The following is a 56609-nucleotide window of genomic DNA, read 5'->3' as shown; positions in this document are numbered from 1 at the left end:
TGAGCGATCTGTACGCACCCGTCTCCGGCCGGGTGACGGCCCTGAACCCCGAACTCGAAGGCGAGCCCGAGCTGGTCAACACCGACTCGTACGGCGACGGCTGGATCGCCGAGATCGAGATCGCCGGCACCGGCGCCCTGACCGGCCTGCTCGACGCCGCGCAGTACAAGGAGCACCTCGCGGCGGAGGAGGAGTAGGCCGTACGAGGAACGGGCGGGCCCGGCGTCCCCCTCGGGGAACGCCGGGCCCGCCCGCACGCATCAGAACTCCGTCAGCCGGACGCCTCAGACCTCCGTCAGCCGGACGCCTCGCCTCACCCGTACATCCGCCGCATCGCGAAGTCGACCATCTGCTCCACGGCCTTCGCGTCGAAGACCATGCGGTGGTCGCCCTCCATGTCCAGGACGAAGCCGTAGCCGGTGGGCAGCAGGTCGATCACCTCGGCGCCGGTGATCACGAAGTACTTCGACTCCTTGCCCGCGTACCGCCGCAGCTCCTTCAGCGAGGTGAACATCGGGATGACCGGCTGCTGGGTGTTGTGCAGGGCCAGGAAGCCGGGGTTGTCGCCGCGCGGGCAGTAGACCTTCGAGGTCGCGAAGATCTGCTGGAAGTCCTCGGCGGCCAGGGTGCCGGTAGTGAAGGCGCGCACGGCGTCCGCGAGGGAGGGCGGCGAGGGCTCCGGGTACAGCGGGGGCTGCTGCTGGGCGTACCCACCGGGGACACCGCCCTGCATCCCGGCCTGCATGCCGCCCTGCGGCGGGTACTGCCCCTGCTGGGGAGGCGCGTACTGCTGCTGGGCACCCGGGTTCTGCTCGTAGCCGTACATGGGGCCAAGACTATCGAGCGGCGGGGCGGCGGGCGGGCGCACGGGTGGCTCTCGCGCTCTTCTTCGCACCGCGGGCGAGCCGAGGACCTCCACCTCGCAGTCGGTCACCGACCTGGACGCGGCCGACGAGGGCGTCAGCGACTCCCCCGTCGGCTTCGACTCCTCCGCCGCGCTCGGGGGCGTACGGACCGCGCGTCCCGCGAGAGGGGCCCGGGGCACGCGCCCCGGGCCCTTTTCGTGCGGCTCGCGTCACAGATGGCCGGAGAGGGGTTGCTCTTATTACCGGTGGGTAGCATCATCGTAGAGAAGTGTTGGCTACTCGTCGGTAGTACGGGCGCCGGCACACGCGCGTACCAGGACATCCGCCTCCCCGAGCCTTTACGGAGCCGTCGCCATGGGGCACTACAAGTCGAATCTCCGCGACATCGAGTTCAACCTCTTCGAGGTCCTCGGCCGCGACAAGGTGTACGGCACCGGGCCGTTCGAGGAGATGGACGTCGAGACCGCCAAGAGCATCCTCGACGAGATCCGCCGTCTCGCCGAGAACGAGCTCGCGGAGTCCTTCGCCGACGCCGACCGCAACCCGCCGGTCTTCGACCCGGAGACCAACACCGCTCCGGTCCCGGCCACCTTCAAGAAGTCGTACAACGCCTTCATGGAGTCCGAGTACTGGCGCCTGGGCATCCCGGAGGAGATCGGCGGCACCGTCTCCCCCCGCTCCCTGATCTGGGCCTACGCGGAGCTGCTCCTCGGCTCGAACCCGGCCATCTGGATGTACTCCTCCGGCCCGGCCTTCGCCGGCATCCTCTACAACGAGGGCAACGAGGCGCAGAAGAAGATCGCGCAGATCGCCGTCGAGAAGCGCTGGGGCTCCACCATGGTCCTCACCGAGCCCGACGCGGGCTCGGACGTCGGCGCCGGCCGCACCAAGGCCATCCAGCAGGAGGACGGCTCCTGGCACATCGAGGGCGTCAAGCGCTTCATCACCTCCGGTGAGCACGACATGGAGGAGAACATCCTCCACTACGTCCTCGCCCGCCCCGAGGGCGCCGGCCCCGGCACCAAGGGCCTGAGCCTCTTCCTCGTCCCGAAGTACGAGTTCGACTGGGAGACCGGCGAGCTGGGCGCCCGCAACGGCGTGTACGCGACGAACGTCGAGCACAAGATGGGCCTCAAGGCCTCCAACACCTGCGAGATGACCTTCGGCGACCAGCACCCCGCCAAGGGCTGGCTGATCGGCGACAAGCACGACGGCATCCGCCAGATGTTCCTCATCATCGAGTTCGCCCGCATGATGGTCGGCACGAAGGCGATCTCCACCCTCTCCACGGGCTACCTCAACGCCCTGGAGTACGCCAAGGAGCGCGTCCAGGGCACCGACCTGGCCAACTTCATGGACAAGGCCGCGCCCAAGGTCACCATCACGCACCACCCCGACGTCCGCCGCTCGCTGATGACGCAGAAGGCGTACGCCGAGGGCATGCGCTCCCTCGTCCTCTACACGGCCTCCGTGCAGGACGAGATCGCGATCAAGGAGGCGGCCGGCGAGGACGCCAAGGCGCTCCACGGCCTGAACGACCTGCTCCTGCCGATCGTGAAGGGCTACGGCTCCGAGAAGGGCTACGAGCAGCTCGCGCAGTCGCTCCAGACCTTCGGTGGCTCCGGCTTCCTCCAGGAGTACCCGATCGAGCAGTACATCCGGGACGCCAAGATCGACACCCTCTACGAGGGCACCACGGCCATCCAGGGCCAGGACTTCTTCTTCCGCAAGATCGTCCGCGACCAGGGCGCCTCCCTGAACGCGCTGTCCGAGGAGATCAAGAAGTTCCTCGCGGTCGGCACGGGCGGCGAGGAGCTGGCCGGCGCCCGCGACGCGCTCGCCAAGGCCGCCGTGGACCTGGAGGCGATCGTCGGCAAGATGATCACCGACCTCACCGCCACCGGCGAGGACGTCAAGAACATCTACAAGGTCGGCCTCAACACCACCCGCCTGCTGCTCGCCTCCGGCGACGTCGTCGTCGGCTACCTGCTGCTGCGCGGTGCGGCCGTCGCCGCCGAGAAGCTGGCCGCCGGCGCCACGGGCAAGGACGTCGCCTTCTACCAGGGCAAGATCGCGGCCGCGAAGTTCTTCGCCGCCAACGTCCTGCCCGGCGTCTCCACCGAGCGCGCGCTGGCCGAGGCCGTCGACGGCTCGCTGATGGACCTGGACGAGGCCGCGTTCTGAGACGCGCCACGTCCTGACGGAACGGCCCGTCCCCGGGGAGGGGGGCGGGCCGTTCTTGCTGCCCGCAAGCCCGTGATCACCAATTTCCGGGGTCCCGTATTCGAATTCCGGTCCCTGCGTATGGTGAACCCATGAGCAGCGCAGCTTCCCGTCCCACCGCCGGTCCGTTCGACCGCGGCCACACCGACGACCTGATGGCCTTCCTGACGGCCTCCCCCTCGCCGTACCACGCGGTGGCGAGCGCCGCCGAGCGGCTCGAGAAGGCCGGCTTCCGCCGCGTCGAGGAGACCGCGGCCTGGGACGGGACGAGCGGCGGGAAGTACGTGATCCGCGGCGGCGCGATCATCGCCTGGTACGTGCCGGAGGGCGCCGCCGCCCACACCCCGTACCGGATCGTCGGCGCCCACACCGACTCCCCCAACCTGCGCGTCAAGCCGCAGCCCGACATGGGCGCCCAGGGCTGGCGCCAGATCGCCGTCGAGATCTACGGCGGGACCCTGCTCAACACCTGGCTCGACCGCGACCTCGGCCTCGCCGGCCGCCTCACCCTCCGCGACGGCAGCCACCGCCTCGTCAACGTCGACCGGCCGCTGCTGCGCGTCCCGCAGCTCGCCATCCACCTCGACCGCCAGGTCAACGACGGCCTCAAGCTCGACCGCCAGCGCCACATGCAGCCCGTCTGGGGCATCGGCCAGGTCCACGAGGGCGACCTGATCGAGTTCGTCGCCGCCGAGGCGGGCGTCGACGCCGAGGACGTCAGCGGCTGGGACCTCATGGTCCACGCCGTCGAGGCCCCCGCCTACCTCGGCCGCGACCAGGAGCTCCTCGCCGGCCCGCGCATGGACAACCTCGTCTCCGTCCACGCGGGCGTCGCCGCGCTCGCCTCCCTCGCGGGCCGCGACGACCTCCCGTACATCCCGGTCCTCGCCGCCTTCGACCACGAGGAGAACGGCTCCGAGGCCGACACCGGCGCCCAGGGCCCCCTCCTCGGCAACGTCCTGGAGCGCTCGGTCTACGCCCGCGGCGGCTCCTACGAGGACCGGGCCCGCGCCTTCGCCGGCACGGTCTGCCTCTCCTCCGACACCGGCCACGCCGTCCACCCCAACTACGCGGAGCGCCACGACCCGACGCACCACCCGCGCGTCAACGGCGGCCCGATCCTCAAGGTGAACGTCAACCAGCGGTACGCCACCGACGGCAGCGGCCGCGCGGTCTTCGCCGCCGCCTGCGAGAAGGCGGGGGTGCCCTGGCAGTCCTTCGTCTCCAGCAACGACATGCCCTGCGGCACCACGATCGGCCCGATCACGGCCGCCCGGCACGGCATCTCGACCGTCGACATCGGCGTCGCGATCCTCTCCATGCACAGCGCCCGCGAACTCTGCGGCGCGGACGACCCGTACCTCCTCGCGAACGCCCTGGTGGCGTTCCTGGAGGGCTGAGCCCCCGCTCGCGCACCGCGCGAAACATCCGCGAAAGCTCCCGCCTGGCAGCGTCGTCCCCATGCATCGTCATGAGGGCCCCTCGCGGGGGAAGTTCGCCGTCGGTGTCACCGTCGCCGTCGTGCTCGTCACGGCGGCGGCGGGCGCCCTGATCGGCGAGTACGACGAACGGCCGCCGTGGGGCACGGACATCGCCTACGAGGGCGGCTACCTCCAGGCCGTGCGCATCGTGAAGTGGCGCGCCCTGCGCGAGGGCGAGTGCGCGCTCATGGAGCGGCAGGGCATGGGCGGCGACCGGGCCGTGCACGATCCGGCGGCCTGGGTGGAGGGGTGCCTGGACGGGGCCGCGGGGCGCCCGTCCAGGAACCAGGGGATCGTCCGCTGACCGCCTGATCAGCCGTCCATGCCGGCGAGGATCAGCGGCAGCCGGGCCACGCCGTCGGCCGTGACCTTCACCGGGACGCCCCAGTCCTGCTGATGGACGTGGCAGGCCGGGTACTCGTTGGCCGGGTCGTCGTCGCAGGAGGCCGCCATCGCGGAGACGTGCAGCACGCCTTCCGTGACCTCGGGGTTCAGGTCGAGCTCGCGGAAGAGGTCCGTCCCCGTGCCCTCGCCGCCGAGCAGCAGCTCCGGCGGGGTCGAGGAGACCAGGAGGCGGGTCGAGGGGCCGTACCGCTCGTCCAGCTTCTGCCCGGTCGGCGCCTGGAAGACGACGTCGAGCCGGAGCCGGCCCGGGGCGACCTCGGTGGCCTCGCGCTGCGTGCGGTAGGCGGCGGACTCGACCTGGACGGCCTCCTCCGGCAGCCGCAGCCGGGTCAGCCGGTGCCGGGCGGACTCGACGACCACGATGTCGCCGCCGACCAGGACCGCGTCGCTGGGCTCGCGCAGATCGGTGGCGAGGGTGGTGACCTCGCCGGTGGCCGGGTCGAAGCGGCGCAGGGCGTGGTTGTACGTGTCGGAGACGGCGACCGAGCCGTCGGGCAGCGCGGTCACGCCCAGCGGGTGCTGGAAGAGGGCCTGCCCGGCGGCGCCGTCACGGTGGCCGAAGTCGAAGAGGCCGGTGCCGACGGCCGTGTGGACGTGGCCCTCCGGGTCGATCCAGCGCACGGCGCTGGTCTCGGAGTCGGCGATCCACAGCCGGTCCTCGGTGGCCGCGAGCCCGGAGGGCTGCGCGAACCAGGCCTCGGCGGCGGGCCCGTCGACGAGCCCCTCGTTGGTGGTGCCGGCCGCGACCCCGACGGTCCCGCTCTCGGGGTCGTACGTCCACAGCTGGTGCACACCGGCCATGGCGATCCACACCTTGCCCTGCCACCAGGCGACGTCCCACGGCGAGGAGAGGTCGACCTCGAGGGCGGGCCCGGAGGTCGGGGACCCCTGCCACCACTGCTTCCCGGTGCCGGCGACGAGCTCGATCGCCCCGCTCTCCGGGTCGTACGTGCGCAGGGCGTGGTTCACGGTGTCCGCGACGACGATCCTGCCGTCCGGCAGCAGGGCGAGTCCCTGCGGCTCCCGGAAGACGCCCTCGCCGATCCGCCGCACCACGGTCTCGCCGTCCTCGGCCAGCTCGACGAGCTGGTGCCGGGTGGTGTCGGAGACCAGGAAGTGGCCGTTCGCGAGGACGACGGCCTTCCCGGGGAAGCGGAGGTCGGTCGCGACGGGCTCGGGCGCCACGTACGGCCCGTCGCCGCGCCGCAGCGTCCCCTTGGCCTCGTGCTCGGCCTCCAGCTCCTCGACGAGCGTCCGGATCGCGTTGGCGTGCCCCTCACCGGCGTGCTGGGCGACGACGTACCCCTCGGGGTCGATCACGACGAGCGTCGGCCACGCCCGCACGGCGTACTGCTTCCAGGTCGCGAGCTCCGGGTCGTCGAGCACCGGGTGGTGCACCTCGTACCGCTCGACGGCGTCGACGACGGCCTGGTGCTCGGCCTCGTGCACGAACTTCGGCGAGTGCACGCCGACGATCACGAGCGTGTCGCGGTGCTTCTCCTCCAGGTCCCGCAGCTCATCGAGGACGTGCAGGCAGTTGACGCAGCAGAAGGTCCAGAAGTCGAGCAGAACGATCTTTCCTCGCAGATCGGCGAGGGTCAGTTCTTCTCCGCCCGTGTTGAGCCAGCCGCCCTTGCCGATCAGCTCGGGGGCGCGGACACGGGCACGTCGGGGCGCGTGGGTGGGCGCGGAGTCGTTCATGGTTCAAGGGTGCCGTACGGGTGGAAAACCGGGGCCGGGTGGGGGGCCGGGGCGTGTCCCGGGGCCGGGTGTGCCGGGGGCGGGCGGTGGCATGGAGCGCATGACGCGTGCGGGCAGATCATCGGACTATTACGGCTGTCGGGTGAGCGGTGGGCTGCTGATGGCGGTACTGCTCGTGCTGCCCGGGGCCGCCGCGTGGGCCGGCGGGTCCGGGGACGGGGCCCTGCGGATGACCGTCACCGTGAACGGACGCTCCGACAGCGCGGTGCGGCCGCCGGCGGTACGGGTCGGGGCGCAGGTCGTGAAGCGGTACCGGCTGGAGAACCTGGGCGAGGCGCGTGTGCACGGGGTACGGGTCGTCGACCCCGGCGTGCCCGACGGGACCGTACGGTGCCCCCGGCAGTCGCTCGCCGGGCTCGGGGAGATGGAGTGCGTCGCCCGTTTCCGCGCCCTGCCCGGGCCCCACCTCGCCATCGCACGGGCCCGGGGCGACGTCCCCTCCCTCGGCGTGCTGAGCAGCGCGACCGCCCGCTCCGGGTACACCGGCGTCGCCGGGGGCCTCGCCCTCACCGAGCGGGTCTCGGTCGGGGGCGGCCGGGCCGCCGTCACGTACACCGTGGCCAACCGGGGCAACCGGCCCCTCCACGCCGTACGCGTCGAGGACACCGCCCTGCCGCTCGGCCCCGGCTCCGTCGACTGCGGCGGGCGCGCCGGGACCGTGGCCCTGCTCCCCCCGGGCGCCTCGGCCCGCTGCACGGCCACCGTCCGGCGCCCGCCGGGCACCCACCGCAGCACCGGCCTCGCCACCGGCAGCGACCGGGTCCCGACCCTCGACGCCGGGGGCGCCCTCGTCCCCGCACCGACGCTCACCGCACGCTCCTCCGCCGCTTTCACCGTCCCTTCGCCGCCGCGGGGGGCGGGGGGTGGTGGGGATGGCGGGGACGGGGGAAGTGGGGTTGCCGGGGCCTCGGCGGTGGGCGGGGGCTCCGTGGCGGGCGGGGGTGCCGGGGTCGCCGGGGTGGCTGGGGCTGTCGGCGGGGCCGGGCAGGTCGCTGGAGCTGCTGGGGCTGCTGGAGCTGTTGGTGCCGCTGGGGCCGCCGCCGCTGGAACCGGCGGGGCCGGAGGGGCCACCGGTGCCGCCGGAGCCACCGGTACTGCCGGAGCCGCCGGTGCCGCCGGTGTCGGGGGCGCGCCAGGGGCCCCGGCGGCCCCCGGCCTCGCTCCCGGAGCCGTCGGAGCCGTACCCCCGGCCGTGCCCCCCGACGGGCCTCGGGCCGCTCCGCCCGCCGTTCCCCTCCCCGTGGGACCGCCGCGGGGCGAGCCGGAGACGGCGTCCGGGACCGGTGACCGACAGCAGCAGCCACAGCAGCAACAACCGTCACGGCAACAGCAGCCCCGGCAGCGGGCCGAGGCCGTGCCGGACGACGAGGGGTTTCTGGGGCGGCTGCGGCGCCGGACGCGGGAGGCGCACGAGTTCGGGGTCGTGACGATGCTGCTGCTCCTGTTGATCCCGGCGGCCGTCGCGGCCGCTCTGCTCGGCAGCCGGGTGAAGTGACGTGGACCTGTTCGAGACGCTCGTCGTCGTCCTCGGCGTCGCGCTCGTCGCCGCCCTCGCCGTCTTCGCCAAGACCCGGCTCTTCCCGGTCGGCGAGGACGAGGAGCCGCGCGAGGACGTCGCCGAGTACATCGCGATGATGGTGTCGGTCCTCTACGCCGTCGTGCTCGGCCTCTGCCTGGTGTCCGTCTGGGACACCCGCTCCGACGCCGCCGACAACGTCCAGGCCGAGGCGAGCGCGCTGCACCAGACGTACCTCCTCGCGGACGCGCTCCCCGCGGCCCAGCGGCAGCCGCTGCGGGACGCCGCCCGTACGTACGCCGATCACGTCGTCGACGTCGAGTGGCCGGCGATGGCGGAGCGCGAGCCGCTCGGTCCGTCCGGCTGGCAGCTGCTCGAAAGGCTCCGGAAGGCGGGCGAGGTGGAGGACTCGGCCAAGGTGCCGGAGCAGATCGCGGCCCAGGAGGTGCTGGCCCAGCTCGGCTACATCGACGACGCGCGGCGGGGCCGGGAGGCCGCGGCGCAGGAGCGGCTCTCCCCCGTGCTGTGGACGGGCCTGCTGATCGGCGGCGTGCTCACGCTCGCGTTCATGTTCCTCTTCGGGATCAGGAGGAGCGCGACGCACGTGGTGATGGTGATGGGGCTCTCCGGGTTCATCGCCTTCACCGTGCTGCTGATCCATCAGCTCGACGCGCCGTTCGGGAGGATGCTGGGCGCGTCACCGGACGCGTTCACCCGGTACTTCGGGTGAGAACCTCCGCGAACCGGGCACACATGGGCGCGTGAAATATCTCGTACGGGACAAGATCTTCGCGATCGGCGACGACTACTGGATCGAGGACGAGCAGGGCCGCCACGCCTTCCTCGTCGACGGCAAGGCCCTGCGGCTGCGCGACACCCTGGAGCTGAAGGGCCCCGACGGGCAGGTCCTCGTCACGCTGCGGCAGAAGATGTTCAGCCTGCGGGACGCGATGACGATCGAGCGGGACGACCGGCCCCTCGCGACCGTCCGCCGCAAGCGGCTCTCCCTGCTCCGCAACCACTACCGGGTGACGCTCGTCGACGGGACCGGACTGGACGTCAGCGGCCGGATCCTGGACCGGGAGTTCACCGTCGAGTACGAGGGTGAACTCCTGGCCCACATCTCCCGGCAGTGGTTCCACGTCCGCGAGACGTACGCGGTGAACGTGGTCCGCGAGGACGCGGACGCGGCGCTGCAGATCGCGGTCGCCGTGTGCGTCATCCGGATGGCGGAGCGGGAACGGGAGGACTGACCCGCCGCTCGGAGGGGTCAGCCCGCCTTCGTCAGCGCCTGCTCCAGGTCCGCCCACAGGTCCTCGACGTGTTCGATGCCGACGGAGAGCCGGACCGTGCCGGCGCCGATGCCGGCCGCGGCGAGCGCCGCCGCGTCGAGCTGGTGGTGGGAGGTGGACGCCGGGTGCATGACCAGCGTCTTCACATCGCCGAGGGAGACGCTGAGGGAGGCGAGCCGTACCGCCTCGACGAAGGCGCGGCCCGCCTCCCGGCCGCCCGCGAGGTCGATCGAGACCACCCCGCCGCCGCCGGCGGGCAGCAGGCGCGCGGCGATCGCCCGGTCCGGGTGGCTCGCGAGGGCCGGGTGGCGGACGGCCTCGACGGCGGGGTGCGTTTCGAGCCGGGCGGCGAGTTCGGCGGCGCTCGCGCACTGGCGCTCCATGCGCAGGGACAGGGTCTGGATGCCGCGCAGGGTGAGCCAGGCGGCGAACGGGTCGGTGGAGGCGCCCTGTTCGACGGCGTGGTGGCGGACCCCGTCGTACAGCTCGGCGTCCTTGAAGACGGCGATGCCGCCGAGGACGTCGGCGTGCCCGGCCAGGTACTTGGTGGCGGAGTGGACGACGATGTCGGCGCCGTGGTCGAGGGGACGGCAGAGCAGCGGGGAGGCGAAGGTGTTGTCGACGACGACGGGGACCCCGGCCTCGGCGGCGACGGCGGCGAGCGCGGGGACGTCGGCGACGCGGGTGGTGGGATTGGCGATGGTCTCCAGGTAGAGGAGCCGGGTCTCGGGACGCAGGGCCGCCCGCACCTCCTCCGGGTCGGTGCCGGAGACGTACGTGACGTGGACGCCCCAGCGGGCGGCGAGGTCGGTGAGGACCGCGTACGTGCCGCCGTACAGGCAGGTCTGGGCGATGACGTGGTCGCCGCTGGAGAGCAGGCCGAGGAGGACGGCGTTGATGGCGCCCATGCCGGAGGCGAAGGACCGGGCGGCGGTCCCGCCTTCCAGGCGGGCGACGGCGTCCTCCAGGGTGCGGACGGTGGGGTTGCCGAGGCGGGAGTAGAGGAAGGCGTCCGGGGAGGTGAACCCCTCGGCGAGGGCGTCGGCCGAGTCGAAGGCGAAGACGTGGCCCTGGTGCAGGGGCACGCCGAGGGGCCTGCTGCCCGTGATCTCGACGTGCGGCGGGTGGACGGCGAGGGTCTCGGGGCGGACGGCGAGGATCTCGGGGCGGGGGGACGCGGGAGAGGAGGGCGCGGGTTCGGCGTGGGTCATGAACTCAGTCTGGGGAACGGCCTTTTGTCTTCCCAGGTCCAATTCCGGCAGAGTGGATCGGCGGCCGGCCCGGCGGCAGACCGTGCCCTCAGTCCGTTCCCGGGCCGTACGGCGTGAAGTCGATGACGTCCAGCGGGTCCTCGTGGGGGCGTACGAGGCGGGGGAGGCCTTCCGTGCGGAGTTCACCGCGCAGCCAGGCGAGCAGGATCCCGGTGAGGGTGCCGGTGAGCGGCGGGCCCTGGTCGGCGTGGCGCGGGATGACGATCAGGGGCCAGTCGTCGGGGGTGTCGCCCTCGGTGAGCCAGCACAGCTGGTCGCCGTCGATGGAGTCGGCGAAGGGCAGGAAGCCGCCGGGCTCGGGCCGGACGGGCAGCGGGTGGTACTGGGGGAAGTCGGCGCGCAGGCTCCGGTAGGCCTCGCCGTACCACTCCTCCGTGCCCGCCACGTCGTACCGTTCGGTGCCCAGCGGGCGGTTGAAGCGGAGCCACTGGCACCACTCTCCGCCGCCGTACGTCTCCATCAGGCGGACGTACTCGGTGGGGAGGCGGGTGCCGAGGCGTTCGTACAGCCACTCCCAGCTCTGCTCGCCGAGGTACGGCTCGGCGGGCGGCGGTACGAGGGCGGTGAGGGTGTCGAGGCCGGTGCCGCCGCCGGTGAGCGCGGCCCGCTGTTCGGGGGTGGGGTCGGGGCGGCGGGCCGGCGGGGTCCAGGCGGACGGTTCGCCTCCGGCGTAGCCGCTGCGGGCGATGTGCGGGCGCAGGCCGTCGGAGACGAAGCCGGTGAGGGTGGGCAGGAGGGTGGTGCCGGGGCGGAGCCAGGGGTCCTTGCCGGCGTTCGCGAGGTTCTGCACGTGGACGACGACGGGCCACTCGTCCGGGTCGTCGGAGGCGGTGGTGTCCCAGTAGAGGGTGTCGGCCATGCGGGTCTCGCCGAAGGGGAGGACGCCGGGCGCGGCCCGGCGTCCCCGCTCGACGAAGCCGCCGTAGTCGAAGAGGCGCGCGTCGTCGGCGAACGGGGTGTGCAGCCAGAGCCGTTCGCCGATGTCGAGGGGGCCGTAGGCGGTGGCCACGGCCTTGTAGTCGGCGGGCAGGCGCAGGCCGAGCCATTCCTCGACCGCGTCCCAGTCGACGGGTGCCGCCGGCCCTTCCGGCGGCGGTCCGAAGAGCTCGGCGAAGGCGGCGAGCGCCGCCTTCTCCTGGTCGTTCACGAGGTGCCTTTCGAAGGTTCGGGGCCGGCGGGGAGCGGCGTCCCGGAGGCCCGGAACCGGAGGGTGCGCGGCGGTCCGGAGGCCCAGGACCGGCGGGGGCGTGGCGGCCCGGAGGCCCGGAGCCGGCGGATGCGTGGCGTCGCGAAGGTTCAGGGCCGGCGGATGCGCGGCGTCGCGACCCCGAGCACCCGGTCCTTGAGCGCCGGGAACTCCTCCCGGGTCGTCCGGACCTTCGCCGGATCGAGGACGACCCGCAGGATCTCCTCGTCCGGTCCGGCCTCCGCGAGGGTCTCGCCCCAGGGGTCGACGACGATCGAGTGCCCGGCCTGCTCCACGCCCGCGTGGGTGCCGGCGGTGCCGCAGGCGAGGACGTACGCCTGGTTCTCGACGGCCCGGGCCCGGGCCAGGAGGGACCAGTGGGCGCGGCGGCGGGCGGGCCAGCCGGCCGGGACGACGAAGGCCTGGGCGCCCGCGTCGACGAGGCCGCGGAAGAGCTCGGGGAAGCGCAGGTCGTAGCAGGTGCCGACGCCGACGGTGAGGTGCGGCAGGTCGACGGTGACGAGGTCCTCCCCGGCCGCCATCAGCACGGCCTCGCCCTTGTCGAAGCCGAAGCGGTGGATCTTCCGGTAGGAGGCGACGAGTTCGCCGTCGGGGGAGAGGACGAGCGAGGTGTTGTAGAGGGAGCCGCCCTCCGCCTCGACGAAGGAGCCGGCGTGCAGCCAGACCCCGGCGTCGCGGGCGGCCTCCGCCATCGCCCGGTGGGTGGGGCCGTTCAACGGCTCGGACTCGGCGGCGAACAGGTCGGACGCGAAGGCGCCGACGGTCCACAGTTCCGGCAGGACCACGAGGTCCGCGTGGCCGGATTCCTCCCGTACGAGACGTGCCGCGCGGGCGCGACGGGCGTCGACCGGTTCGTCCGGGTCTACCGCGATCTGGATCAGCGAGGCGCGCACACTACCACCGTCCTGGCATTCGAGCCGTCAACACCGGCCTACGATCGTCACACGAAAGCACTGCCGGGGTGCCTTCGGGCAGCGTAACTTAGCGTCCGAGCCTCCCACCCAGTCGTGTTTTCAGCCCGCGCACCGAAGAACCGCCGAGGGGTCCCGTGACCGTCCATCCCAGCCTCCAGAACTACGCCGACGCCTGGACCCATTCCATCGAGGCGATAGCCGAACTGGTGCAGCCCCTCGTGGAGGGCGAGTGGAACCGGCCGACCCCGTGCATCGGCTGGTCGGTGCGGGACATCGTCTCCCATGTGATCGGCATGGAGACGGAGATGCTCGGCGATCCGCGGCCGATCCACTCCCTGCCCCGCGACCTGTACCACGTGCGCAGTGACTTCGCCCGCTACATGGAGGTTCAGGTCGATGTGCGGCGGCACCACACCGCCCCGGAGATGACCTCGGAGCTGGAGTACATCCTGATCCGGCGGGCCCGGCAGCTCCGCAACGAGAACCGCTCCCCCGAGCATCTGATCCGCGCCCCCCTCGGCGCCGAGCAGACCCTCGAACAGGGCTACCGCACGCGTGCCTTCGACGTGTGGGTGCACGAGCAGGACCTGCGGACGGCGCTGGGCGTGCCGGGGAACCTGGACTCGGCCGGGGCGCTCGTGGCCCGGGACGTGCTCCTGGAGGCGCTGCCGGACGTGGTCGCCAAGGACGCCGGGGCGCCCCCGTCCTCGGCGGTGGTGCTCGACGTGACCGGTCCGGTGGAGTTCCTGCGGACGGTACGGGTGGACGCGGAGGGCCGCGGTTCGATCGACGGCGCGCCGTCGCTGGGTCCCGCGGTGACGCTGGCGACGGACTGGGAGACGTTCGTCCGCCTCGCCTGCGGCCGGGTCCGGCCGGCCGAGGTGGCCGACCGGGTCAAGGTCGAGGGCGACGCGGACCTCGCGAAGGCGATCCTGGACAACTTCGCGGTGACGCCCCGGTAGGTACCGGCACTCTCCACATGGGCTCTGTACGAGACAAGGGCTCTCTCCGGGACAAGGGCCCTATACGGGACAAGGGCCCTATACGGGTACGTGCACGGCCTCGACGCGGCTGGCGACGAGCCGTTCCCGTTCCCTGCGGTGGGTGCGGGCCTTGAGGCGGAGGATCTGCACGACGCCGAGCGCCTCCAGGACGAAGACCGAGGAGAACGCGATCCGGTAGTCGTCGCCGGTCGCGTCGAGCAGCACGCCGACGGCGAGCAGCGTCGTCATCGAGGCGACGAAACCGCCCATGTTGACGATGCCCGAGGCGGTGCCCTGACGCTCCGGCGGGTTGGCCGGGCGGGCGAAGTCGAAGCCGATCATCGAGGCCGGTCCGCAGGCGCCCAGGACCAGGCAGAGGGTGACCAGCAGCCACATCGGCGCGTGGTCGCCGGGGTACGCGAGGGTCGTGCCCCACAGCAGGGCGGTGGCCGCGACCGTGCCGAGGGCGAGCGGGGCGCGGGCCGCGTGGTGGCGGGCGATGATCTGCCCGTACGCGAGGCCGACGGCCATGTTCGACAGCACGACCAGGGTGAGCAGCGTCCCGGCGGTGGACCGGGAGAGGCCCTGCGCCTCGACGAGGAACGGCAGGCCCCAGAGCAGCAGGAACACCATGGCGGGGAACTGGGTGGTGAAGTGCACCCACATGCCGAGCCGGGTGCCGGGCTCCCGCCAGGACTCGGCGATCTGGCGGCGGACGAAGGCGGCGCCCGCGTGGCGGGCGGGCTCCGGCTCGTACCCCTCGGGGTGGTCCTTGAGGAGGAGCAGCAGCAGGACGAGGACGAGGACGCCGGCGAGGGAGCTGCCGACGAAGGTGGTCGTCCAGCCGAGGCCGTGCAGGGCGCGGGCGATGAAGACGGTGGAGACGAGGTTGCCGGCCATGCCGATGAGCCCGGCGAGCTGGGCGATGAGCGGGCCCCGGCGGGCGGGGAACCAGCGGCTGCCGAGCCGCAGGACGCTGATGAAGGTCATGGCGTCGCCGCAGCCGAGGAGGGCGCGGGAGGCGAGGGCCGTGCCGTACGAGGGGGAGAGCGCGAAACCCAGCTGGCCGATGGTGAAGAGGACGACGCCGAGGGTCAGGACCTTCTTGGTGCCGAGGCGGTCGACCAGGAGGCCGACGGGTATCTGCATGCCGGCGTAGACGAGCAGCTGGAGGATGGAGAAGGTGGAGAGCGCCGAGGCGTTGACGTCGAAGCGGTCGGCGGCGTCGAGGCCGGCGACGCCCAGGGACGTGCGGAAGATGACGGCGACGAAGTAGACGGCGACGCCGACGCCCCAGACGAGGGCGGCACGACGGCCGCCGGGCGGGTCGCCGGGCAGGCTGACCGAGCTCATCGGGCCTCACCCCGGACCAGGACCTTGACCCAGCTGAGGTGCTGGCGGACGCAGTGCGCGGCGCCCTCGGCGTCGCCGGCCTTGATGCGGTCGAGGATCTCGGCGTGCTCGGTGATGTTCTTGGCGATGCGGTCGGGCTGGGACTGCATCACGGCGACGCCCATGCGCAGCTGGCGGTCGCGGAGCTGGTCGTAGAGGCGGACGAGGATCTGGTTGCCGGCGTGCTTGACGATCTCGGCGTGGAAGCAGCGGTCGGTGACGGCCACCTCGGCGAGGTCACCGGCCTCGGCGCGCCGCTTCTGCTCCTCCAGGAGCTCTTCGAGGCGGGCGATCAGGGGGGCGGGCGCGGGCACGGCCCGGCGGACGGCGAACTCCTCGACGAGCAGCCGGGTCTCGACGACGTCGGCGATCTCCTGCGCGGAGACGGCGAGGACGAGGGCGCCCTTCTTCGGGTAGAGCTTCAGCAGCCCTTCCATCTCCAGCTTGAGCAGCGCCTCGCGGACGGGGGTCCGGGACACCCCGACGGCCTGGGCGAGTTCGCCCTCGGTGAGGAGGGTCCCTCCCTCGTAGCGCCGGTCGAGTACGGCCTGCTTGACGTGCATGTAGACGCGGTCGGCCGCGGGCGGCTGCTTGGTGGGCAGGGGGGCGGGACCGGCTGGCGCTGATGGCATGCGCACAGCATAGATACAACAGGGGTGCAACAGACAGCCGCGTCCGCATCCTGGACCCCTTACCGGGAGCCGGAAGTCACAGTGGCCCCGGGCCCTTACCGGGAGCCGGAAGTCGTAGTGGTTCTCGTCGCCGACGAGTACGGAGGTGAAGCACACCGGGAGGCCGTCGGGCCGGCGCGCGACCTCCTGGGAGGTGCGGCGGGTGAAGCCGAGGGAGAGTCCGGGGACGAACGGGTCCTCGCCGTCGACGCCGTGCGCCGCGAGGCCCTTCAGCAGCTCGTCGGCGTCGTGCGCCGCGAGGCCCTTCAGGAGTTCGTCGGCGGGGGTACGGCCGCCACCACCTCGTCGGGGGTCATGCCGAGGCGTACGGGCCCGGCACCACGGGGCGGTTCGAGGGGGAGGCCCATGCCCTCGAACCAAACATCCGGTGGCGGCTGACGCCACCACCGGATGTTTCACGTGAAACGGGCGAACCCGGCCGCTACGCCCAGGTGATGAGCCTCTTCGGGTTCTCCAGGATCGCGGCGACGTCCGCCAGGAACTTGGAGCCGAGCTCGCCGTCGACCAGGCGGTGGTCGAAGGAGAGTGCCAGCGTGGTGACCTGACGCGGCTTCACCTTGCCCTTGTGGACCCACGGCTGGAGCTTGATCGCACCGACCGCGAGGATCGCGGACTCGCCGGGGTTCAGGATCGGCGTACCGGTGTCGACGCCGAAGACGCCGACGTTGGTGATGGTGAAGGTGCCGCCCTGCATCGCCGTCGGGGTCGTCTTCCCCTCGCGGGCGGTGGCGACGAGTTCGCTCAGGGACTGCGAGAGCTCGGGCAGGGTCTGGGCGTGCGCGTCCTTGATGTTCGGCACGATCAGACCGCGCGGGGTGGCCGCGGCGATGCCCAGGTTCACGTAGTGCTTGAGGACGATCTCCTGTGCCGCCTCGTCCCAGGCCGCGTTGATCTCCGGGTTGCGCTTGACCGCGACCAGGACGGCCTTGGCGATGAGGAGGAGCGGGTTGACCCGCAGGCCCGCCATGTCCTTGTCGGACTTGAGCTCCTCGACCAGCTTCATCGTGCGCGTGATGTCGAAGGTCACGAACTCGGTGACGTGCGGCGCGGTGAAGGCCGAACCGACCATCGCCGCCGCCGTGGCCTTCCGCACGCCCTTGATGGGCACGCGGGTCTCCCGGGCGTCGGTGGACGCCACGGACGGCGCCGCGGCGGGCGCCGCAGCCGGTGCCGCCACGGGCGCGGGGGCCTCGACGGCCGGGGCGGGCGCCGGGGCGGCCGCCGCGTGGACGTCCTCGCGGGTGATAATCCCGCCCGGGCCGGTCGGGGTGACCGTCGCCAGGTCGACACCGAGGTCCTTGGCGAGCTTGCGCACCGGCGGCTTGGCCAGCGGACGGCCGGCCACGGGACCGTGGCCGTGGCCGTTCAGCTGCTCGGGGACCACCGGGGCGGGCGCGGCGACCTCGGCCGCCGGGGCCGGAGCGCCCGGCACCTTGCGGGCGCGCCGCTTGGTGGAGCTCGCGGCCACGCCGTAGCCGACGAGGACCGGCTGACGGCCCTCCGGCTCGGCGGGCTCCGGCTCGGTCACCGTCTCCTGGACGGGGGCGGCCGCGACGGCCGGGGCCGCCGGGGCCTCGGGCTCGGCGCCGCCGCCCACGTCCACCGAGATGATGACCTGGCCGACGTCGACCGTGGTGCCCTCGGGGAAGAGGAGCTCGTGGACCGTCCCGTCGAAGGGGATCGGCAGCTCGACGGCGGCCTTGGCGGTCTCGACCTCGATCACGACCTGGCCGTCGGTGACGGTGTCACCGGGCTGGACGTACCACTTGAGGATCTCGGCCTCGGTCAGGCCCTCGCCCACGTCGGGCATCTTGAATTCGCGGATCGTCATGGTCGTGCTCTCCTCAGTACGCCAGCGAGCGGTCGACGGCGTCGAGCACGCGGTCCAGGCCCGGCAGGTACTCCTCCTCCAGGCGCGCCGGCGGGTACGGCGCGTGGTAGCCGCCGACCCGCAGGACGGGGGCCTCCAGGTGGTAGAAGCAGCGCTCGGTGATCCGGGCGGCGATCTCCGCGCCGGAGCCGAAGAACACCGGCGCCTCGTGGACGACGACCAGGCGGCGGGTCTTCTCGACCGAGGCCTGGACGGTGTCGAAGTCGAGGGGGGAGATCGAGCGCAGGTCCACGACCTCGATCGACTTGCCCTCCTCGGCGGCGGCCGCGGCCGCCTCCAGGCAGGTCTTCACCATCGGGCCGTAGGCGAGGAGGGTGAGGTCCGTGCCCTCGCGGGCGACCCGGGCCTTGTGCAGCTCGCCGGGGATGGCCTCGGTGTCGAGCTCGCCCTTGTCCCAGTAGCGGCGCTTGGGCTCGAAGAAGATGACCGGGTCGTCGCTCTGGATCGCCTGCTGGAGCATCCAGTAGGCGTCGGAGGAGTTCGCCGGGGTGACGACCTTGAGGCCCGCGACGTGCGCGAAGAGCGACTCGGGGGACTCGGAGTGGTGCTCGACGGCACCGATGCCGCCGCCGTACGGGATGCGGATGACGATCGGCATCTTCACCGTGCCGAGCGAACGGGCCCGCATCTTCGCCAGCTGGGACACGATCTGGTCGTACGCCGGGAAGACGAAGCCGTCGAACTGGATCTCCACGACCGGCCGGTAGCCGCGCAGCGCGAGACCGATCGCGGTGCCGACGATGCCGGACTCGGCGAGCGGGGTGTCGATGACCCGGTCCTCGCCGAAGTCCTTCTGCAGACCGTCGGTGATCCGGAAGACACCGCCGAGCTTGCCGACGTCCAGGCCCATGATCAGGACCTTGGGGTCGGTCTCCAGGGCCTTGCGCAGCGACTCGTTGAGCGCCTTCGCCAGGGGAAGCTTCTGAACAGCCATGATTACTCGGCCTCTCCGCCCTCGAAGGACGCCTGGTAGGCGGCGAACTGCGCACGCTCCTCGTCGACGAGCGCGTGCCCGTCCGCGTACACGTTGTCGAACATCGCCATGTGCTCCGGGACGGGCATGGCGCGGACGACCTCGCGGACGTGCTTGCCGAGCGCCTCGCTCTCCGTCTCCAGCTCCTCGAAGAAGGCCGCGTCGGCGTGGCCCTCGTTCTCCATGTACGTCTTGAGGCGCTGGATCGGGTCCTTGGCCTCCCACTCCTCGCGCTCCGCGTCCCGGCGGTAGCGGGTCGGGTCGTCGGAGGTGGTGTGGGCGGCCATCCGGTAGGTGAACGCCTCGATGAGCGTCGGGCCCTCACCGCGGCGGGCGCGCTCCAGGGCGGACCGGGTCACGGCCAGGCAGGCGAGGACGTCGTTGCCGTCGACGCGGACGCCGGGGAAGCCGAAACCGGCGGCGCGCTGGTAGAGCGGGACGCGGGTCTGCTTCTCGATGGGCTCGGAAATGGCCCACTGGTTGTTCTGGCAGAAGAACACGACCGGAGCGTTGTAGACCGCGGAGAAGACGAACGACTCGTTGACGTCGCCCTGGCTGGAGGCGCCGTCACCGAAGTAGGCGAGCACGGCGGAGTCCGCGCCGTCCTTGGCGATGCCCATGGCATAGCCGGTGGCGTGCAGGGTCTGCGAGCCGAGGACGATCGTGTACAGGTGGAAATTGTTGCTGTTGGGGTCCCAGCCGCCGTTGTTCACACCGCGGAACATTCCCAGCAGGTTCGTCGGGTCGACCCCGCGGCACCAGGCGACGCCGTGCTCGCGGTAGGTCGGGAAGACGTAGTCGTCGTCGCGCAGGGCCCGGCCCGAACCGATCTGGGCGGCCTCCTGGCCGAGCAGCGAGGCCCACAGGCCCAGCTCGCCCTGACGCTGCAGGGCGGTCGCCTCGGCGTCGAAGCGTCGGGTGAGGACCATGTCGCGGTACAGACCGCGCAGTTCCTCGGCGCTCAGATCGATGTCGTAGTCGGGGTGCTGGACGCGCTCCCCCTCGGGCGTCAGCAGCTGAACGAGCTCGGGCTCCGAGGCCGTGGCGGCCGTCGCCTTCTTGGTGGTGCTCGTGCTCGCGCTTGCGGTGCGCTTGGTGCCGCTGCTGCGTCGCGTCGTCTTGCGCGCGGCAGTGCTCTCCACGGTCACGTGCGTGCTCCTCCGTCGGTCCGGCCCCCGGGTTCGCCGGTGAGGCCAGTGCGGCTCCGCCTTGTCCGTACCTTCGCACGGGGTGGGTGCGACGCGGCCGGAGTCGGGCGTGAAAGGTGCCCCGGCGAGCGCCGTCATAGGCACGTTACCCATTACGCGGCATTCCCGCGAAACCCCACTTGACCTGCGATTTTGCTTGGATTTCCAAGTAAATCGAGAAAAGGGGGACTCATCCCTGGTCAGAGCATGGACAACGGCCCGACGCCGTCGTCGGAACACCCGGCACGTTATCCCGCGCACCCCGGGCGCCGGAAGACCCAATATGTGAGACTGACCGCGTGCGCGAAGAAGGAAAAATCCGGGTATTTCTGCTGGACGACCACGAAGTCGTACGGCGCGGGGTCCACGAGTTGCTCTCCGTGGAGGACGACATCGAGGTGGTCGGCGAGGCCGGGACGGCGGCGGACGCGCTGGTCAGGATCCCCGCGACCCGCCCCGACGTCGCGATGCTCGACGTCCGGCTGCCCGACGGCAGCGGGGTGGAGGTGTGCCGGGAGGTCCGCTCGCAGGACGATTCGGTCAAGTGCCTGATGCTGACCTCGTACGCGGACGACGAGGCGCTCTTCGACGCGATCATGGCCGGGGCCTCGGGCTACGTCCTCAAGGCGATCCGCGGCAACGAGCTGCTGAGCGCGGTGCGGGACGTCGCCGCCGGCAGGTCGCTGCTCGACCCGGTGGCCACCGCCCGGGTCCTGGAGCGGCTGCGCGACGGCAACACCCCGAAGGGCGACGAGAGGCTCGCCTCCCTGACGGACCAGGAGCGCAAGATCCTGGACCTGATCGGCGAGGGCCTGACCAACCGGGTCATCGGCGAGCGGCTCCACCTCGCGGAGAAGACCATCAAGAACTACGTCTCCAGCCTGCTGTCGAAGCTGGGCATGGAGCGGCGCTCGCAGGCGGCGGCGTACGTGGCCCGGCTCCAGGCCGAACGTCACTGACGCCCACCGGCCCCGCCCCCGGCGGGGCCGGTGGCCAGCCCCCGGGACCTACGGCCCCCTCGAACCGGGGCAGGGGCCCCTTTTCCGGCACGGCGCCGGTGACGGAGAGTGGAGACCATGTCCACCGACGAGATCCGCGCCATCGAGCTCCTCAGCCGCGTGTCGTACGGCCGGCTGGCGACGAGCATGCGGGCGATGCCGTTCGTCGCCCCCGCCCGCCACGTCGTGGCCGACGGCCGCGTCCTGCTCCGGATGCACCGGGGCCTCGGCTACCACCGCGCCTGCAACGGCAGCGTGGTCGCGTACGGCGCGGACAACTGCGACTCCGGCGCCGAGCACATCTGGTCCGTGCAGTTCACGGGCACGGCCGAGATCGTCGAGCCGACGCCGGAGGAGCGGGCGGCCTTCGGCCCCGAGCCCGTACGGGTGGACGGAGAGCCCTTCACCCCGGTGTTCCTGCGGATCGAGCCCCAGTTCGTGACGCTCCACGAACTCGACTACAGCGGCCGCGCGGGGGCCGGTACACAGGCCGGAGGGCCTGTCGGGGGGCCTACTGGGGGACTCGTGGAGGGTCCGGCGCGGGAGCCGGCCGGAAAGGCCCCCGAGAGGCCCTCCGGGGCCGATTTCGGGGGCGGCGCCGGGGACGGCGCCGAGGGCGGCGCCGAGGACCGTCTCCAAGCCCACCCCGAGGCCCGTCCCGAGGAGCGCCTCCAAGCCCGTGCCGAGGCCCGTCCCGAGGAGCGCCTCCAAACCGCGTCCGGGGCCCGTCCCCAAGCCGGTGCCGAGGAGCGCCCCCAAGCCCACCCCGGGACCCGTCCCGAGGCCCGCCCCCACCCCCGTTCCGTGGAGCGACGCATCCACCACGCAGCGTGATCTAACATCTGCGGAGTGCCGCGCTCATCTGTACCCCACGCTCCGCCCCTCCGCCCCCTCCTGCGCCGCTACACCGACGTGGGTGAGCCCCTCTCCTGCGTCCCCGTGACCGAGGGCCTGCTCAACCGCGGCTACCGGCTCTCCACCACCCGCGGGGCGTACTTCCTCAAGCAGCACCTGGACGCCCCCACCTCGGACCGGGCCACCATCACCCGCCAGCACCGCGCCACCCAGCGCTTACACGCCCTCGGCCTGCCCGTGGCGCCGCCGCTCCCCGACAGCCGGGGCCGCACGGTCGCCCTCGTCGGCGGCCACTGCTACGCCCTGCACCCCTGGATCGACGGCCGCCACCGCGACGGCGCCCAGCTCTCCACCGGCTGCTCCCGCCGCCTCGGCACCCTCCTCGGCCGTGTCCACACCTGCCTGGAGCAGGTCATGGAGTCCCCGCCGCCGGGCGGCGAGCACGAGAGCGCCCGTCCCGAGGACACCTTCCGGGCCATCGAGGAACTGCTCCGCCTGGCCCGCGCGCACCGCCCCCGCGACAGCTTCGACGCGCTCGCCGAGCACCGGCTCAGGGAGCGGCGCAGGCTGCTCGCGCAGCACGCCCACCACCGGCCGCCGCCCGCCTCCGCCGCCGGCTGGGTGCACGGGGACTTCCACCCGCTGAACCTGCTGTACCGGGGCGCGGAGCCCGCCGCGATCGTCGACTGGGACCGGCTCGGGGTCCGTCCCAGGGCCGAGGAGGCGGTCAGGGCCGCCGCGATCTTCTTCGTACGCCCGGAGGGGGAGCTGGCCTTGGAGAAGGTGCGGGCGTACGCGCGCGCGTACCGGCGGGCGACGGGCGCGGACGGCGCCGAGCTGGCCGCCGCAGCGCACCGGGTGTGGTGGGAGCGGCTCAACGACTTCTGGACCCTGCGCTGGCGCTACCAGCTGCACGACCGGCGGGCCGACCCGCAGTTCCCCGCGGTGTCGGCCCTGGCGGTCTGGTGGACGCGCGAGTACGCGGCGGTCCGCGACGCCTTCGCCGGCTGAGCACGACGAAGGCGCGGCGAAGGCGTGACGCAGGCGTGTCACAGGCGCGGCGAAGACGCGGAGCAGGAGCGACGCAGGCGCCGCACAGGCGCCGTGCCGACCGGACCGACCGCGCGGCGGCCTCGTCAGCCGGTCGCGGTGCCCGCGCCCGTCGGCGGGGTGTCCGGGTCGCCGCCGCCGCCGGAGGAGTCGTCGGTCGGCTCGCCGGTCGGCTCCGTCGGGGGCTCGGTCGTCGGCTCGCCCGTCGGGTCCGTCGGCCCGTCCGTCGGCCTGGTCGGGGGCGTGGTCGTCGGCTGCGTCGGCGTGTCGGTCGACGGCGTGCCCGTGGGCCCGGTCGGCTCGTACGTCGTCGGCGGGTTCCACGGCTGCTGCGTCTCGCCGGTCGACGTGCCCGAGTCCTGGGTGGGGTCCTGGGTGGGCTCCTCCGAGGCGGTGGGCTCCTCGGAGACGGTCGACGGGGAGGTGCTGACGGTGTTCGTCGGCGACTTCACGTCGTCACCCGGGCCGCCCGCCTTGTCGAGCGCGTACGCGACACCCGCGACGACCGCGACCAGCGCGAGTACGGCGAACAGCCACATCTTGCCCCGGCCGCCCCTGCCGCCGTTCTGGGTGGCGTACCCGTCCTGGCCGTAGCCGCCGCCGTCGTATCCGCCGTCGTTCGGGTTCAACGGCGGCAGGATCGGGCCCTGGGCGGTCTCGCCGTGCATGGGGTGGCCCATCGCGGTCGTCGCGGCCATGCCGCCGACCGGGGTGTGCCCGCCCTCGTACATCTCGACCGGCCCGGTGTTCCACGCGCCGGTGTAGCCGCCCTGCTGCTGGAGCATCTGGAGGGCGTACTGGATGAGCCCGCGCATCTCCTCGGCGCTCTGGAACCGGTCGTCCGGGTCCTTCGCGAGCGAGCGCATCACCAGGCCGTCGAGCTCCGGCGGCACGGATCCCGTCACCTCGGACGGCGGGACGGGGGCGTCCTGGACGTGCTGGTACACGACGGACAGCGGGGTCTCGCCGGTGAAGGGGGGCCGCAGCGCGAGGAGTTCGTAGAGCAGGCAGCCCGTGGCGTACAGGTCGGAGCGGTGGTCGACCGCCTTGCCGAGGGCCTGTTCGGGGGAGAGGTACTGCGGGGTGCCCATGACCATGCCGGTCTGGGTCATCGTCGACTGCGCGCCGTGCAGGGCGCGCGCGATGCCGAAGTCCATGACCTTCACCGCGCCGGTGTTCGTGATGATCACGTTCGCCGGCTTGATGTCGCGGTGCACGATGCCGTGCTGGTGCGAGTAGGCCAGCGCCTCCAGGACGCCGGAGACGATGATGAGCGCCTGCTCGGGGCCCGGGGCCTCGGCGCTGAGCAGCAGGTCGCGGATGGTGCGGCCCTCGACCAGCTCCATCACGATGTACGGCACGGGCCGGCCGCCGACGAGGTCCTCGCCGGAGTCGTACACGGCGACGATCGCGTGGTGGTTGAGCCCGGCGACGGACTGCGCCTCGCGGGTGAAGCGGGCCTTGGAGACCGGGTCCTCGGCGAGGTCGGCGCGCAGCAGCTTGACGGCCACGGTGCGGCCGAGCCGTACGTCCTCGGCGGCGAAGACCTCCGCCATGCCGCCCCGCCCCAGACGGTGCGTCAGGCGGTAGCGGCCGTCGCCGACGACGCCGCCCTCGCCCCACGATTCCGCCGACGCGTCCGGCACACCGCCACCTGCTCCGGATTCGGGTGCCATCAGTCCTCGCCGTCGTCTGTCGTGCCGTGTCCAGTCGTCACGCTACAGGCTCCGTACGACACCACGGTCCGAGATGGACCGGCCATCCAACCTCCTCGACGTACGCCTGTGCAAATTCGACGTGTTTCCCCCGCCCCCGCGGAAACGCTTCCTGTGCGGAGTGTCACGGAACGGGCACCGAACCGAGGCCCGGCTTGACGTGTCACTGCCCTGCGGCAGACTTGCGCCAGGAAATTCCGGATCAACGCCGCCACGCGCGCGTAGGGGGAAGCACAGATGAGCCAGGACGGCGCACAGGGCCGCTATGCGGGCGGTTCGGTCGCGGGCGGCCGGTACCAGCTGCGTGACCTTCTCGGCGAGGGCGGCATGGCGTCGGTCTACCTGGCCTACGACAGCGCCCTCGACCGGCAGGTCGCCATCAAGACGCTGCACACGGAGCTCGGCCGGGAGCAGTCCTTCCGGGAGCGGTTCCGGCGCGAGGCGCAGGCCGTCGCGAAGCTGTCGCACACGAACATCGTCTCGGTCTTCGACACCGGCGAGGACACCCTCGACGGCGCCGTCATGCCGTACATCGTCATGGAGTACGTGGAGGGGCAGCCGCTCGGCTCGGTCCTCGCCGCGGACGTCCAGCAGTACGGCGCGATGCCGGCCGACAAGGCGCTGAAGGTCACGGCCGACGTGCTGGCCGCGCTCGAGGTCAGCCACGAGATGGGCCTGGTCCACCGTGACATCAAGCCGGGCAACGTGATGACCACCAAGCGCGGTGTGGTCAAGGTCATGGACTTCGGCATCGCGCGGGCCATGCAGTCCGGGGTCACCTCGATGACGCAGACCGGCATGGTCGTCGGCACCCCCCAGTACCTCTCCCCCGAGCAGGCCCTCGGCCGCGCGGTGGACGCCCGCTCCGACCTTTATTCGGTCGGCATCATGCTCTTCCAGCTGCTGACGGGCCGCCTCCCCTTCGACGCCGACTCGCCGCTGGCCATCGCCTACGCGCACGTGCAGGAGGAGCCGGTCGCCCCGTCCTCCGTCAACCGCTCGGTGACGCCGGCGATGGACGCGCTCGTCGCCCGCGCGCTGCGGAAGAACCCGAACGAGCGGTTCCCGAGCGCGGCCGCGATGCGCGACGAGTGCCTGCGGGTCCTGGCGGCAGGCCAGACCGGCGCGCCGATGATCGTCCAGGGCGGCCCGGTCAGCAGCGGCGCGGGCGTCAGCTCGGCGGTCTTCCCGCCCGTCGGCCAGACCCCGCCGCCGACCCCGCACCCCGGCGTGCAGCAGCCCTACCTGCCGCCGACGCCGCAGCCCGGCCCGTACGGCCCCGCGACCCCCGCGCCCGCCCCGGCGTACGGCTACCCGCAGCAGGCGCCGACGCCCGCGCCGTACGCCCCCACCCCGGCCCCCGCGCCGTACGCCCCGACGCCGGCGCCCATGCCCGCTCCCGTCGCGTCCGGCGGCTCGGGCTCCCGCAGGAACACGCCGGTCCTCGTCGGCGCGATCGCCGTCGCGCTGCTCGCGATCGGCGGCCTGCTCGTCGCGCTCAACATGAACAAGGACGAGGACCCGCAGGCGGGCGGCACCGGCGGCACGCAGACGCAGGAGAGCCAGTCGGCGGCGCCCGGCCACAAGGGCCCCGACCTGACCAAGACCATCGACACCAAGAAGTGCACGCAGCCTTCGGAGTCGAGCGACGACCCGTCCAAGTTCGAGGTCCCGAACTTCACCTACAAGAACATCCAGTCGGTGAAGGCGTGCGTGCAGGCGGCGGGCTGGAAGATCATGACCCAGACCCCGGTGGACGAGGCCACGTACGGCGAAGGCACGGTCCTGGAGCAGTACCCGCCGGCCGGTCAGGACATCACCGACGAGGACGCCGAGTTCACCCTGAAGATCTCGACGGGCAACCCGCCGCAGTAGTCCCGGAGCCGCCGTACGCCCCCCGGCCCCGTCCCGGATGCCGGAACGAATCGGGCATGTGACGCTGAGTCGAACGACTCCGCGCCTCGGTACGGGAGGGGGTCACCCGGTGACTCCAGCACTCCGCAGAGCACGCGCGCGGGCTCTGCGCCCCGCGCTCACCTGCGCGTTCACCTGCGCCCTGTACGCCACGCCCCTCGCGTACGCGGCGCAGGACCCCGGCACCCCGATGGGCAGCGCGGCCCGGCCTCCCGGCACGTCCGTGGGCGACGTGGCGCGGCCTCCCGGCGTCTCCGTGGGCGGCATGGCCCCGGGGGCGGTGGCGGCCGCGGCTCCGGTGGGGGCCCCGGCAGCGGCTGCGATGCCGGTGGCGGCCCCGGCCCCGGCCCCGGTGGCAGGCCCGGTGGCGGGCCCGCCCTCCGCCACGCCCTCCTCGACCGCCTCACCGGACTCCCCCTCCCCGTCCGCCTTTCCGTCCGCTTCCCCGTCCACCTCCCCGGCGGCTCCTCCGAGCGGCGACGGGGGAACCCGCGCGCCCGTCTCCCCGGCGCCCGCGCCCACCGGGACGGGGGCGCCGTCCGCGACGCCCACGCCGAGCGCCGAGCCCTCCGACGCCCCCGCCCCCAGCCGTTCCGCCTCCCTCGCGGGGCGGCCCGCGGGCGAGGGGAAGTCCCGCCCGGGGCGCCCCGAGTCCGCCGAGTCCTCCGCCCCGGCGAGCGCCAAGGCACCGTCGCCCCGCCCCTCTCGTACCGAAACCGCTACAAGCTCGCGCGAGCACGACGCCGCGGAGGAGACGGACGGGCTGGTACGCGAGGGGGATCCGCTGCCGCCGGAGGCCGCGCCCGCCAGCCTGCCCGCCGCGGCACCCGGACTGGCCGACGAGACCGCGACCACCCTCGGCGACCAGCGGATTCCCGTGCTCACCCTGGGCGTGGGGCTGGCCCTGATGGGCTTCGGGATCGGCTTCCTCGGGCTCCGGATGCGCCGCCGCTGACCCCGCCGGGACCGCCGGGGTCCCCCTTGAGTCGGACCTCCCGCTTCCCTCTCAGGTCGGTTGTCCGTCGCGACATACCCGGTATACATACTGAGTATGTCGATCCGCCACGGGCTCCTCGCCCTTCTCGAACGCGGCCCTCGCTACGGCTCCCAGCTCCGTACGGAGTTCGAGTCCCGCACCGGCTCCACCTGGCCGCTCAACGTCGGCCAGGTCTACACGACCCTCAACCGGCTCGAACGCGACGGCATGGTCGCCCAGGGCGGCGAGGACGCGGCCGGGCACACGCTCTACGCGATCACCGATAGCGGCCGCGCCGAGCTCAGGACCTGGTTCGAGAAGCCGGTGGACCGCACCAGCCCCGCCCGCGACGAGCTGGCCATCAAGCTCGCCATGGCCGTGGGCGCGCCCGGCGTCGACATCCGCGACGTCATCCAGTCCCAGCGCCGGCACACCGTGAAGGCGATGCAGGACTACACCCGGCTCAAGGCGCGGGCCCTGCTCGCCGTCGAGGGCGGCGGGGCCCGGGAGCGGGACGACGTGGCCTGGCTGCTCGTCCTGGAGCAGCTGATCTTCCAGACCGAGGCGGAGGCCCGCTGGCTGGACCACTGCGAGTCCCGGCTGATCCGCCTGTCGGCGACGGCGGCGGCCGCGGGGAGCCCGGTGACCGCGCCCGTGGGCCCGACGGCCCCGAGCACGCCGACCGCCCCGACCGCCCCGGCGGTCTCGAACACCCCGGCTGCCCCGGCGGCCTCCGGCGCCCCGGCCGGGCCGGGCGCTCCGGCCTCCTAGCGCCCTTCGACCACCGGTACGCCCGGAGCGCGTCGGCCGCACTCCCGCGCCCCGCCCGTACCGCCGACGCGACACCACCTTCCACCGCACGCTCCCGTACCCGGCCCGACCGCCGCGTACGGCCAACGGGGGGACCCCTCCATGTCGACACAGCAGCCCGTGCTGCAACTGCAGAACCTGACCCGCGTCCACGGCGCGGGCGCCACCGAGGTGCACGCCCTGCGCGGCATCGACCTCGCCGTCTATCCCGGCGAACTCGTCGCCGTCATGGGCCCATCGGGCTCGGGCAAGTCCACGCTGCTCACCATCGCCGGCGGCCTGGACACCCCCAGCTCGGGCCGGGTGATCGTCGAGGACACCGACATCACCGCCGCGAGCGTCAAGGAACTCGCGGCCCTGCGCCGCCGCAGCATCGGTTACGTCTTCCAGGACTACAACCTCATCCCGGCCCTGACCGCCGCCGAGAACGTCGCCCTGCCCCGCGAGCTGGACGGGACCTCCGCCCGCAAGGCGCGCGTCGAGGCCGTCGCCGCCCTGGAGGAGATGGGCCTCGGCCACCTCGCCGACCGCTTCCCCGACGAGATGTCCGGCGGCCAGCAGCAGCGCGTCGCCATCGCCCGCGCCCTCGTCGGCGACCGCCGCCTCGTCCTCGCCGACGAACCGACCGGCGCCCTGGACTCCGAGACCGGCGAGTCCGTGCTCGCCCTGCTCCGCTCCCGCTGCGACGCGGGCGCCGCCGGTGTCCTCGTCACCCACGAGCCGCGGTTCGCCGCCTGGGCCGACCGGGTCGTGTTCCTGCGGGACGGCGCCATCGTCGACCAGACCGTGCGCAGCGAGGCCGATTCGCTCCTCTCGGGTCAGGTGGCCGACGCGTGAAGACCTGGTTCCACTCCTGGCGGGCCGCGATCCGCATAGCCCGCCGCGACGCCTGGCGCTCCAAGGGCCGCAGCGCCCTCGTCCTCGCGATGATCGCGCTGCCCATCCTGGGTGTCAGCGCCCTCGATCTGACCTACCGCAGCTCCGAACTGTCGCCCGCCGAACAGCTGGAGCGGACGATCGGCGCGGCCGACGCACGCTTCAGGGACGCCCAGGTCGGCGGCGTCCCGATCTTCCAGGACCCGACCGGCGAGATGTCCACGCCGGCCAAGGACTACGAGGACGGGCCGTGGCCGAGCGGCCCCACCGATGTCGCCAAGACCATCCCCGCCGGGGCCACCGTCCTCACGGACGCCCTCGGTTCGGCGAAGCTGACGACGACCCACGGTCTGCTCGGGGCCGAGGTGCGTGAGCTCAAGGCGTCCGATCCGATCGCCCACGGCATCATGACGCTTCTGGAGGGGCGTTTCCCGGAGAAGAGCGACGAGGTCATGGCGACCTCGCACTTCCTGGAGACGAGCGGTCTGTCGATCGGCTCGACCCTTTCCGCCCGCAATTTCGATCGCCCGTACCGGATCGTCGGCTCCTACGAACTTCCCGACTCGCTCACCACGGATCAGGTGAACGCGCTGCCCGGCGCCTTCCTCGCCCCGTACGCGAAGGCGGTCGAGAAGGCCGGTCTGCCCGCGCCCGACACCTCCGTCACGTACCTGGTGCGCAAGTCCGGTGGTTTCACGTGGAACAGCGTCAAGAAGATCAACGCCAAGGGCGTCTCCGTCGTCTCGCGCGCCGTGGTGCTCGACCCGCCCGCCGCGTCCGAGGTCCCGCTCAACCAGAAGGACGGCTGGGGCGGTGACGGGGCCGGCCCGGGGCCCGGGGCGGCCGAACTCGCCTCCCTCGCCACCGTCGTCGGCCTGGCGATGCTGGAGATCTGCCTCCTCGCCGGGCCCGCCTTCGCGGTCGGCGCCCGACGCTCGCGGCGTCAGCTCGGCCTGGTCGGTGCCAACGGCGGTGCCCGCAGTCACATCCGGGCGATCGTGCTGAGCGGCGGTCTGGTCATCGGCGTCGCGGCCGCCGTCATCGGCATCGTCCTCGCCGTGGTCCTGACGCTGGCGCTGCAGCCGGTCCTGGAGGACACCATGAGCCAGCGCTTCGGGGCCTTCGACGTCCGGCCGCTCGAACTGCTCGGCATCGCCCTGCTCGCGGTCCTGACCGGTCTGCTCGCCGCGATCGTCCCGGCCGTCACCGCCTCCCGGCAGACCGTCCTCGCCTCGCTCACCGGCCGGCGCGGGATCCGCCGCAGCAGCCGCGTGCTGCCCCTGATCGGTCTCACGGCCCTCCTCGTCGGCGGCGCGATCGCCCTCTTCGGCTCGATGTTCTCCGAACAGGTCACCCTCGTGGCGGCCGGCTCCGCCCTCGCCGAGCTCGGTGTCGTCGCCATGACCCCCGCCCTGGTGGGCCTGTTCGGGCGGACCGGTCGCTGGCTTCCGCTCTCCCCGCGCCTCGCGCTGCGGGACGCCGTCCGCAACCGGGGCCGTACGGCGCCCGCCGTCGCCGCCGTCCTCGCCGCCGTCGCCGGCACGGTCGCCGTCACCACGTACATGGCCGGCCGCGAGGCCCAGAACAGGGCCGGCTACGAGGCCACGCTGCCGTACGGCGTCGCCTCCGTCTTCGTCCAGGAGGAGGGCGGCCGGGACGTCCCCGCCGTCCGCGAGGCCGTCCAGCGGAACTTCCCCGTCGACGTCCGCGCCGACGTCGGGCGCATCTCGGTCGGCAAGCCCGGCTGCCCGCCCTGGGGCGGGGAGGGCTGCGGCCGCTACGAGGTCGTCGTCCCCCCGGCGAACGAGTGCCCGCTGTACGCGACCGTCCCGGGCGGCGGCGACGCCTCGGAGAAGTACACGCCCGAGCAGCGGCGGAAGCTGCTCACCGAGGACTGGCGCTGCAAGGACTCCGCCAGCAGCGGCATGTACGTCTCCGACGGCGGTCTGCTCATCGGTGACGCCAAGCTGCTCCAGGTCCTCGGCGTCGACGACCCCGCGACCGTGAAGGCCCTCGCCGACGGCAGGATCGTCGCCTTCAACCGCGCCCTGGTCGGCAAGGACGGCACCGTCGGGATCAAGCAGATCACCGACATCGCCGCCGCCGACAAGGCCTCCGAGGAAGGCCGTCCCGTCCCCGGCGAGGTCAGCTCCCTGCCCGCCTACCTGGTGCCCGGCGACAAGAAGACCTACGGCCTCCAGGCCCTCATGACCCCGGCCACCGCGAAGGCCGCCGGTCTCTCCACGGTTCCGCTGGGCCTGTACGTCAGCACCGACCGGCTCCCGGACTCCGAGCAGCGCCAGAAGCTCGACAGCGACCTCGCCAAGCTCGGCGGCAACGTCGAAGTCCATCTGGAAGAAGGGTTCGTCAACGACTACGGCATCGTCCTGCTCTCGCTGGTCGTCTTCGCGGGCCTGGTCACCATCGGTGCCGCCGGCATCGCCACCGGACTCGCCCAGGCCGACGCCGAGGCCGATCTGAGGACGCTCGCCGCCGTGGGCGCCCCGCCCCGGGTCCGCCGCACGCTCAGCGGCTTCCAGTGCGGAGTCGTCGCCGCGATGGGCGTGATCCTCGGCTCGGCCGCCGGACTGCTGCCCGCCATCGGGCTCCGGCTCACCGAGGAGCGCGAGCAGATCCGCGCCTACGAGCAGAGCTTCGCCGAGGGCTGGAACACCGACCTGACCCCGCCCGACCTGCCGATCGTCATCCCCTGGGAGACGCTGGCCGGCCTGATCGTCGCCGTCCCGCTCGGCGCCGCGCTCCTCGCCGCCCTGGTGACCCGTTCGCGCGGCGCGCTGGCCCGGCGCGCGGTGACCTGACGGGCTTCGTTCCCGACCTGTGCCCCTGTACGAGGGTGGATCACCCCCGTACAGGGGCACACCGTGTGGTGAGGCATGCGTACGAGAGAATGGCGGCATGGAGATGCCGAGGAATGACAGGTCGCAGGAGAGCCCCCAGGTCCTCATCGTGGGACAGGACGGGATGGCGCTCGGCGGCACTCAGGGCGACGACGAACCCCGCGAGGTCCCGGTGACGGAAATGGTCGAGCAGCCTGCGAAGGTCATGCGGATCGGCAGCATGATCAAGCAGCTCCTGGAGGAAGTACGGGCGGCCCCTCTGGACGAGGCGAGCCGGGTCAGGCTCAAGGACATCCACGCCAGCTCCGTGAAGGAGCTGGAGGACGGGCTGGCGCCCGAACTGGTCGAGGAACTGGAGCGGCTCTCCCTGCCGTTCACGGACGAGGCGATCCCCTCCGAGGCGGAGCTGCGCATCGCGCAGGCGCAGCTGGTGGGCTGGCTCGAGGGCCTCTTCCACGGCATCCAGACGGCGCTATTCGCCCAGCAGATGGCGGCCCGCGCGCAGCTGGAGCAGATGCGCCGCGCGCTGCCTCCGGGCGCGTCCCACGACGATGACGACGACCACGGCCACGGGCACGCGGTGCGCTCGGGACCGTACCTGTAGGTCGCGTCCGTACGCGCGGAAGGGCCCGGCACACCCTGTGTGCCGGGCCCTTCCGCATGTGCGCGGATCCCCACCGCGTGCGGCCGGGCCCTTCCTTGCGCGCAGGCCCTTCCACTTGGGTCGGGCCCTTTCGCGCGGGTCAGGCCTGGGGCGTGAGGAGCAACACCTTGCCGACGTGTCGGCCGTCCTCAAGGGCCCGGTGCCCCTCGGCGGCCTCCGTCATCGGCAGCGTCCGGTCGACGACCGGACGGACCGTGCCCGCGCCGATCAGCGGCCAGACGTGCTCCCGTACGGCCGCGACGATCGCCGCCTTCTCCTGCGCCGGACGGGACCGCAGCGTCGTCGCCAGGACGGCCGCACGCTTCGCGAGCAGCGCGCCGAGGTTCAGCTCGCCCTTCACCCCGCCCTGGAGGCCGATGACGACGAGTCGGCCGTTCACGGCCAGCGCCTTCACGTTCCGCTCCAGGTACTTGGCGCCCACGATGTCCAGGATGACGTCCGCGCCCGCGCTGTCCGTCGCCTTCGCCAGCTCCTCGACGAAGTCCTGCTCGCGGTAGTCGATGAGGATGTCCGCGCCCAGCTCGGCGCAGCGCGCCAGCTTCTCGGGGCCTCCGGCGGTGACCGCGACCCGCGCGCCGACCGCCTTCGCCAGCTGGATCGCCATCGTGCCGATCCCGCTCGCACCGCCGTGCACGAGCAGCGTCTCGCCGGGCCGCAGGTGCGCGAGCATGAAGACGTTGGACCAGACCGTGCACGCGACCTCGGGGAGCGCGGCGGCCGTGGTCAGGTCGACGCCCTCCGGGACGGGCAACAGCTGGCCGGCCGGGACCACGACCTTCTCCGCGTAGCCGCCGCCGGCGAGCAGCGCGCACACCTCGTCGCCGACGGCCCAGCCGGACACCCCGGGGCCGAGCGCGGCGACCCGGCCCGCGCACTCCAGGCCGGGGTACGGGGAGCTGCCCGGCGGCGGGTCGTAGAAGCCCTGGCGCTGGAGCAGATCGGCGCGGTTGACCGCGCTGGCCGCCACCTCGACCAGCACCTCGCCCTCGCCGGGTACGGGATCGGGCACCTCGGCCCAGACGAGCGCCTCGGGACCGCCGGGTTCCGGAATCGTGATCGCATACATGGCGGCGAGGCTACTCGTCCGACGGGCCGGTCCTCCGGCGAGTCGGTGCTCCGGCGGGTCAGTCCTCGGGCGGCATGGAGAGCGGGGTCACCGGCGCGGCACGCACGATGGTGATCACCCGGTCGGTGAGCTGGAGCGGGCTGGCCGCGGGGTCGTCGTAGCCGAGGAGCCGGTGGCCGCGGAGCACGCTCACCACCAGGTCGCCGGTCTCCCGCACGCTCTTGCCGACCTCGCTCTTGGTCACCGGCCGTTCCACGAGGTCGAGGCCCGAGCCCTGCTGGATGAGGTCCTCCATGACCGTGCCGGCGCTGGGGCTCAGCACGGACAGTCCGAGCAGGCGCCCGGCGGCGCTGGCGCTGGTGATGACCGCGTCCGCGCCGGACTGGCGGAGCAGCGGCGCGTTCTCCTCCTCGCGGACCGCCGCGACGATCTTCGCGCCGCGGTTGAGCTGGCGTGCCGTGAGGGTGACCAGGACCGCCGTGTCGTCGCGCTGGGTGGCGATGACGATCTGCCGGGCCCGCTGCACCTCGGCGCGGAGCAGCACGTCACTGCGGGTCGCGTCGCCGATGACGCCGACGAAGCCGTCCGCGTTCGCCGTCTCGATCACCTTCGTGGAGGGGTCGACGATGACGATCTGGTCCTTGCGGAGCCCGGTCGCGCAGAGCGTCTGGATCGCGGACCGCCCCTTCGTCCCGAAACCGACGATGACGGTGTGGTCGCGCAAGGTGGACCTCCAGCGGTTCAGCCGGAACTCCTCCCGGGTCCGTTCGGTGAGGACCTCGAGGGTGGTGCCGACCAGGATGATCAGGAAGAGCACGCGCAGGGGCGTGACAAGGAGGATGTTGGCGAGCCGCGCCGAGTCGCTGTACGGCACGATGTCGCCGTAGCCGGTGGTGGAGAGCGTCACGGTCGCGTAGTAGACGCTGTCGAGGAAGTCGAGCCTCTCGTCGGCGTTGTCGTGGTAGCCGTCGCGGTCGACGTAGACGATGAGCACCGTCACGATCAGCACGCCGAGCGCCATGAGCAGCCGTTTGCCGACCTGGCGCAGCGGCCTCTCGACGACCCTGCGGGGCAGCTGGATCCGCGGACCCGAGACCCGTTCGTCCGCGTGGCGAGCCATCACGTCGCGACTGGGAAGTTTCACGTGAAACACGCTCCTTGGGCCGGTACGGCGCCCGACGTCGGCGGCCAGGGAAGGTCGAGGACGTCCAGCTCCTGGCCGGACCGGGCGCCGCCGGGCGGGACGACGGCCATGCCGTCCGCGACGGCGATGCCCCGGAGCATGGCGGGCCCGTTGTAGCGCAGCGGAACGAGCCGCTCGGCCCGGCGGACGACCGGGACGAGCCGGGTGTCGTGGGGGTGCCCGTGCACCTCCTCCAGGAGGGGGGCACGGCCCCCGGTGGGAGAGGCGCCATCCAGGGCGGCGAGGAGCGGCTCGGCGAGCGTGAGGAGCCCGGAGACGGCGGCGAGCGGGTTGCCGGGCAGGCCGACGAGGTGGCGACCGCCGCCCAGGGCCGCGAGGAGCATCGGGTGGCCGGGGCGGACCTTCACCCCGTCGACCAGGAGGGTGGCGCCCGCCTTGTCGAGGACGCGGTGGAGGTGGTCGACGGGTCCGGCGGCGGTGCCCCCGGTGGTGACGACCAGGTCGGCGGCGGAGCCCGTCACGGCCGCGTACAGCTCCTCGGCGTCGTCGCCGATCCGCCGGGTGGCGAGCACCTCCGCGCCGAGCGCCACGAGCCAGGGACCGAGCATCGGGCCGAGGGCGTCGCGGATGAGCCCCTCGTGGGGGAGACCGGCCGTGAGCAGCTCGTCGCCGAGGACGAGGACCTCCACCCGGGGGCGCGGCGGCACGGGGAGCTCGTCGTAACCGGCGGCCGCGGCGAGGCCCAGCACGGCGGGGGTCACGGCCGTGCCGACGGGCAACAGCTCGTCGCCGGACCGGCACTCCTGGCCCCGGGGCCTGATGTCCTGCCCGGAGACCACGTCACGCAGGGCGTGCAGCAGAAGCCCCGGCCCGGTGAGGGCTCCGGTCCGTTCCGTACGGGAGTGCTCGGCACGGATGACGGCGGTGGTCCCGGGCGGAACGGGGGCGCCGGTGGCGATCCGTACGGTCTCGCCCTCGGTCAGGGCGGCGGCGGGCGCGTGACCCGCGAGGACGGGGGTCTCCGCGCGGACGGTCCAGGGGCCCGGGCCCGCGACGGCCCAGCCGTCCATGGCGGAGGTGTCGAAGGAGGGCAGGTCGGTGAGGGCGAGGAGCGGCTCGGCCAGGACCTGGCCGAGGGCCTGCCCGAGCGGGAGACGGCGCGGCTCCCGCTCGGCCCGCGCGGTGCTCCCGGCGCGGGCGGCGACGGCCCTGGCCTCGGGCCAGGCGGTGGCCCGGTGCGGCGTCCCGGCCTGCGCGCCGGTGGCGGGACCGGGGGCCGCGGGGAGGGGCTCCTTCGGAGTCATCCGGCCTCGTCCTGCTCGGCACCCTGTTCGGGCTCTTGCTCGGGCTCTTGTTCGGCGGCCCAGCGCTGCGCGAGCGCCGCGGCCTTGCGGGCCGCCTCGGCGACGGCCTCCGGTCCTCCCCCGGTGCCCGCACGGGCGGCCGCGTAGCCGACCAGGAAGGTGGTCAGGGGAGCGGCGGGGCGGGCCACGCCGTGGGCGGCGTCACGGGCGAGGTCGAGCAGCACGCCGGTGTCGACGTCCAGTTCGATCCCCAGTTCGTTCTTGACTGCGGTGATCCATTCATCCAGCACGGTCCCATGCTCCCTGATGCGGGCCCGGGCCGTGGCGATGTCCTCCCAGGTGTCGCAGTCGAAGGAGGCGAGGGGGCCCGCGGCGACCCGGGTGAGGTGCAGTCCCCCGGTGAGGAGACGCAGGGGACCGCCTTCGAGGGTGCCTCTTCGGTCGGTGATGAGAGCCAGTTCACGCAGGAGCGGGGCGCGGCGGTACGCGGCGACGAGCGGCTGGTCCCGGCCGTCGGCGTCGGCGAGGAGCGCAGCCTCGGCCCCGGGGGTCGCGTCGAGCGCGTCGAGGAGGCGGCGGACAGCGGTCCCGTCCAGGAAGGGCAGGTCGGCGGAGAGGACGAGGAGGACGTCGGCGCGGGTCTCCCGGACGCCGGCGCCGAGCGCGGCCAGCGGGCCGCCGCCGGGCGGGTCCTCCCTGGTCCAGCGGACGGGGCGGGCGGTCGGGCGGGGAGACGCGACGACCACGGTCCGGCCGGCGTCGGGACAGGCCGCGAGCACCCGGTCGAGGAGGGTCCGGCCCCCGACGCGTACCCCTGGCTTGTCGGAGCCGCCGAGGCGCCGGGCGGCACCCCCGGCGAGCACGACGGCGTCGTATGCGGTGGTCACCCCAGCAGTATGGGCCGCCCGGTCCCACCGTCGACGGGCCCGTCTCCCTTGCTGAGACGGGCCCGCGCGAACGACCACCCGGCCGACGGGCCGTGACCGGCCACCGACACGGCCCGTCGGCCGGTCCGCACCGGGCGGACCACATCGGGCGACCCACGTCGACCGGTCCGCAGTGACCGGTCCGCACCGGGCAACCCGCGTCGGCCGGTCCGCACCGGGCAGCCCGCGTCGGCCGGTCCGCACCGAGCGGTTTGCATCGGCCGGTCCGCACCGAGCGGTCCGCGTCGGCCGGCCGTACCGGGTGGGGGTCCGGTACGGCCGTCCCTCGTCAGACCGTGCGGAGCAGGACGGCGGGCTGCTCGACGCAGTCCGCCACGTACCGCAGGAAGCCGCCCGCCGTGCCGCCGTCGCAGACACGGTGGTCGAAGGTGAGCGAGAGCTGCACCACCTGACGGACCGCCAGTTCGCCCTGGTGGACCCAGGGCTTGGGGATGATCCGGCCGACGCCGAGCATGGCGGCCTCGGGGTGGTTGATGATCGGCGTGGAGCCGTCGACCCCGAACACCCCGTAGTTGTTCAGGGTGAACGTGCCGCCGGTCAGATCGGCCGGGGTGATCGCGCCCTGCCGTGCCGCCTCCGTCAGCCGGGCGAACTCCTCCGTCAGCGACTCGGCCGTCCTGCTCCCCGCGTCCTTGACCACGGGGACGACCAGCCCGCGCGGGGTCTGCGCGGCGAAGCCGAGGTGCACGGACGGCAGCCGGACGATCTCCCGGGCGGCCGTGTCCACCGTGGAGTTGAGCTCGGGGAAACGGGCCAGCGCGTGGACGCAGATGCGCGCGAGGAGCGCGAGCAGCGAGATCTTCGGCCCGCCGGCCGCGTTCATCGCCGCCCGTGCCGCCATCAGCTCGGTGGCGTCGGCGTCGACCCAGCAGGTCGCGTCGGGGATCTCCGTACGGCTGCGGGACAGCTTGTCCGCCACCGCACCGCGGACCCCGCGCAGCGGAACGCGCTCGCCGGCCGTCGCGACGGGGGCCGCGGCGGTGCTCGGGGCGGGCGCCGGTGCGACGGCCGGCTGCTCCAGGGCCGCGAGGGCCAGCTCCACGTCGGCCCGCAGGATCAGCCCCTCGGGCCCGGATCCGCGCACCTCCCGCAGATCGAGGCCCCGGTCGCGGGCCAGCTTCCGCACGAGCGGCGAGATGACGGGCACCGGGCCCGCGTGCCCGCCGGCCGCCGGAGCGGCGACCGGTGCGGCAGGAGCGGCTGGTGCGGCAGGAGCGGCCGCAGGAGCTTGGGCGGTGGCAGGAGCCTGCGCGGCCGGCGCGGCCGCCGGGTTCGTGTGCCGCACCCGGCGACGGCGGGCGGCGGGCCCGGCCGTGCCGTAGCCGACGAGCACGTTGCCCGAGTACTCCGAGGAGACGGCCGACTCGGCGTCGGCCCGGCCCCCCGTGGGGGCGGCTCCGGGAGCGGCCTCCGCGAGCTCCTCCGGAGCGCCCGTGCCGCCGACGGCGACCGTCAGGAGTGGTGCGCCGACGGGCAGTTCGGTGCCCTCCTCGCCGTACCGGGCGGTGACGACACCGCCGTACGGGCAGGGCACCTCGACCATGGCCTTGGCCGTCTCGACCTCGACGACCGGCTGGTCGATGGCGACGACGTCGCCGACGGCGACCAGCCAGCGCACGATCTCGGCCTCGGTGAGGCCCTCGCCGAGGTCGGGCAGCTTGAACTCAAGGACCTGTGCCATCAGCTGCCCGCCTCCCACTGCAGTCGCGCCACCGCGTCCAGGACCCGGTCCACGCCCGGCAGATGGTGCCGCTCCAGCATCGGCGGCGGGTACGGGATGTCGAAGCCCGCGACCCGCAGCACCGGCGCCTCCAGGTGGTGGAAGCAGCGCTCGGTCACGCGCGCGGCGATCTCCGCGCCGGGGCCGCCGAAGCCGGTCGACTCGTGGACGACGACCGCGCGGCCGGTGCGCCGCACCGAGGCGCAGACGGTCTCGTCGTCGAACGGCACGAGCGAGCGCAGGTCGACGACCTCCAGGTCCCAGCCCTCGGCCTGGGCGGCCTCCGCCGCCTCCATGCAGACCGGCAGCGAGGGACCGTAGGTGATCAGGGTGGCGCCGGTGCCCCGGCGCCGCACGACGGCCTTGCCGATCGGCTCCACGGGCGCGGGCGCCTCGGGGGACCAGTCGGACTTGGACCAGTAGAGCCGCTTGGGCTCCAGGAAGACCACCGGGTCGTCGGAGGCGATGGCCGCGCGCAGCAGCCCGTAGGCGTCCTCGACGGTCGCCGGGGTGACGACGTGCAGTCCCGGTGTGGCCGTGTAGTAGGCCTCGGAGGAGTCGCTGTGGTGCTCGACGCCGCCGATCCCGCCGCCGTACGGGACGCGGATGACGATCGGCATCGGCATCGTGCCCCGGGTGCGGTTCCGCATCTTCGCCACGTGGGAGAGCAGCTGCTCGAACGCCGGGTAGGCGAACGCGTCGAACTGCATCTCCACGACCGGCCGCAGGCCGTACATGGCCATGCCGACGGCCGCGCCGAGGATGCCCGCCTCGGCCAGCGGGGTGTCCGTGCACCGGTCCTCGCCGAACTCCTTGGCGAGCCCGTCGGTGACCCGGAAGACGCCGCCGAGGGTGCCGACGTCCTCGCCCATCACGTGGACGGTCGGGTCCTCGGCCATCGCGTCGCGCATGGCGCGCTGGAGCGCCTGCGCCATCGTGGCGGGCTTCGGCTTCGCGGCGTTCCCGCCGGCCTTGGCCGCGGCGGGGCCGGTCGTCGCGGTCGTCATCACGCCTCACCCTCGGCTTCGAGTTCGGCGCGCAGCTGCGCCGCCTGCTCGCGCAGCTGTGTCGTCTGCTCCGCGTAGACGTGGGAGAAGAGCTCCATCGGGTCGAGCACCGGGTCGGCGTTCATCCGTTCGCGCAGCTCCGCCGCCATCGTCTCGGCGGCCTCGGCCGCCGCGCGCCTGCCGTCCTCGTCGAGCAGGCCACGCTCCGTCAGTTCCCGTTCGAGGATGAGGATCGGGTCGTGCGCCCGCCAGGCCTCGACCTCGTCGGCCGTGCGGTAGCGGGTCGCGTCGTCGGCGTTGGTGTGGGCGTCGATCCGGTAGGTGACCGCCTCGACGAGGGTGGGGCCGCCGCCGCGCCGCGCGCGGGCCACGGCCTCGGTGAGCACCTGGTGGACGGCGACCGCATCGTTCCCGTCGACGAGCCGGCCCGGCATGCCGTACCCGACGGCCTTGTGGGCGAGGGAGGGGGCCGCGGTCTGCTTGGCGAGCGGCACGGAGATCGCGAAGCCGTTGTTCTGCACGAGGAAGACCACGGGGGCCTGCCAGACGGCGGCGAAGTTCAGCGCCTCGTGGAAGTCGCCCTCGCTGGTGCCGCCGTCGCCGACCATGGCCAGGGCCACGACGTCGTCGCCCTTGAGGCGGGCGGCGTGGGCGAGGCCCACGGCGTGCGGGAGCTGGGTGGCGAGGGGCGTGCAGAGCGGCGCGATGCGGTGCTCGTGCGGGTCGTACCCGGTGTGCCAGTCGCCGCGCAGCAGGGTGAGGGCCTGGACGGGGTCGAGGCCCCGGGCGACGGCCGCGAGGGTGTCGCGGTACGAGGGGAAGAGCCAGTCCCGCTCTTCCAGGGCGAGGGCGGCGGCGATCTCGCACGCCTCCTGGCCGGTGGTGGACGGGTACACGGCGAGCCGGCCCTGCTTGGTGAGGGCGGTGGCCTGGGTGTTGTACCGGCGGCCGCGGATCAGCTCCGCGTAGAGCCGGAGCATCAGCGCGGGGTCGGCGTCGGCCACGGCGTCCGTGCCGAGCACACGCAGCGGCTCGGCCTCCGGCAGCAGCGGGGCGGGGTCGGTACGCGGCTGCCACGTCGGCGGGGTGTGCCGGTCAGCGGGGACGGCACCGGGCGGCTCTTGGACTGTCGAACTGCGCTGTTGCAACGAGTCCACCTCCTCATGGGAGCGGGCATAAGACCCGAAGGCGGGTGGCGCGAGTGTGGCGCGCCTCACCTACCGATTGTTCGGTCGTGGAGGCATTTTGGCTACAGGCACCTCCAGCCTGTGGACAAACGGTTCTCCACAGCCTGGGATAAGGGCAGGTAGTCCACCGGAGAGAGGCGGGGGCACATGGCGGATGAACAAATGGCCGAGGACTGGGACCGGGTCGTCGCACCGGCGCCGGCACCGGTGATCCCAGGAGCCCCGGCACGCCCGCTGGACGCCGTCGACCGCGACATCCTGCGCATCCTGCAGACGGACGGCCGCGCCTCGGTCCGCTCCGTGGCCGAGCGGGTGCACGTCTCCCGGGCCAACGCGTACGCGCGGATCAACCGGCTCATCGACGACGGGGTGATCCGCGGCTTCAGCGCCCGCGTCAACCACGAACGGGCGGGGCACGGAGCCTCCGCCTACATCACGCTCAAGATCGTCCAGAACTCCTGGCGGACCGTGCGCGAACAGCTCCAGGCCCTGCCGGGAGCCGCGCACATCGCCCTGGTCAGCGGCGATTTCGACGTCCTGCTGCTCGTCCACACCCCCGACAACCGGACCCTGCGCGAGCTGGTGCTCACCAAGCTCCAGTCGATCCCCGAGGTGCTCTCCACCCGGACCCTGCTGGTCTTCGAGGAGACGGACCTGGACCCGGACCACCGGGACCCGGGGCGCTGAGACCGACCGCCGGAACCTCGATAGCCCGTACGAGGGGTCAGCGAGCCCGTACGAAGAGCCAGGGGCCCGTACGACGGCTCCAGCGGGCCCGTACGAAGAGGTCAGGGCCCGTACGATGGCTCCAGCCGGGCCCGTACGACGAGGCCAGGGCCCGTAAGACGCCTCAGCGCGCCGTCCGCAGCCCGTCGAAGGCCAGGTGGGCGACCGTCTCGGCGAGCTGCTCCCCCTCCGCCGTCGCACCCGGATGCGGCCGGTACCACTCCACCAGCGAGTTGATCATGCCGAAGAGGAGCCGGGTCGCGAGCCGGATGTCCACGTCGGCCCGCAGGTCGCCCTCGGCGGCCGCGGCCTTCAGCAGATCGGCCACCTTGTGGTCGAACTCGCGGCGCCGCTCCATCGCCCACCGCTCGGTGGCGGTGTTGCCCCGCACCCGCAGCAGCAGCGTCACGTACGGCAGCTCCGCTATCAGCACCTCGACGGTGCGGCGCGTGACGTACTCGACCCGCTCGACAGCCCTGCCGCGCCCGGCCCCCGGCTCGTCGAGCACCGCGAAGAGCCCGTCGAGCGCCCGGCTGACCGCCCGCCGCAGCAGCTCCTCCTTGCCGGAGACGTGGTGGTAGATCGAGGACTTCGAGATCCCCGCCGCCTTGGACAGGTGCTCCATCGACGTGCCGTCGTAGCCGCGCTCGTTGAAGACCTGGACGGCGACCGAGAGCAGCGTCTCGGGGGTGTAGGTGTCGCGCTTGGCCGTGGTCATCGGGAGTCCTCCTCATCGGCCTCGGCACACCGACGGGCGACGGCCTGGCTCGGCCCGTACCGGCCCGTCGGATAGCGCTCGTGCAGCGCCCTGAGCAGGTCGCAGACCCGCCGGGGCCCCAGCTTCTCGGCCCACTCCAGGGGGCCGGCCGGATAGTTGACCCCGAGCCGCATCGCCGTGTCCACGTCCTCGGCGGTCGCGACCCCCCGGTCGACCGCGTCGGCGGCGAGGTCGGCCAGCATGGCGACCGTACGGGCCACGATCATGCCGGGCACGTCGCCGATCACGGAGACCTGCTTGCCCAGCGCCTGGAAGAGGCCGACGGCCTCGGCGAGGGTCTCGGGCGCGGTGCGCCGCCCCGTGGACAGGACCATCCGGCTCGCGCGCGCGTAGTCGAGGGCGAGGTCGAAGTAGACGATCTCCTCGGGGAAGAACTCGAAGGAGCTCTCGCCGTCCGCGAGCATCAGCAGGCCGCCGCCCGGCAGCACGATGTTCCCGTCGCCCTTCTTGCGCCGGACGGCGATCCCGGCCTCCTCGAAGAGGGCCACCAGCGGCTCGGCGGGGCCCAGGTCGCCCTCGACGACGATCCGCTTCGGCGCCTCGGCCGGCGCCTCCGTCCGCGGCTCGGGCCGCTCCGCGCCCTCCGCGTACGAGAACCAGCCGTGCCCCGACTTGCGGCCGAGGCGTCCCGACTCGACGAGCCGGCGCTGCGCGAGCGAGGGGGTGAACTTGGGGTCCTGGTAGAAGGACTCCCACACGGACCGGGTGACGGCCTCGTTCACGTCCTGGCCGATGAGGTCGGTCAGCTCGAAGGGCCCCATGCGGAAGCCTCCGCACTCGCGCAGGGCCGCGTCGATGGTGGCGGGGTCGGCCGCGCCCTCCTCGAAGACCCGGAGCGCCTCGGCGTAGAAGGGGCGGGCGACCCGATTCACGATGAAGCCGGGGGTGTCCGCGCAGCGCACCGGCGTCTTGCCCCAGCCCTTGACCGTCTCGTACGCGCGCGTGGCGACGTCCGGATCGGTGGCGAAGCCGCTGACGACCTCGACGAGGGGGAGCAGCGGGGCCGGGTTGAAGAAGTGCAGTCCGACGAACCGGCCGGGCAGCCGCAGTCCTCCGGCGATGGCGGTGACGGAGAGGGAGGAGGTGTTCGTGGCGAGGACGGCGTCGTCGCCGACGATCTTCTCCAGGTCGGCGAAGAGCCGCTGCTTGACCGCCAGGTCCTCGACGATCGCCTCGATCACCAGCGCGGCGTCCGCGAGCTCGGCGGGATCCTCGGCGGCGTGCAGCCGGCCGACGGCGGCCTCCCTCGCGGCGGCGACGAGGCGGCCCTTCTCCACGAGCCGGTCCAGGCGGGCGGTGAGGGCGGCGACGGCCTCGGCGGCCCGGCCGGGAGCGCTGTCGTAGAGGCGCACGGGGTGGCCTGCGACCAGCGCGACCTGGGCGATGCCCTGGCCCATGGTGCCGGTGCCGACGACGGCGACGGTGCGGTCGGGTCCGACGGCGGCGGCGTCCTGCCCCTCGGCGGCGGTCTCACGGGCGGTCACGTCGTCGCTCCCCCTGACGGTCACGTTGGTGCTCACGTCGGCACTCATAGGAGTGATCCTCCCCGATCGGTTTTCCACAGGATCGACGGACCCCCTTGTCCCGACCGATCGTTCGGTTACTCTAACTCCGTACGCGTCTCCCTGCCCAGCTCGACGAGGAGTTGGTCCATCGATGGCCACCGCTCAGCTGACCACCGACCGTCTGGCCGAGAAGCACCGGTCCACACTCGACCAGGCGCTCGCCACCATCCGCACCCGCGCCTACTGGTCGCCGTACCCCGAGCACCCGAAGGCGTACGGCGCGGACGGCTCGCTCGACGCCGCGGCGGGCCTCGCCGCCCACCAGTCCGTGCTGAACACCCGCTTCGACCTCGACCAGCCGGGGACGGACGGCTGGACCGGCGGCGAGATCTCGCCGTACGGCCCGGCGCTCGGCATCGAGTACCCGCACGCCGACCTCGACGTGCTGCTCCCCGCCATGCGCGCGGGCATGGGCGCCTGGCGGGACGCCGGCGCCGAGACCCGCGCCCTGGTCTGCCTGGAGATCCTCGCCCGGATCTCCGCCCGGACCCACGAGTTCGCCCACGCCGTCATGCACACCAGCGGCCAGGCGTTCATGATGGCGTTCCAGGCCGGCGGCCCGCACGCCCAGGACCGCGGCCTGGAGGCCGTGGCGTACGCGTACGAGGAGCAGACCCGCACGCCCGCCGGGCGGGCCGGCTGGTCCAAGCCGCAGGGCAAGCGCGACCCCCTGGAGCTGAGCAAGGAGTTCACCCCCGTCGGCCGCGGCATCGCGCTGGTCATCGGCTGCAACACCTTCCCCACGTGGAACGGCTACCCGGGCCTGTTCGCCTCCCTCGCCACCGGCAACCCGGTCGTGGTCAAGCCGCACCCGCGCGCCGTCCTGCCGCTCGCGCTGACGGTGAAGGTCGCCCGTGAGGTGCTCGCGGAGGCCGGCTTCGACCCGAACCTGGTCGCGCTCGCCGTCGAGCGTCCCGGCGAGGGCATCGCCAAGACCCTGGCCGTCCGCCCCGAGATCCGCATCATCGACTACACCGGCTCCACCGCCTTCGGCGACTGGCTGGAGGCCAACGCCCGACAGGCCCAGGTCTACACCGAGAAGGCCGGCGTCAACACGGTCGTGGTCGACTCCACCGACGACTACAAGGGGATGCTGGCCAACCTGGCCTTCTCGCTCTCCCTGTACAGCGGCCAGATGTGCACCACACCGCAGAACCTGCTGATCCCCCGCGACGGCATCACCACCGACCAGGGCCCGAAGTCGTACGACGAGGTCGTCGCCGACCTCGCGGCGGCGGTCGGCGGCCTGCTCGGCGACGACGCCCGGGCGAACGGTCTGCTGGGCGCCCTGGTCAACCCGGACGTGAAGGCGCGCCTGGAGGCCGCCGCCGAGCTCGGCGAGGTCGCGCTCGCCTCCCGCGAGGTGGTCAACCCGGAGTACCCGGACGCCGTGGTCCGGACTCCGGTCATCGTGAAGCTGGACGGCTCCAAGCCGGACGCCCAGGCCGCGTACTTCTCGGAGTGCTTCGGCCCGGTCTCCTTCGCCGTCTCGGTGGACTCCACCGCCGACGCCCTGGAGCTGCTGCGCCGCACGGTCCGTGAGAAGGGCGCGATGACGGTCGGCGCCTACACGACCTCGGCGGACACCGAGCGCGCGGTGGAGGAGGTCTGCCTGGAGGAGTCGGCCCAGCTCTCGCTGAACCTCACGGGCGGGGTGTACGTGAACCAGACGGCCGCGTTCTCCGACTTCCACGGCTCCGGCGGCAACCCGGCGGCGAACGCCGCGCTGTGCGACGGCGCCTTCGTCTCCAACCGCTTCCGGGTGGTGGAGGTCCGCCGCCAGGCCTGATCCACGGTCTCGTGGAGGCCCTCCGGGGCCTCCACGAGCACTCTTCCGCGAGAGCCAGGCCGTCTCTTCCGGATCTTGCCGGTCAAGCCCGCGTCGTCCGGTGCCGCGCACCGCAAGGCGGAGGAATGCCCGATCACTGGACGTCCTTGGCCTTTCCGACAACGCGGCGAGGTGCGGTGCCGGGCGGCGCGGACGAGGCGAGATCCGGAAGAGACTGCCTAGGGGGCGTCGATCTCCGCGTACCGCTGCACCCACGCGTGCATGGCGATCGCGGCGGCCGCGCCCGCGTTGATCGACCGGGTCGAGCCGAACTGGGCTATCGAGCAGACCATCTCCACATGGGCGCGGGCCTCCTCGGTGAGTCCCGGGCCCTCCTGCCCGAAGAGCAGCACGCAGCGGCGGGGGAGCACGGTCCGCTCCAGCGGAACGGCCCCCGGCAGGTTGTCGATCCCGATGACGGGGATGCCCTCGGCCGCCGCCCACGAGGTCAGCGACGCGGTGTCCGGGTGGTGCCGGACGTGCTGGTAGCGGTCGGTGACCATGGCGCCCCGCCGGTTCCAGCGGCGGCGGCCCACGATGTGGACCTCCTTCGCCAGGAAGGCGTTCGCGGTCCGCACGACCGAACCGATGTTGAAGTCGTGGCCCCAGTTCTCCACCGCCACGTGGAAGTCGTGGCGCCGGGTGTCCAGGTCGGCGACGACCGCCTCGCGCGTCCAGTACCGGTAGCGGTCCACGACGTTGCGCCGGTCGCCGCCGGCGAGCAGTTCGGGGTCGTACCGCTCGTCCTGCGGCCACGGCTCCGGGTGCGGCCCGACGCCGATCTCGGGGCCGAACCCCTCGTCGTACTGGACCGGCTCGGGCTGTTCTTCCGTGGTGCTCACCCGACGAGGGTACGGGGGCCGTGCTCCTCGGCCGTACGGCGCTGCTCGGGCAGCGCCCCGGCGGGGGTCCGCCTCAGCAGCCGGTCCCTGCCCACCGCCACCCGGGCGCCCAGCCACACCAGGAACGCCGTCGGCAGGAACACGGCGTCGGCGGAGATCATCGCGAGCGAGAAGACCGGCAGCCCGAGGAGCACCGCGATCCCGGCGTGCTCCATCATCATCACGGCCAGGAGGACGTTCTTGACCTTGCGGTTGAAGAGCGTGAAGGGGAAGGCGACCTGGACGATGACCGTGCCGTAGGACAGCAGCATCACCATGACCCCGCTGGCGCCGAGCAGCTGGGAGAGGGCCGGCCAGGGCGAGAAGTAGTCCAGGTGGAGCGGGTAGTACAGCGCGGTCCCCTCCTGCCAGCGCGAGCCCTGGATCTTGTACCAGCCGGCCGTGGCGTAGATCAGACAGACCTCGACCATGATCACGACGAGGACGGCGTTGTGCGCGAGGTTCGCGAGGACGTCGAGCAGGGTGCGGGGCTCCCCGGGGGCGATCCGGCAGACCAGCCACCACAGCCCGTTGCCCAGCCACAGCACCCACAGCAGCACCGGCACCCACCACTCACCGGAGACGTCGCTGAACCAGGTGGCGGCGAGGAGGAAGCCGCCGAGCACCACCCACAGCAGCGGCCCGACGACATCACGGCGCGCGGGCTCCCCGGCCCGGGCCGCGCGGTCCTCACGGGCCGCCCGCCGGGCGTCCAGGGACCACACCCGGCCGCAGCGGGTGAAGACGAGGTAGATCGAGACGATGTGCAGGACGTTGTCGCCGCCGTCGCCCACGAAGACGGAGCGGTTCAGCAGCGAGAGCACCCCGACCATGAAGACCACGGACACGGCCCGGGTGCGCCAGCCGACGAGGAGCAGCGCGGCCGAGACCACCGCGAGCCCGTAGACGACCTCGAACCAGATCCGGCCGTCCGACCACAGGAGCACCGTGAAGGCCCGGTTGTCGGCGACCAGCCGCTGCGCCAGCTCCCAGGACCAGGGGCTGTCGGGCCCGTACAGCTGGTGTCGGTGGGGCAGCTCGCGCAGCAGGAAGAGCAGCCAGGTCAGCGAGAAGCCGATCCGGATGATCGCGCTCTGATACGGAGCGAGGGGACGGCCCGTGACGGCCTGCACCCCGCGGGCGAGCCGGCGGTCGAAGGGTTCACGGGCACGCGCGGGCGTGGCGGTGGAAGTGCTCATCGGCCCGCCTCCGTGCGGCTCGTGACGGCGCCGACGGACCGGTCGGCCTCGGTGATCGTCCACCACGGGAGGTCGCGGTAGGAGGGGGTGGTCCGTGTCCTCTCGGTGCTCCACCGGGCGGCGGGGACGGTCCGGGAGACGGTGCGGAGCTGGATGCGCCGCACGTCGGGGCCGAGGGTCCGCCCGTCGGGCCCTTCGAGGGCTTCGAGCCTGAACATCGCGATCCGGCGGATGTACTGCTCCGAGAAGCTGCCGCGCGAGCCGTTGGAGCGGTTGTCGTCGTCGTGCGTGTTGAGGTAGAAGTCCACGGCCCTGCGCAGCTGGTTCTGCTGCGCGTGGCTGGGCATGGGGTTGTGGCGGATCGCCTCGATGTCCTGGGCGGTGAGGTCGATCCAGCCGGTGGTGCGGCGGCCTCCGTCGGCGTCGGCGAGCTCGGCCCGGACCTCGACGGAGATGTTCGCCTGGAGCGGGTTGGGCGCGAAGAGCTTCCAGTTCTGCTCGAACTCGGGGTAGATCCAGTCGCTGACGGCCTCGCCGTGCCGCTTGGTCAGCGTGTTGGACGGCGCCACGTGCAGGAACACCATCGCCAGGTGGACGCAGGCGAACACCCCGACGACAGCGAGCGCCACGGCGGCGACGACCTGGTACGGCAGCGAGAGGGCCATGATCCCGGCACCGGCCCCCTCGGTCCCGGAAGGAGCGCCGGTGGTCCCGGAAGGAGTACCGGGGGCGTCCGGGGCCTCGGAGGGCGCGTCGGGCCGGTCCGGGGACTCGGAGGGGGTCGTCGGGGATTTCTCGAGGTGATCTCGTCCGTGCGCCGGCGGGTCCTCGGGGGGTCTGCGCCCGTCGTCGCTCATCTCGACCGCGTCCTTTTCGACGTACGCGTCCATCCCGCCCCGATCCCGATCGGCCCGCCTCGGTTATCCACAGGGTTGACACCATACGGGCCGTCGACCCACCATTGAAGTCATTCAACCGAACGATCGGTCGGTAGGGGGTCTGATGACCGCAGTGACGGCAGGGACGGCAGGGACCACGGGCGTGCCCGGCGCGTCGGACACGGCCGCGGCGGCCGAGCAGGCCGCCTACGAGGCCGTGTTCGACGCCGCCGTCGCCGCCGACGAGCGGATCGAGCCGCGCGACTGGATGCCCGAGGCCTACCGCGCCTCCCTCGTCCGGCAGATCGCGCAGCACGCCCACTCCGAGATCATCGGCATGCAGCCCGAGGCGAACTGGATCACCCGCGCGCCCTCGCTGCGACGCAAGGCGATCCTCATGGCCAAGGTGCAGGACGAGGCCGGCCACGGCCTGTACCTGTACAGCGCGGCGGAGACCCTCGGCACCAGCCGCGACGAGCTCCTCGACAAGCTCCACTCCGGCCGCCAGAAGTACTCCTCGATCTTCAACTACCCCACGCTGACCTGGGCCGACGTCGGCGCGATCGGCTGGCTCGTGGACGGCGCCGCGATCACCAACCAGGTGCCCCTCTGCCGTTGCTCCTACGGCCCCTACGCCCGCGCGATGGTCCGGGTCTGCAAGGAGGAGTCCTTCCACCAGCGCCAGGGGTACGAGGCACTGCTCGCCCTCTCCCGCGGCACCGAGGCCCAGCACGCGATGGCCCAGGACGCCGTGAACCGCTGGTGGTGGCCCTCCCTGATGATGTTCGGCCCCCCGGACGACGAGTCGACCCACACCGCCCAGGCGATGGCCTGGAAGATCAAGCGCCACTCAAACGACGAACTGCGCCAGCGCTTCGTCGACATCGCCGTGCCCCAGGCCGAGGCCCTCGGCCTCACTCTCCCCGACCCCGACATCCGGTGGAACGAGGAGCGCGGGCACTACGACTTCGGCCCGATCGACTGGGACGAGTTCTGGGACGTCCTCAAGGGCAACGGCCCCTGCAACGACCAGCGGCTGAGCAAGCGACGCCAGGCCCACGAGGACGGCGCCTGGGTCAGAGAAGCGGCGGCGGCCTACGCGGACAAGCACACCGGAAAGCACGGGGAGGCACAGGCATGACGACCGACGGTTGGCCGCTGTGGGAGGTGTTCGTCCGCTCCCGCCGCGGACTGTCCCACACCCACGCGGGCAGTCTCCACGCACCCGACGCGGAGATGGCCCTGCGCAACGCCCGCGACCTCTACACCCGCCGGTCCGAAGGCGTGTCGATCTGGGTCGTCCCCTCCACGGCCATCACCGCCTCCTCGCCCGACGAGAAGGACCCCTTCTTCGAGCCGGCCGCGGACAAGCCCTACCGCCACCCGACCTTCTACGAGATCCCGGAAGGGGTGAAGCACCTGTGACCACCGAGACCACCGTTTCGACGGCCGCGGCGCTCGCCCTCGGCGACGACGCCCTCGTCCTCTCCCACCGCCTGGGGGAGTGGGCCGGCTCCGCCCCCGTCCTGGAGGAGGAGGTCGCCCTGGCCAACATCGCCCTCGACCTCCTCGGCCAGGCCCGGGTCCTGCTCTCCCTCGTCGGCGACGAGGACGAACTCGCCTACCTCCGCGAGGAGCGCTCCTTCCGGAACAGCCAGCTCGTCGAGCAGCCCAACGGCGACTTCGCCCACACCATCACCCGGCAGCTCTACTTCTCCACCTACCAGCACCTCCTGTACGGACAGCTGGCCTCCGGCGACGGCCCCTTCGCCGGCCTCGCGGCCAAGGCCGTCAAGGAGGTCGCCTACCACCGGGACCACGCCGAGCACTGGACCCTGCGCCTCGGCGACGGCACCCCCGAGAGCCACCAGCGGATGCAGCGCGCCTGCGACGCCCTCTGGCGGTACACCGGCGAGCTGTTCCAGCCCGTCGACGGCCTCGACCTGGACCTCCCGGCCCTGGAGACCGCCTGGCTGGACTCGGTAACCGACGTCCTCGGCCGGGCCACGCTCACCGTGCCCTCCGGGCCGCGCACCGGCGCCTGGAGCGCGGGCGCCGGCCGGCAGGGCCTCCACACCGAGTCCTTCGGCCGGATGCTCGCCGAGATGCAGCACCTGCACCGCAGCCACCCGGGGGCGACATGGTGACCATGACGGCCCTGGAAGAGGAACTGAGCCGCGTCGCCGGCTCCGTCCCCGACCCGGAGCTGCCCGTCCTCACCCTGGAGGAACTCGGCGTCATGCGGGGCGTGCAGGTCCTCGGCCCCGGCCGGGTCGAGGTCTCCCTCACCCCCACCTACACGGGCTGCCCCGCCATCGAGGCCATGGCCTCCGACATCGAGCAGGCCCTCCACGAGCACGGCGTGCCGGACGTCACCGTCGTCACGGTCCTCGCCCCGGCCTGGTCCACCGACGACATCAGCGAGGAAGGACGGCGCAAGCTCACCGAGTTCGGCATCGCCCCGCCCCGCCCCCAGGGACCCGCGGGCGGCCCCGTGCCCCTCACCCTGGCGATCCGCTGCCCGCACTGCGGATCCACCGACACCGAGCTCCTGAGCCGCTTCTCCTCCACCGCGTGCAAGGCACTGCGCCGCTGCACCGCCTGCCGCGAACCGTTCGACCACTTCAAGGAGCTGTAGATGGTGTCCTCAGCCGCCGGACGGGCCGGGTTCCATCCGCTCCGGGTGAGCGAGGTCGACCGCCTCACGGACGACTCCGTGGCCGTCACCTTCGCGGTCCCGCCCGAGCTCCACGAGGCGTACCGGCACCTTCCCGGACAGCACCTCGCCCTGCGCCGCACCGGCGAGCAGGGCGAGGAGATCCGGCGCACGTACTCGATCTGCGCCCCCGCCTCCCCGCCCGGCGAACCCCCCGTCCTGCGCGTCGGCATCCGGCTCGTCGACGGCGGCTCGTTCTCGACGTACGCGCTCAAGGAACTGGCAGTCGGCGACCTCGTCGAGGTCATGGAGCCGATGGGCCGCTTCTCGCTCACCCCGCGCCCCGGCCACTTCGCCGCCGTCGTCGGCGGCAGCGGCATCACCCCGGTCCTCTCGATGGCGGCCACCCTGCTCGCCCGCGAGCCGGAAGCCCGGTTCTGCCTGATCCGCAGCGACCGCACCGCCGCGTCCACGATGTTCCTCGACGAGGTCGCCGACCTCAAGGACCGCTACCCGGACCGCTTCCAGCTCGTCACCGTGCTCTCCCGGGAAGAACAGCAGGCAGGCCTGCCCTCCGGTCGCCTCGACCGCGAGCGGCTCACCGAACTCCTGCCCGCGATGCTGCCCGTCGACACGATCGACGGCTGGTTCCTCTGCGGCCCCTTCGGACTCGTCCAGGGCGCCGAGCAGGCACTGCGCGGCCTGGGTGTCGACCGCGGCCGGATCCACCAGGAGATCTTCCACGTCGACGACGGCTCCGCGCCCGCGCCCGCCCCCGCGGCGGACGCCCCGGCGCACGCCACCCTGACGGCCACCCTGCACGGCCGGTCCGGCACCTGGCCGGTGGAGCGCGGCGAAACGCTCCTCGACACCGTGCTCCGCGCCCGCGCGGACGCCCCGTACGCCTGCAAGGGCGGGGTGTGCGGCACCTGCCGCGCCTTCGTCGTCGGCGGAGAGGTGCGGATGGACCGCAACTTCGCCCTGGAGCCGGAGGAGACCGAAGCCGGATACGTCCTGGCCTGCCAGTCCCACCCGGCCACCCCGGACGTGGAGTTGGACTTCGACCGCTGACGGGTCCCGAGCCCCGGCTGAAGGGCGGCGCCACCGAAACACGGACGGCGCCGCCATTCCCTTCCCCTAGAACCTGTTCTATCTTGACGAACCGTCAGATGGGCAGGGGCAGGCAACGGGAGGGCAGCACCGTGGACTTCACCTTCACCGAAGAACAGCAGGCAGCCGTCGAAGCCGCCAAGGCGGTCTTCTCGGACGTCGCACCCGACGCGGTACCCAGCCCCGCCCTCACCCCGGGCGCCGTGGCCGAAGACCTCGACCGGCCGCTCTGGGCACGCCTCGCCGCCGCCGACCTCCTCGGCCTCACCCTCGCCCCCGAACACGGCGGCGCCGGCCTCGACCCCATCGCCCTCTGCCTCGTCCTGCGCGAATCCGCCCGCGTCCTCGCCCGCGTCCCGCTCCTGGAGACCAGCGCCGTCGCCCTCACCGTCGAGCGGTACGCCCACCCCCGCACGGCCGCCGCACTGCTTCCCCGCGTCACCCGCGGCGAACTCGTCCTCACCGCCGCCGCCCAGGGACGCACCGGCCACGAACCCGCCACCCACGCCGTCACCGCGCACCGCGACGCAACCGGCTGGACCCTCGACGGCCTCCAGACCGCAGTCCCCTGGGCCCATCGCGCCGACATCATCGCCGTACCCGCACACACCACCGAGGGCGGCACCGTCCTCGCCCTGCTGCCCCGCACCCACGACGGACTCGGCCTCACCGACCAGTACTCCACCAACGGCGAACTCCTCGCCGAACTCCGCCTCGACGCCGTGCACCTCGACGACACGGACGTCATCACCACCGACGGAGCCTGCGCACGACTGCGCGACATCCTCACCACCGGCACCTGCGCCCTCGCCCTCGGCCTGGGAGAGACCGTCCTCGCCATGACGAGCCAGTACACCGGAAAACGCGAACAGTTCGGCCACCCCGTGGCCACCTTCCAGGCCGTCGCCGTCCAGACCGCCGACCGCTACATCGACCTGCGCGCCATGGAAGCCACCCTCTGGCAGGCCGCCTGGCGCCTCACCGGCGACACCGGCGGGCCGCTACCCGCGGCAGGGGACATCGCCGTCGCGAAGATCTGGGCCTCCGAAGGGGTACGCCGCGTGCTGCAGACCGCCCAGCACCTCCACGGCGGCTTCGGCGCCGACACCGACTACCCGCTCCACCGCTACCACGCCTGGGCCAAGCACCTCGAACTGTCCCTCGGCCCCGCGGCCGCCCACGAGGAGGCCCTCGGCGACCTGCTGGCCGCCCACCCCCTCGACTGACGCCCCCGGGAAGCCGCAGAGGAACCAGGGATCAGAGGACGAAGGCCGGGTTCCCGCTCTCCGCCACCATCGGCCGCCCGGCACCGTCCCAGGCGAGCATCCCGCCGTCCACGTTCACCGCGTCGAAGCCCTGCTGCACCAGATACTGCGTGACCTGCGCCGAACGACCCCCGACCCGGCACATCACATAGGCGCGCCCCCGCTCGGCCACGGCCTCCGTCACCTCGCCGAAGCGGGCCACGAAGTCACTCATCGGCACGTGCAGCGCACCCTCGACATGACCGGCCACCCACTCGTCGTTCTCCCTGACGTCCAGCACCAGGGCATCGGCCGGCACGGAAGCCGCGTCCACGGAGGGCAGCGGGGAGAAATTCATGGGAAAGGCCTTCTCTCGTCAGTACCGCCCGAAGGACTCGGGCGCACAGAAAAAACTACTGCACCAGCCCGGCCAGCTCGTTCTCCCGCTCGGAGACCTGCGCGAGCAGCTGCTCGGCGATCTCCTCCAGGAGCCGGTCCGGGTCGTCCGGCGCCATCCGCAGCATCGCGCCGATCGCGCTCTCCTCCAGCTCGCGCGCCACCGCCGACAGCATGTCCTTGCGCTCGGCCAGCCACTCCAGGCGCGCGTACAGCTCCTCGCTCTCGCTGAGCCGCTCCTCGGCCGGCACCGGCCCGGCCTCCCACTCCGCGGAGAGCTCACGCAGCAACGCCTCGTCGCCCCGGGCGTAGGCGGCGTTCACACGCGTGATGAACTCCTCGCGCCGCTTCCGCTCGTCCTCCTCACGCGCCAGATCGGGATGGGCCTTGCGGGCCAGCTCGCGGTAGAGCCTGCGGGCCTCCTCACCGGGACGGACCCGCTTCGGCGGCTGCACCGGCCGGTCGGTGAGCATCGCGGCGGCCTCGGGGGAGAGGCCGTCGGTGTCGATCCAGTCGTTGAAGAGCTCGTCCACACCGGGCATCGGCAGCACCGCGGCCCGCGCCTCCTGCGCCCGCCGCAGATCCTCGGGGTCCCCGGTGCGCGCCGCCCGCGCCTCGGCGATCAGCGCGTCGAGCTCGTCGAGCCGCGCGTACATCGGCCCGAGCTTCTGGTGGTGCAGCCGCGAGAAGTTCTCCACCTCGACCCGGAAGGTCTCGACGGCGATCTCGAACTCGATCAACGCCTGCTCGGCCACCCGCACGGCCTGCTCCAACCGAGCCTCAGGCCGCTCCTCCCCCACCTGCGGGCCCACGGTCTGCGGGCTCACGGCCTCCGGGTCCACGGCCTCCCGCACATCGGCCTGCGGGCCTGCGGCATCCGAAGCCACGGCCTCCTGCACACCGACCGACGGATCCACAGACGCCCGGTTCCCGGACCGATCGGCCTCGGGCTGCTCGGCCTCGGGCCGCTCGTCCCCGGGTCCCTCGTTCACACCCTGGTCCACGCTCACGTCCACGCCCGCCAAGTCCTCGTTCCGCCTCGTCCCACCCAGCCTACGGTCCTTACGGGGGGGGCCTCCCCCTCCCTCCCCCTCCCTCCCCTCCCCCCTTTTTTCGTTCCCCGCCCCCGCCGGACGTCAGACGCCCAGTTCCGCCGCCACGCGACCCGTGCGGACGGCCGAGAGCAGGTCGGCGTGGTCCGCGGTGGTGCGGTCCGCGTACGTGACGGCGAAGGAGGCGACGGCCTCGTCGAGCTCCTCGTTCTTGCCGCAGTAGCCGGATATCAGGCGCGGGTCGGCGCTGTGGGCGTGCGCGCGGGCGAGCAGGGCCCCGGTCATCCGCCCGTAGTCGTCGAGCTGGTCCGCGGTGAGGGCCGCGGGGTCGACGCTGCCCTTGCGGTTGCGGAACTGCCGCACCTGGAACGGACGCCCCTCGACCGTGGTCCAGCCCAGCAGGATGTCGCTGACGACCTGCATCCGCTTCTGTCCGAGCACCACGCGCCGCCCTTCGTGACCTGCGTCCGGCACGGTGAATCCGGCGGCCCGCAGGTGCGGCAGCAGGGCCGAGGGCCGGGCCTCCTTCACCTGGAGCACCAGCGGCTCGCCCCGGTGGTCGAGCAGCAGCACCACATAGGAGCGGGTGCCGACGCTTCCGGTACCGACCACCCGGAAGGCCACGTCGTGGACGGCGTACCGGGCGAGGAGCGGCAGTCTGTCCTCGGACACGGTCTTCAGGTACGCGCCCAGGGACTCGGTGACCGCGGCCGCCTCGGTGTCCGGGACTCTGCGCAGCACCGGGGGAGCGTCCACGAACCTGCGGCCGCCGCCCTCGGCGTCCGTCACGGCCTCGGTCGACCGGGCGGCGAACCGGGCGCTCGTGTTGTTGCGGGCCTTGGCGGAGACCCGCTCCAGGGTGCCGAGGAGGTCACGGGCGTCGGTGTGCGAGACGAGTTCCTCGTCGGCAATCGCGTTCCAGGCGTCGAGTGCGGGCAGCCGGGCGAGCAGGCGCATGGTGCGCCGGTACGCGCCGACGGTGTCGAACGCGGCGGCCCGGCACACGTCCTCGTCCGCCCCCACTTCCCGTCCGGCAAGGACGAGGGACGTGGCGAGCCGCTTGAGGTCCCATTCCCAGGGGCCGACGACGGTCTCGTCGAAGTCGTTGAGATCCATGACGAGCCGTCCGCGCGCGTCACCGTAGAGGCCGA

General features: G+C 72.9%; 50 protein-coding genes and 1 pseudogene (2 of these 51 only partly in view). 25 read left to right on the top strand and 26 right to left on the bottom strand.

Features of this window, described 5'->3' with window-relative positions; all coding sequences use genetic code 11:
• Positions 1-197: the final stretch of a glycine cleavage system protein GcvH gene (gcvH, locus tag ACIGW4_RS04750; protein WP_398708070.1), read on the top strand. The gene continues 199 nt to the left of window position 1, outside the view; the window shows 197 of its 396 coding nt (coding positions 200-396); its start codon lies off the left edge, out of view; it ends in the stop codon at positions 195-197.
• 116 nt (positions 198-313) lie between these two features.
• On the opposite strand, the gene ACIGW4_RS04745 is transcribed toward gcvH, so the two are convergent.
• On the bottom strand, positions 314-826 hold the full coding sequence (locus tag ACIGW4_RS04745; protein ID WP_123453430.1) for an SseB family protein: 513 nt from the start codon (positions 824-826) through the stop codon (positions 314-316).
• A 394-nt stretch (positions 827-1220) separates the two neighbouring features.
• Here ACIGW4_RS04745 and ACIGW4_RS04740 point away from each other — a divergent pair, with 394 nt between their 5' ends.
• The 3 genes from ACIGW4_RS04740 (at position 1221) to ACIGW4_RS04730 (ending at position 4874) form a co-directional block, all read left to right on the top strand.
• A complete protein-coding gene (locus tag ACIGW4_RS04740; RefSeq protein ID WP_123453432.1) occupies positions 1221-3050 on the top strand; it encodes an acyl-CoA dehydrogenase in 1830 nt (609 codons plus the stop codon).
• Positions 3051-3181: 131 nt separating this feature from the next.
• Complete coding sequence (locus tag ACIGW4_RS04735) at positions 3182-4489, top strand: M18 family aminopeptidase (protein ID WP_399578472.1); 1308 nt, start codon at positions 3182-3184, stop codon at positions 4487-4489.
• A 61-nt stretch (positions 4490-4550) separates the two neighbouring features.
• Positions 4551-4874 carry a hypothetical protein gene (locus ACIGW4_RS04730; RefSeq protein WP_399578469.1) on the top strand — a complete coding sequence of 108 codons (324 nt, stop codon included), beginning with the start codon at positions 4551-4553 and terminating at the stop codon, positions 4872-4874.
• An 8-nt stretch (positions 4875-4882) separates the two neighbouring features.
• On the opposite strand, the gene ACIGW4_RS04725 is transcribed toward ACIGW4_RS04730, so the two are convergent.
• Positions 4883-6676: an NHL domain-containing thioredoxin family protein gene (locus ACIGW4_RS04725; RefSeq protein WP_123453438.1), complete on the bottom strand. Its 1794-nt coding sequence runs from the start codon at positions 6674-6676 to the stop codon at positions 4883-4885.
• Positions 6677-6818: 142 nt separating this feature from the next.
• Between ACIGW4_RS04725 and ACIGW4_RS04720 the strand changes: the two genes are divergently transcribed.
• The 3 genes from ACIGW4_RS04720 to ACIGW4_RS04710 are packed head-to-tail and all read left to right on the top strand — an operon-like array spanning position 6819 to position 9505.
• On the top strand, positions 6819-8231 hold the full coding sequence (locus ACIGW4_RS04720) for a hypothetical protein (protein ID WP_399578466.1): 1413 nt from the start codon (positions 6819-6821) through the stop codon (positions 8229-8231).
• A gap of 1 nt (position 8232) precedes the next feature.
• The gene (locus ACIGW4_RS04715; protein ID WP_399578464.1) at positions 8233-8982 is read left to right on the top strand and encodes a hypothetical protein; all 750 of its coding nucleotides are present in this window, start codon (positions 8233-8235) and stop codon (positions 8980-8982) included.
• 31 nt (positions 8983-9013) lie between these two features.
• Positions 9014-9505 (top strand): LURP-one-related/scramblase family protein, encoded by a 492-nt coding sequence (locus ACIGW4_RS04710; protein ID WP_123453444.1) that lies wholly within the window; start codon positions 9014-9016, stop codon positions 9503-9505.
• Positions 9506-9522: 17 nt separating this feature from the next.
• On the opposite strand, the gene ACIGW4_RS04705 is transcribed toward ACIGW4_RS04710, so the two are convergent.
• The 3 genes from ACIGW4_RS04705 to ACIGW4_RS04695 all read right to left on the bottom strand — a co-directional run bounded on the left by ACIGW4_RS04705 (position 9523) and on the right by ACIGW4_RS04695 (position 12915).
• Complete coding sequence (locus ACIGW4_RS04705) at positions 9523-10755, bottom strand: PLP-dependent aspartate aminotransferase family protein (protein ID WP_123453446.1); 1233 nt, start codon at positions 10753-10755, stop codon at positions 9523-9525.
• Positions 10756-10843: 88 nt separating this feature from the next.
• Positions 10844-11962, bottom strand: coding sequence for an SMI1/KNR4 family protein (locus ACIGW4_RS04700; protein WP_399578462.1), 1119 nt, complete (start codon positions 11960-11962; stop codon positions 10844-10846).
• Positions 11963-12111: 149 nt separating this feature from the next.
• Positions 12112-12915 (bottom strand): carbon-nitrogen family hydrolase, encoded by an 804-nt coding sequence (locus ACIGW4_RS04695; protein WP_123453450.1) that lies wholly within the window; start codon positions 12913-12915, stop codon positions 12112-12114.
• Positions 12916-13070: 155 nt separating this feature from the next.
• Between ACIGW4_RS04695 and ACIGW4_RS04690 the strand changes: the two genes are divergently transcribed.
• Positions 13071-13898: a maleylpyruvate isomerase family mycothiol-dependent enzyme gene (locus ACIGW4_RS04690; protein WP_123453452.1), complete on the top strand. Its 828-nt coding sequence runs from the start codon at positions 13071-13073 to the stop codon at positions 13896-13898.
• 78 nt (positions 13899-13976) lie between these two features.
• Here the strand turns inward: ACIGW4_RS04690 and ACIGW4_RS04685 are convergent, their stop codons facing one another.
• The 5 genes from ACIGW4_RS04685 to pdhA (ACIGW4_RS04665) all read right to left on the bottom strand — a co-directional run bounded on the left by ACIGW4_RS04685 (position 13977) and on the right by pdhA (ACIGW4_RS04665) (position 20015).
• On the bottom strand, positions 13977-15272 hold the full coding sequence (locus tag ACIGW4_RS04685; protein ID WP_123453454.1) for a nitrate/nitrite transporter: 1296 nt from the start codon (positions 15270-15272) through the stop codon (positions 13977-13979).
• Positions 15269-15943 carry a GntR family transcriptional regulator gene (locus ACIGW4_RS04680; RefSeq protein WP_123457374.1) on the bottom strand — a complete coding sequence of 225 codons (675 nt, stop codon included), beginning with the start codon at positions 15941-15943 and terminating at the stop codon, positions 15269-15271. Before ACIGW4_RS04680 ends, ACIGW4_RS04685 begins: the two co-directional genes overlap by 4 nt.
• Positions 15944-16424: 481 nt before the next feature.
• Complete coding sequence (locus ACIGW4_RS04675; protein ID WP_399578457.1) at positions 16425-17834, bottom strand: dihydrolipoamide acetyltransferase family protein; 1410 nt, start codon at positions 17832-17834, stop codon at positions 16425-16427.
• 13 nt (positions 17835-17847) lie between these two features.
• Positions 17848-18828: an alpha-ketoacid dehydrogenase subunit beta gene (locus tag ACIGW4_RS04670; protein WP_359586695.1), complete on the bottom strand. Its 981-nt coding sequence runs from the start codon at positions 18826-18828 to the stop codon at positions 17848-17850.
• Positions 18829-18830: 2 nt separating this feature from the next.
• Positions 18831-20015, bottom strand: a complete 1185-nt coding sequence (gene pdhA, locus ACIGW4_RS04665; RefSeq protein ID WP_359586694.1) for a pyruvate dehydrogenase (acetyl-transferring) E1 component subunit alpha — start codon at positions 20013-20015, stop codon at positions 18831-18833.
• A gap of 338 nt (positions 20016-20353) precedes the next feature.
• Between pdhA (ACIGW4_RS04665) and ACIGW4_RS04660 the strand changes: the two genes are divergently transcribed.
• From ACIGW4_RS04660 to ACIGW4_RS04650, 3 genes and pseudogenes are all read left to right on the top strand, one after another.
• Positions 20354-21013 (top strand): response regulator, encoded by a 660-nt coding sequence (locus ACIGW4_RS04660; RefSeq protein ID WP_399578454.1) that lies wholly within the window; start codon positions 20354-20356, stop codon positions 21011-21013.
• 117 nt (positions 21014-21130) lie between these two features.
• Positions 21131-21514, top strand: a pseudogene (locus ACIGW4_RS04655) (pyridoxamine 5'-phosphate oxidase family protein); the annotation flags it as partial.
• A gap of 387 nt (positions 21515-21901) precedes the next feature.
• On the top strand, positions 21902-22918 hold the full coding sequence (locus ACIGW4_RS04650) for a phosphotransferase (RefSeq protein WP_123453464.1): 1017 nt from the start codon (positions 21902-21904) through the stop codon (positions 22916-22918).
• Positions 22919-23043: 125 nt separating this feature from the next.
• Here the strand turns inward: ACIGW4_RS04650 and ACIGW4_RS04645 are convergent, their stop codons facing one another.
• Entirely contained in the window at positions 23044-24633 is a 1590-nt protein-coding gene (locus ACIGW4_RS04645) for a protein kinase (protein ID WP_399578452.1), read from the bottom strand.
• Positions 24634-24909: 276 nt separating this feature from the next.
• Here ACIGW4_RS04645 and ACIGW4_RS04640 point away from each other — a divergent pair, with 276 nt between their 5' ends.
• The 6 genes from ACIGW4_RS04640 (at position 24910) to ACIGW4_RS04615 (ending at position 32710) form a co-directional block, all read left to right on the top strand.
• Positions 24910-26547: a protein kinase gene (locus ACIGW4_RS04640; protein WP_398708054.1), complete on the top strand. Its 1638-nt coding sequence runs from the start codon at positions 24910-24912 to the stop codon at positions 26545-26547.
• A 109-nt stretch (positions 26548-26656) separates the two neighbouring features.
• Positions 26657-27541: a hypothetical protein gene (locus ACIGW4_RS04635; RefSeq protein ID WP_399578450.1), complete on the top strand. Its 885-nt coding sequence runs from the start codon at positions 26657-26659 to the stop codon at positions 27539-27541.
• A 96-nt stretch (positions 27542-27637) separates the two neighbouring features.
• Entirely contained in the window at positions 27638-28333 is a 696-nt protein-coding gene (locus ACIGW4_RS04630) for a PadR family transcriptional regulator (protein ID WP_399578447.1), read from the top strand.
• Between the two features lie 141 nt (positions 28334-28474).
• Positions 28475-29209, top strand: coding sequence for an ABC transporter ATP-binding protein (locus ACIGW4_RS04625; protein WP_123453474.1), 735 nt, complete (start codon positions 28475-28477; stop codon positions 29207-29209).
• The gene (locus ACIGW4_RS04620) at positions 29206-32067 is read left to right on the top strand and encodes an FtsX-like permease family protein (protein ID WP_399578445.1); all 2862 of its coding nucleotides are present in this window, start codon (positions 29206-29208) and stop codon (positions 32065-32067) included. The genes ACIGW4_RS04625 and ACIGW4_RS04620 overlap by 4 nt, the downstream gene beginning before the upstream one ends.
• Positions 32068-32164: 97 nt before the next feature.
• The gene (locus ACIGW4_RS04615) at positions 32165-32710 is read left to right on the top strand and encodes a bacterial proteasome activator family protein (protein WP_123453478.1); all 546 of its coding nucleotides are present in this window, start codon (positions 32165-32167) and stop codon (positions 32708-32710) included.
• A gap of 139 nt (positions 32711-32849) precedes the next feature.
• On the opposite strand, the gene ACIGW4_RS04610 is transcribed toward ACIGW4_RS04615, so the two are convergent.
• From ACIGW4_RS04610 to pdhA (ACIGW4_RS04580), 7 genes are all read right to left on the bottom strand, one after another.
• Positions 32850-33836, bottom strand: coding sequence for an NAD(P)H-quinone oxidoreductase (locus tag ACIGW4_RS04610; protein WP_399578443.1), 987 nt, complete (start codon positions 33834-33836; stop codon positions 32850-32852).
• Positions 33837-33894: 58 nt separating this feature from the next.
• Positions 33895-34956, bottom strand: coding sequence for a TrkA family potassium uptake protein (locus tag ACIGW4_RS04605; RefSeq protein WP_260174651.1), 1062 nt, complete (start codon positions 34954-34956; stop codon positions 33895-33897).
• 20 nt (positions 34957-34976) lie between these two features.
• On the bottom strand, positions 34977-36284 hold the full coding sequence (locus tag ACIGW4_RS04600; RefSeq protein WP_399578442.1) for a molybdopterin molybdotransferase MoeA: 1308 nt from the start codon (positions 36282-36284) through the stop codon (positions 34977-34979).
• Positions 36281-37171: an NTP transferase domain-containing protein gene (locus ACIGW4_RS04595; RefSeq protein WP_399578440.1), complete on the bottom strand. Its 891-nt coding sequence runs from the start codon at positions 37169-37171 to the stop codon at positions 36281-36283. The genes ACIGW4_RS04600 and ACIGW4_RS04595 overlap by 4 nt, the downstream gene beginning before the upstream one ends.
• A 328-nt stretch (positions 37172-37499) precedes the next feature.
• Positions 37500-38912 (bottom strand): dihydrolipoamide acetyltransferase family protein, encoded by a 1413-nt coding sequence (locus tag ACIGW4_RS04590; RefSeq protein ID WP_399578438.1) that lies wholly within the window; start codon positions 38910-38912, stop codon positions 37500-37502.
• Positions 38912-39958, bottom strand: coding sequence for an alpha-ketoacid dehydrogenase subunit beta (locus ACIGW4_RS04585; RefSeq protein WP_359586686.1), 1047 nt, complete (start codon positions 39956-39958; stop codon positions 38912-38914). Before ACIGW4_RS04585 ends, ACIGW4_RS04590 begins: the two co-directional genes overlap by 1 nt.
• Positions 39958-41115, bottom strand: coding sequence for a pyruvate dehydrogenase (acetyl-transferring) E1 component subunit alpha (gene pdhA, locus ACIGW4_RS04580; RefSeq protein ID WP_399578679.1), 1158 nt, complete (start codon positions 41113-41115; stop codon positions 39958-39960). Before pdhA (ACIGW4_RS04580) ends, ACIGW4_RS04585 begins: the two co-directional genes overlap by 1 nt.
• Positions 41116-41292: 177 nt before the next feature.
• Between pdhA (ACIGW4_RS04580) and ACIGW4_RS04575 the strand changes: the two genes are divergently transcribed.
• The gene (locus tag ACIGW4_RS04575) at positions 41293-41832 is read left to right on the top strand and encodes an Lrp/AsnC family transcriptional regulator (RefSeq protein WP_399578436.1); all 540 of its coding nucleotides are present in this window, start codon (positions 41293-41295) and stop codon (positions 41830-41832) included.
• A gap of 163 nt (positions 41833-41995) precedes the next feature.
• Here the strand turns inward: ACIGW4_RS04575 and ACIGW4_RS04570 are convergent, their stop codons facing one another.
• Both ACIGW4_RS04570 and ACIGW4_RS04565 read right to left on the bottom strand, forming a co-directional pair.
• Positions 41996-42589 (bottom strand): TetR/AcrR family transcriptional regulator, encoded by a 594-nt coding sequence (locus ACIGW4_RS04570; protein WP_398708038.1) that lies wholly within the window; start codon positions 42587-42589, stop codon positions 41996-41998.
• Positions 42586-44181, bottom strand: a complete 1596-nt coding sequence (locus tag ACIGW4_RS04565; RefSeq protein WP_399578435.1) for a 3-hydroxyacyl-CoA dehydrogenase — start codon at positions 44179-44181, stop codon at positions 42586-42588. Before ACIGW4_RS04565 ends, ACIGW4_RS04570 begins: the two co-directional genes overlap by 4 nt.
• A gap of 124 nt (positions 44182-44305) precedes the next feature.
• On the opposite strand from ACIGW4_RS04565, the gene paaN reads away from it, so the two are divergent.
• A complete protein-coding gene (gene paaN, locus ACIGW4_RS04560; RefSeq protein ID WP_359586684.1) occupies positions 44306-46003 on the top strand; it encodes a phenylacetic acid degradation protein PaaN in 1698 nt (565 codons plus the stop codon).
• A 218-nt stretch (positions 46004-46221) separates the two neighbouring features.
• On the opposite strand, the gene ACIGW4_RS04555 is transcribed toward paaN, so the two are convergent.
• Genes ACIGW4_RS04555 through ACIGW4_RS04545 form a run of 3 tightly spaced genes read right to left on the bottom strand, consistent with a single transcriptional unit; the run spans position 46222 to position 49012 of the window.
• A complete protein-coding gene (locus ACIGW4_RS04555) occupies positions 46222-46884 on the bottom strand; it encodes a TrmH family RNA methyltransferase (RefSeq protein WP_123453497.1) in 663 nt (220 codons plus the stop codon).
• Complete coding sequence (locus tag ACIGW4_RS04550) at positions 46881-48122, bottom strand: HTTM domain-containing protein (RefSeq protein ID WP_399578431.1); 1242 nt, start codon at positions 48120-48122, stop codon at positions 46881-46883. Before ACIGW4_RS04550 ends, ACIGW4_RS04555 begins: the two co-directional genes overlap by 4 nt.
• Positions 48119-49012 (bottom strand): DUF5819 family protein, encoded by an 894-nt coding sequence (locus tag ACIGW4_RS04545; protein WP_399578429.1) that lies wholly within the window; start codon positions 49010-49012, stop codon positions 48119-48121. Before ACIGW4_RS04545 ends, ACIGW4_RS04550 begins: the two co-directional genes overlap by 4 nt.
• A gap of 112 nt (positions 49013-49124) precedes the next feature.
• Between ACIGW4_RS04545 and paaA the strand changes: the two genes are divergently transcribed.
• From paaA to ACIGW4_RS04515, 6 genes are all read left to right on the top strand, one after another.
• Positions 49125-50141: a 1,2-phenylacetyl-CoA epoxidase subunit PaaA gene (gene paaA, locus ACIGW4_RS04540; protein ID WP_398708031.1), complete on the top strand. Its 1017-nt coding sequence runs from the start codon at positions 49125-49127 to the stop codon at positions 50139-50141.
• Positions 50138-50425, top strand: a complete 288-nt coding sequence (gene paaB, locus ACIGW4_RS04535) for a 1,2-phenylacetyl-CoA epoxidase subunit PaaB (protein WP_030692422.1) — start codon at positions 50138-50140, stop codon at positions 50423-50425. Before paaA ends, paaB begins: the two co-directional genes overlap by 4 nt.
• Positions 50422-51147, top strand: coding sequence for a 1,2-phenylacetyl-CoA epoxidase subunit PaaC (gene paaC / locus ACIGW4_RS04530; protein WP_399578427.1), 726 nt, complete (start codon positions 50422-50424; stop codon positions 51145-51147). The genes paaB and paaC overlap by 4 nt, the downstream gene beginning before the upstream one ends.
• On the top strand, positions 51141-51638 hold the full coding sequence (gene paaD, locus ACIGW4_RS04525) for a 1,2-phenylacetyl-CoA epoxidase subunit PaaD (protein ID WP_123453505.1): 498 nt from the start codon (positions 51141-51143) through the stop codon (positions 51636-51638). The genes paaC and paaD overlap by 7 nt, the downstream gene beginning before the upstream one ends.
• A complete protein-coding gene (locus tag ACIGW4_RS04520) occupies positions 51639-52727 on the top strand; it encodes a 2Fe-2S iron-sulfur cluster-binding protein (protein WP_399578426.1) in 1089 nt (362 codons plus the stop codon).
• A gap of 131 nt (positions 52728-52858) precedes the next feature.
• On the top strand, positions 52859-53992 hold the full coding sequence (locus ACIGW4_RS04515) for an acyl-CoA dehydrogenase family protein (protein WP_399578677.1): 1134 nt from the start codon (positions 52859-52861) through the stop codon (positions 53990-53992).
• A 31-nt stretch (positions 53993-54023) separates the two neighbouring features.
• Here the strand turns inward: ACIGW4_RS04515 and ACIGW4_RS04510 are convergent, their stop codons facing one another.
• The 3 genes from ACIGW4_RS04510 to ACIGW4_RS04500 form a co-directional block, all read right to left on the bottom strand.
• Positions 54024-54368 carry a rhodanese-like domain-containing protein gene (locus ACIGW4_RS04510; RefSeq protein ID WP_399578424.1) on the bottom strand — a complete coding sequence of 115 codons (345 nt, stop codon included), beginning with the start codon at positions 54366-54368 and terminating at the stop codon, positions 54024-54026.
• 55 nt (positions 54369-54423) lie between these two features.
• The gene (locus tag ACIGW4_RS04505) at positions 54424-55248 is read right to left on the bottom strand and encodes a hypothetical protein (protein ID WP_398708431.1); all 825 of its coding nucleotides are present in this window, start codon (positions 55246-55248) and stop codon (positions 54424-54426) included.
• Between the two features lie 294 nt (positions 55249-55542).
• A protein-coding gene (locus ACIGW4_RS04500) for a DUF2252 domain-containing protein (RefSeq protein WP_399578422.1) crosses the window boundary here: on the bottom strand, positions 55543-56609 show its 3' portion. 394 nt of this gene lie beyond the right edge of the window; 1067 of the gene's 1461 nt are visible here — the last part of the coding sequence; its start codon lies beyond the right edge, outside the window — the gene reads right to left on this strand; it ends in the stop codon at positions 55543-55545.

Origin of the sequence: Streptomyces sp. NPDC053513 (assembly GCF_044544765.1) — a bacterium.
Taxonomy (GTDB): Bacteria; Actinomycetota; Actinomycetes; order Streptomycetales; family Streptomycetaceae; genus Streptomyces; species Streptomyces litmocidini.
This window is presented reverse-complemented; position numbering and strand designations above follow the sequence as displayed.

Coding starts and splice junctions, on each gene's coding strand:
- paaN (WP_359586684.1), top strand. CDS start 44,306: ATGGCCACCGCTCAGCTGACCACCGACCGTCTGGCCGAGAAGCACCGG.
- ACIGW4_RS04545 (WP_399578429.1), bottom strand. CDS start 49,012: ATGGACGCGTACGTCGAAAAGGACGCGGTCGAGATGAGCGACGACGGG.
- ACIGW4_RS04570 (WP_398708038.1), bottom strand. CDS start 42,589: ATGACCACGGCCAAGCGCGACACCTACACCCCCGAGACGCTGCTCTCG.
- ACIGW4_RS04625 (WP_123453474.1), top strand. CDS start 28,475: ATGTCGACACAGCAGCCCGTGCTGCAACTGCAGAACCTGACCCGCGTC.
- ACIGW4_RS04730 (WP_399578469.1), top strand. CDS start 4,551: ATGCATCGTCATGAGGGCCCCTCGCGGGGGAAGTTCGCCGTCGGTGTC.
- ACIGW4_RS04590 (WP_399578438.1), bottom strand. CDS start 38,912: ATGGCACAGGTCCTTGAGTTCAAGCTGCCCGACCTCGGCGAGGGCCTC.
- ACIGW4_RS04585 (WP_359586686.1), bottom strand. CDS start 39,958: ATGACGACCGCGACGACCGGCCCCGCCGCGGCCAAGGCCGGCGGGAAC.
- ACIGW4_RS04575 (WP_399578436.1), top strand. CDS start 41,293: ATGGCGGATGAACAAATGGCCGAGGACTGGGACCGGGTCGTCGCACCG.
- ACIGW4_RS04520 (WP_399578426.1), top strand. CDS start 51,639: ATGGTGTCCTCAGCCGCCGGACGGGCCGGGTTCCATCCGCTCCGGGTG.
- ACIGW4_RS04630 (WP_399578447.1), top strand. CDS start 27,638: ATGTCGATCCGCCACGGGCTCCTCGCCCTTCTCGAACGCGGCCCTCGC.
- ACIGW4_RS04645 (WP_399578452.1), bottom strand. CDS start 24,633: ATGGCACCCGAATCCGGAGCAGGTGGCGGTGTGCCGGACGCGTCGGCG.
- ACIGW4_RS04565 (WP_399578435.1), bottom strand. CDS start 44,181: ATGAGTGCCGACGTGAGCACCAACGTGACCGTCAGGGGGAGCGACGAC.
- ACIGW4_RS04685 (WP_123453454.1), bottom strand. CDS start 15,272: ATGAGCTCGGTCAGCCTGCCCGGCGACCCGCCCGGCGGCCGTCGTGCC.
- ACIGW4_RS04610 (WP_399578443.1), bottom strand. CDS start 33,836: ATGTATGCGATCACGATTCCGGAACCCGGCGGTCCCGAGGCGCTCGTC.
- ACIGW4_RS04725 (WP_123453438.1), bottom strand. CDS start 6,676: ATGAACGACTCCGCGCCCACCCACGCGCCCCGACGTGCCCGTGTCCGC.
- ACIGW4_RS04550 (WP_399578431.1), bottom strand. CDS start 48,122: ATGAGCACTTCCACCGCCACGCCCGCGCGTGCCCGTGAACCCTTCGAC.
- ACIGW4_RS04705 (WP_123453446.1), bottom strand. CDS start 10,755: ATGACCCACGCCGAACCCGCGCCCTCCTCTCCCGCGTCCCCCCGCCCC.
- paaA (WP_398708031.1), top strand. CDS start 49,125: ATGACCGCAGTGACGGCAGGGACGGCAGGGACCACGGGCGTGCCCGGC.
- ACIGW4_RS04740 (WP_123453432.1), top strand. CDS start 1,221: ATGGGGCACTACAAGTCGAATCTCCGCGACATCGAGTTCAACCTCTTC.
- paaB (WP_030692422.1), top strand. CDS start 50,138: ATGACGACCGACGGTTGGCCGCTGTGGGAGGTGTTCGTCCGCTCCCGC.
- ACIGW4_RS04600 (WP_399578442.1), bottom strand. CDS start 36,284: ATGACTCCGAAGGAGCCCCTCCCCGCGGCCCCCGGTCCCGCCACCGGC.
- ACIGW4_RS04735 (WP_399578472.1), top strand. CDS start 3,182: ATGAGCAGCGCAGCTTCCCGTCCCACCGCCGGTCCGTTCGACCGCGGC.
- ACIGW4_RS04670 (WP_359586695.1), bottom strand. CDS start 18,828: ATGGCTGTTCAGAAGCTTCCCCTGGCGAAGGCGCTCAACGAGTCGCTG.
- ACIGW4_RS04745 (WP_123453430.1), bottom strand. CDS start 826: ATGTACGGCTACGAGCAGAACCCGGGTGCCCAGCAGCAGTACGCGCCT.
- ACIGW4_RS04615 (WP_123453478.1), top strand. CDS start 32,165: ATGGAGATGCCGAGGAATGACAGGTCGCAGGAGAGCCCCCAGGTCCTC.
- paaD (WP_123453505.1), top strand. CDS start 51,141: ATGGTGACCATGACGGCCCTGGAAGAGGAACTGAGCCGCGTCGCCGGC.
- ACIGW4_RS04675 (WP_399578457.1), bottom strand. CDS start 17,834: ATGACGATCCGCGAATTCAAGATGCCCGACGTGGGCGAGGGCCTGACC.
- ACIGW4_RS04680 (WP_123457374.1), bottom strand. CDS start 15,943: ATGCCATCAGCGCCAGCCGGTCCCGCCCCCCTGCCCACCAAGCAGCCG.
- ACIGW4_RS04510 (WP_399578424.1), bottom strand. CDS start 54,368: ATGAATTTCTCCCCGCTGCCCTCCGTGGACGCGGCTTCCGTGCCGGCC.
- ACIGW4_RS04640 (WP_398708054.1), top strand. CDS start 24,910: ATGAGCCAGGACGGCGCACAGGGCCGCTATGCGGGCGGTTCGGTCGCG.
- ACIGW4_RS04605 (WP_260174651.1), bottom strand. CDS start 34,956: ATGGCTCGCCACGCGGACGAACGGGTCTCGGGTCCGCGGATCCAGCTG.